Below are 57671 nucleotides of genomic sequence, written 5' to 3'. Positions count from 1 at the left end.
GCCGATGCGCGGCAGGCGCCGCACCTCTATGCGCTCGTAGTCCTCGACCTCGGCGACCGCGGCCCGCACGACGTCCATCAGCTGGACGGGCTTGCGCCACTGCCGTGAGGGCGCCGCGCCGGAGAGGATCACCAGGCCCTCGGCGTGGCGGCGCATACGGGTGGTCAGGTGGTCCAGCCGGAACAGGTCGGCGAGCTCCTCGGTGTCCTCGGTGCGCCGCTCCATGGTGTCGAGGAGGGTGAGCTGTCGGTGGAGCAGCACCTGATTGCGGCGGGCGAGGTTGACGAAGACCTCGGACACGCCCCGGCGCATGTCGGCCTGCTTGACGGCGGCCTCGACAGCGGCCCGCTGGAGGGTGTTGAGGGCCTGGCCGACCTGGCCGACCTCGTCCTTCTCGTACTCGAGGTGCGGTACTTCGGTCTCGACGTCGACCTGTTCGCCGGCGGCGAGGCGGCGCATCACGCTGGGCAGCCGTACGCCGGAGACCTCCTGGGCCTCCTTGCGCAGTCGCCTGAGGTCGCGCACGAGGCCGCGCCCGATGCGTACGGAGACGACGACCGACACGAGCAGGGCGAGGAAGCCGAGCACGCCGGCGACGCCCGCCTTGAACAGGACGCTGTGGGCGACGGGTTCGACGCGGTTCTGGTAGCGCTTGCCCGCCTCGGTGTTCTCGCGGACGAGCTCGTCGAGGACGGGGGTGGCCAGCTCCTGCCACCTGGCGGCGTCGATCGCGCGGGGCTCGTCGGTGGCGCCGGCGGCGAGCAGCGCGTCCTCGGCGTCCCGGAGGGGCTCGGTGCGGGGGCTGCGCCAGTAGGCCTGGAAGGTCTCGCGTTCGGAGCCGGGCATGAGCTCCAGGTTGACCTCGTAGAGCAGTTCGCGGTGGGCGACGAGGTCGGAGATCGCCCGTATGTCCTGGGCGGTGACCCTCTTGCTGATGAGCGAGGAGACCACCAGGGCGTCCTCGCGCGAAAGCATCTCCCGGGCGCGGACGACGCCCACCAGGGCGCGGCCCTGCTTGTCCATCTCCACGTTGTCCAGCGCGTGGAGGTTGGTGAGGAAGCTGTAGCAGGGGTCTACGAGGCGGTTGTAGAAATCCAGTGCCTGGATGCGGCCGACGGCGCGGTTCTCGACGGAGCGGCGCAGCGAAGTCAGGTCGTCGAGGGCTTCGAGGAGGGAGGTCAGCCTCGCGGCCGCCTGGGTGTTGAGGGCGTCGGCGAGACCGGGGTCCTTGGCGTTGTCCCGGATCCTGGCGATGGCCCGGTCGGTCGCGGCGCGGTCGCGCTGGAGTACGGGAAGGGCTTCGGCGGAACGGGGGTCGGCCAGATAGATCAGCGTCTGGCGGCGCTCCTGCTGAATGACGTGAATGGACTCTTCGAGCGGGCGGCCGACCTTTTCGACGATGTAACCGACGTCCAGGAGTTGACTGGCCTCACGGCCGGTGATGAGTGTCGCGAATCCCCACAGACCGGTGAGGGACAGAAGCGGCACAAGGAGCAACGCCACGATCTTCCTGCGGATCGACTTCCCGCGAAAGCGCATGGCCTCCCCCACTCGCACCCGCCTGTCGTCGGCGTGGGTGAACACATCAACACATCAACAAACGGCGCGAGCCTACTACTGCATCACGGACAACTCGAAGGAACGTCCGGGCGATTTTCAGCCGCACCGTGGCGAACAGATCATGAGTTGTCCTGGTATTCGGCGAGTTGACAATTGCCGCTGTAGCGGATGACACCTGGCGGGACGTCACTTCGGCCCGTCGGGCGGATGGCTGGAATTGCGCGTTCGGTGGGGAATCCTCGCCGTGCGGCGTTCGTCCTCCTGTACGGGGAGGCGAGAACCGTCGGCGTAGAACGGCTGAAGGCGGGCAGCCACCCTTGAGAGGGTCAGTCGTGGGGAGTGGCGGTTCGGATGGAGACGGCGGTACGGCGGGAACTGTGGGTGGAAGAGCCGGCGGGGAGGCGGAGGCTCCCCGACCCGGTGCGTACGGCGGCGGTGCGTGCCGTGCTCGTCGCGTCGCTGACGCTGATACAGGCGATGGTGGCGTTCTTCTGCACGCTCACCGCATCCTGGCTGGCCTTTCCGATGGTCCTGAGCAGCGTCGGCAGCACGGTGGTCGCGACCTGGGCCGTGCTGGACGTGTGGGTGACCCGGCAGGTGTGGAACCAGCGCCATGGTGTCGTGTCGACGCCGAGCAGTACGGCGCGTCAGCTGCGCCGGGAACGCCGCCGAGCCCAGCGGGCCGCCCGCGTGGAGGCGCGGACGGAGACCCGTGGGGCGGCGCGCATACCGGAGCGGCAGGGGCGCCAGGGCGCGGGCGACAGCCGGCTGTCGCGGGCCTGAGCAGCGGCCGGCCCGGTACGGCCCCGGCGGGCCGGACCGCAGGGGGGTTGCACGGGGCGCCCGGCGTCGCCGCGCCGCGCCGCGCAGGCGAGGTCAGTCGGCGGTGGCCGGCTCCGGATCCGGGGTGCGCTTGAACATACGGGTGGCGGTGATCTCGCCGTGCACCACCGTCTCGCCTTCGGCGGCCGGCTGCGGCAAGCCGGGGCGCAGGTGCTCCTCCACGCTGATGTACTTCAGTCCCGCCCGCAGGTCCGCGTCGTTACGCAGCCGGATGACCAGCGGGAACTCGGCGAGTGCGGTGGTGTCGAACAGGCCCGTGGTGTAGAGCAGCTGGACGCCGAGCGCGTCCGACACCGCGCGCTGGAGCTCCAGCAGGTACGTGGCGTTGGCGCGGCCGATCGGGTTGTCGAGGAACAGCGTGCCGGCGTGCCGGTGCTTGTCGCGGCCCCGGTCGTTGCTGCGCAGGGCGGCCATCGTGCAGTACAGGGCGATGGCGGCGGTGAGCAGCTGGCCGCCGGAGAAGACGTCGCCCATCTGCCCGACGGGTACGCGCTCGGCGCGGAGCACCGCGTCGGGCTTGAGGATCTCCACCGCCACCCCCTTGGGCTGGAGGGCGGCCTGGACGCCGCGCAGCAGCAGGGACATGCCGTCGCGGCGCAGGTCCGAGTTCTTCTTCACGGCCGCTCGGGTCGCTTCGTCGATGACCTCGCCGAGCCGCTCGACGAGGGTCGCCTGATCGGGTTCCTCGAACCGGATCCGCAGGAACTCCTGGCCGGACCATTCACCGAGGCCCTCGGGGAGCCGGGACAGGCGCTGCGCCGAACGGAGCGTGGCCAGCGCGGACTCCACCAGGCCACGCAGCCGGTCGACGATCGAGTCACGGTTGCGTTCCAGCTGCGCCAGCTCGTCGGTCAGGACGCGCAGCCGGGGCGCGAAGGCGTCGGCCCACTTGGCGGCGTGCTCGGGCAGGGCCGAAGCGGGCAGTTCGCGGATCTGCTGCCGCGCGGGGGTGCGGACCTGTTCGTAGCGGGTGGAGTTGGCGTGCCGTACGAGGACGTCGCAGGCTTCCCGTACGGCGGCGTCGGCGGCCGACAGGTCGGCCGCGCAGCCGCGCAGGGAACGCCGCGTCTCGGCCGCGGACCGGCGCGCCTCCTCCAGGCTGCCCGGGTACGGCTCGGGGGTCTCCTGCTCCTCGTCGGTGTGCTCCTTGAGCAGGTCGCGGAGGAGGGCTGCCGTCTCGTCGAAGCCGCCCGCCGCGTCCTCGGAGGCGCGGTGGGCCTGGAGGAGCCGGGCGTGGGTGGCGCGGGCGGTCTCCAGCGCGTCGGTGCGGACGGCCAGTTCGGTGGTCGCGGTGCGGAGGAGGGACTGGGCGTGGTCGGCGTCGGTGGGCACCAGCTCCTCGGGCAGCTCGGTGTGCGACTCGCCGTCCACGGGGGCCAGGCGCTCGGCCTCGCCCCGCAGCCGGCCGAGCTTCTCGCTGGCCTCGGAGGCGCGGGATTCCAGCATCTGGACCAGGGACTCGGCGCGGGCGGCGGCGGCCTGGCGGGACGGGCCGTCGGCGCCGTCCGGGCTCTCCAGCAGCTGGGCGGCGCGGGTGCGGACCTTGTTGGTGAGCCGGTCCAGCTCGGCGAGGGCGGCGCTCTCGTCGCTCTCGGCGCGGGCCTGCTCGGCGCGCAGGTCGGCGCCGACGCCGACCTTCTCGTACAGCTGGGAGGCGGCGCGGTAGGCCTCGCGGAGGGCGGCGAGCGGCACGCGGGGGGCGCCTGCGTCCTCCTCCGGCAGGTTCTCCGGGGCGCCCGCGATCTCGGCCCGCTCGGCGCGCAGGGCGCGGGCGGTGCGGTGGGCGTCGTCGGCGGCGCGCTGGGCGGCGCGGCGGTCCTCGTCGGCGGCGCGGGCACGCTCCAGGCAGGTCTGGGCGCGGGCCTCGCACTCGGCGGCCTCGTCGGCCAGTTCGCGGAGCCTGGACTGCCAGCCGGCCCGCTCACGCAGCCGGAACGCCAGGCCCGCGAGGGCGTCGGCGACGCGCCGGGCCCGCTGCGCGGCTTCCTGCCGCTCGTCGCGCACCCGGGCGGAGTCGGCCGCCGCCTCGTCGGCCTCGGCCCGTACGGTGCGGGCCTCGGCGAGCGCGGCCTCGGCCCTTTCGGCGGCCACGCGCGCGGTGGCGGCGGCTTCCGCGAGTTCGGTGAGCATGCCGGGCGGGCAGTCGGCACGCCAGGAGCCGATACGGGCGGCGAGCGACCGGTCGCCGGTGAGGCGGGCCGCGAGGGTGCGGATCTCCTCGTCACGGGCGGCGGCGCGGGCACGCAGCGCCTGGCGCTCCTCGTCGGCGGCGTGCTCGTCGTGCATGGCCGGGTTCGGCGGGACGAGGAAGACGTCCGAGTCCGTGCCGGTGTCCCCCGGGACGGGCGCGAGGAGCGCGGCGGCGGTGCCCACGGCGACGGCGGAGCGCGGCAGCAGGGCGGCGCCGGCGAGGACTTCGCGGGCCCTGGCGTACGAGACGGGGTCGGTGATGACGACACCGTCGACCAGCTCGGGCCGGGCGGCGAGGACGGCCGCGTGGTCGGCGGGGTCGACCGCCTGCGCCAGGTAACGCCAGCCGGGCAGGGCGGGAATGCCCTGCTCGCCGAGGAACTCGACGGTGGCGAGGACGTCGGGGCCCGGCGGCAGGAGCCCGCCGTCACCCAGGGCACCGAGGATGCGGGAGTCGTCGGCGGCCGCGGTACGCAGCTCGAAGAGCTTGCGTTCGGCGGAGGCGATGCCCTGGTCGAGGAGGTCGCGCAGCTCGTCCGCGTACCGGTCGAACTCCTCGACGGTGAGGGGCCCTTGGGCCGCCCGTACGGGTACGGGCACCTCGTCGGCACCGGAACCGGGTTCGGAGTCGGCGTCCGCGCCCTGGCGGGGGCCCGGTACGGCCGCCCGGACGGTCGACGGCAGGCTCAGCAGCTCGGCGAGGCGTTCCTCGGCGGCGATGGACTCGGCGGCGCGGCGCTCGGCCTGGTAGGCGTTCTCGGCGGCCTGGGCGGCGTCAAAGGCGCGGGCGGCGGCCAGTTCGGCGCGGGATTCGGCGGCGGCCGCCTCGCGGGCGCGGTCGGCTGCCGCGCGGGCGGCGTCACGGGCTTCGTCCCAGGCGGCGACCGTGGTCTTCTCGGCGTCGCTGGCGGCGAGCGCGGCGCGGGCCGGGTCGGCGTCCGGGGCGGTGTCGTCGAGCCAGCCGGCCCGTACCGCTTCGGCGGTCTCCTGCTCCACCTCGGCGAGGCGCTGACGCAGGTGACCCGCCTCGCTGCGGGCGCGCTGGGCCTCGGTGGCGGCGGCGGTGGCGTCGCGGTGGGCGGTTTCGCCCGCCTCCTGGAGGGCGGCGGAGCGCTCTTCCTCCTCGCCCGCGTGGCGCTCGCCCTCCTCGGCGGCCGCGTGCAGCGCCCGTACGAGGTCGGCGGCGGCCTTCGCGCGGGCGGCGAGCGCCGGGGCGGCGTCCCGCTCGGCCTCGCGGATGGCGGCGGCCACGCGCGAGGAGCGGTCGGCGGCGGCGCGGTGCCTGAGGACCGCCTCGGCGGCCTGCCACGCGGCGTGCAGGGTGCGGGCGTCGGACAGCTCGCGACGCTGGGCGGCTGCGCCCTTCTCGGCCGCGGTCAGGGCCAGGGAGGCGTGGCGGTAGGCCAGTTCGGCGGCGATCAGGGAGGCGCGGGCGCGGGCCTGATCGGCCTCGGTGACGGTGTGGGCGGCGGCGGTGACCTGCTGGGCGAGTTCGGCGGCGCGGCCCCGCTCCTCACCGGCGCGGGCGGAGAGGCGGCGGGCGAGCGTGCGGGTGCGGCGCTCGGCCCCGGTGTGGATGTCGCGGGCACGCGCGCGCGTGTCGGCCGCTTCGACGATCCGCCCGAGGAGGTCGACCGAGCCGGCGGTGAAGTCGCGCTCGGCCGTGAGCTCGGCGCGGCGGCCGAGCTTGTTGCCGAAGCCGCTGACGAGGTCGGCCAGGCCGTCCGTGTCGCGGGTGTCGGTGACGGCACGCAGCAGCAGATCGGTGAAGTCGGAGTCCTTCTTGACCGCGAAGAGGCCGGCGGCCTCGCCCTCGTCGGCGTTCATCTCCCGCTGGTAGCGGAACAGTTCGGGGTCGAGGCCGAGATCGCCGAGGTGCTCGTTCCAGCGGTCGTGGATCTCCTCCCAGTACACCTCCAGGTGCGGATACGCCTTGCCCGCCTCCGTGAGGGCGTCGCGGAAGCCCTTCATGGTGCGGCGGCGGCCCTGGGCGCCGGAGATGCCTTCGGCGGGCGGGCGTACGGAGGTGGCTTCGGCGACGGGGAGCGAGTCGAGGCTGAGGCCCGGGCCGGGGCGGAAGGAGTACCACGCCTCGGCGAACTTGCGCGGGTCGTTGGAGACCTGCCGCCCGCGCCATTCGCTGACCTTGCCGACGACGACGAGCTCGCCGGTGAGCGTGTGCTGCCATTCCAGGGCGACATGCCCGCAGTCGTCGGCGAGCAGGAACTTGCGCAGCACACCGGAGCTGGCGCCGCCGAGGGTGTTGCGGTGGCCCGGAAGCATCACCGAGAAGATCAGCTTGAGCAGCACGGACTTGCCGCCGCCGTTCTCCAGGAAGAGCACGCCCGCGGGCGCCGGGCGGCGCGGCGGGCCGACCGGCTCCTCCTCGAAGAACTCCGCCTGGGTGGGGGCGGGGTTGGGCACGGGCGCGCCCACTCCGCGCAGGTCCAGCACGGTGTCGGCGTAGCGCGCACCGGCGGGCCCGATGGAGTAGAGGCGGACCCGGGACAACTCGTACATGTCGGCGGACTCTCAGTCGTGTGCTGTCGTGTTACGCGTGGAAGGGGAGGCCGGCGTCGGCGGCCAGCTCCAGGTCGTCGCCCTCGGGCGGCGGCAGGAGGGTGGCGGAGCCGTCGGTGACGGGGACGACACCCAACTCCAGCAGTTCGGCCATGGCGGCGCTGCCCGCCATGTCACGGACCTGGAGCTGGTAGCGGGCGGTGGTGCGGTAGGAGCCGCCGCCCTCGTCGCCGGTGCGCTGGAGGAACCCGGAATCGGTGAGGAACGCAACGGCCTTGCCGATGATGCCGGTGGTGGACCCGGCGAGCCGACGGGCGTCCTTGGTGGCACCCGTCGCGCTGCGCCGTGCGTAGATGCGCCAGGCGGCCTCCAGCCCCGGGGCGTCGGTGGCCGGGTCGGTGTTCTCCCCCTGCTCCTCGGCGCGCTCTTCCAGCCGCCGGCAGGCCTGGCGTACGAAGGCGTCGACGCCGTTGACGGTGATGCGGCCGATGTACCCGTCGTCGGCGAGGTCCTCGGGGCGCGGGAACGCCATGGCGGCGACGGCGAGGTGGGCGAGGCCGTGCAGGAAGCGGTCACCGGAGTCGGTGGAGGCGCGGCGGGCGTAGTCGCCCATGCGGACGGCGAAGACCGAGTCCTCCGCGGCGGTGACGGCCATGCCCGCGCGGGGGGACACCTCCAGGACGATGAGGCCCAGCCCGGTGGCGACGGCGTCCGCGACGCGCGCGAAGGCGGGCTCCTCGCGGTAACGCCGGAGCAGGTCGGCGTACTCGGCGTCGCGGGCGGGGAGCAGCTTGGGCTGGAGCCCGAAGGACACCAGGCGGGCCGCGTCGGCCGCGTCGGCGGGCGTGACGGCGGTGGCGCCGCCGGGCGTCACGGTGCCTGGCTGGGCCGCCTCGGGGACGTCCGGCTCGCTCCACGCGTCGGCGTGCTCGGCGTGGTGGTCGCTCACGGCTGGGGCTCCTTGGTGCGGGTTGGATCGTGAGGGGATGGGAACGTACGCGCACCCGGCATCCGGCCGGGGTAGGGCCTCGCAGGGTCGTCCCCGCAGAGGTTGGCGGCGCCGAAAGGGCTCCCCACCGGAGAGCCCGAGGCCGCCGGCCTCGAGGAGACGAGCCCGGAGGGGCCACGTCCCGCGCCCCCAGCAGTGGCCGCCGCTCGGGCACCGTGCCGGGGGGCACCGAGCACAGGCACCGCCCCGGGGCGAACCGGGAAGGGGGCGCCGCCCCGATTCCGTTGTGCCCACCCGTTCCTCCCCCAAGGACTTCGTCCAGGGAGGTACCCCCATCCGGAACGACTGCCCACAACGGGGGGCGGGCCAGGCGGGACGACTGCCCACAACGGGAGACGGCGTGCAAGGGACCCGGCGGCGGGGGTCGTCATGCCGCGTCCGTGCGGTCGGCGGCCATGCCCGCCGCGTCCAGCAGGGCGGTGCCGACGATCAGGTCGGCGCCGCCGAACTCCGGGTCGTCCAGTTCGGTGCCGTCGTCGACGGCGAACAGCAGGCGCTCCTCGCCCTGCCGGTAGGCCGTACCGACCGGAGGGCTCGCCGCGTGTATCGCCAGCAGGGCGACCAGGTAGGGCAGTTCGGGATCGCGGCGGCGGGCCTCGGCGAGCAGCCCGGAGAGGCGGCGCGGCGCGTCGTGTTCGAGGTCGAGCAGTTCCATGGCGCTCGCCAGCTGCGCCTCGCTGAACCGGCTGTCGTCGGGCGTCGCGATCAGGTCCGGTTCCGGCATTTCGGCGCCCAGGTGTTCCCGCTCCACCGGCGGGGTCATCAGCAGCTCGACCAGGTCTCCCATCCGTACCGCGCCGGGGGCGCGGAGGCCGGTGCCGTGGGCGAAGTAGGCGTCGGTGACCTTGATGGCCTGCTCCACCGGCAGCGGCAGGACCGGAGCGACCAACTGGCCGTAGAGGTCGAGTCCGGAACGGGCCGTGGGCTGGGCGAAGGCCTGCCGGTCCTGCTCGGCACGGAACAGCGGCCCCGCCTCCAGGAGCCGGGACTGGAGCTGGGTGTGGCGGCGGATGCAGTCCTTGACGATGTCGACGAGCTCGGCCGCGCGTCGCTTGTGCTCCTGGTCCTCGGCCTCGTCACGGGCTTTGCGGATGTTGGTCAGGATGGCGTTCTCGTGGCGGTACCGGTCGGCTACGTGGTCGAGTGCCTCGTCGATCATGTCGGGTACGGCGCTGAGCCAGTCGACGGCCCGGACATTGCGCCGGGTGGCCTCCAGCGTCTTGCGGAGCGTCTCCGCGTACTGCACGGTGCGGTACCGCGCCTGTTCGGCGGCGAGCTGGGCGTCGGCGAGCCTGCCCCGGCTGATCAGCACCTCCAGCTTGACCTCGGCGGCGATCTGCGCGCTGGTGACATCGGTGTCGAGGGCGCCGACGAGGACGTTGACCGCCTCGTCCGTCGTACGGAGGTAAACGGCGCCGCCGTACCCGGGGACTTCCTCGATGAGCTTGAAGTCGTAGTCACGGCGTACATAGACGCCGTCCGTGCCGAACGTGCCGTAGACGGCGCGGAAGCCGCGGTCCACGCTGCCGACGTTGATCAGGTTCTCCAGGACCCAGCGGGCCACGCGCTCGTGCTCAGCGGCGGGACGCTGCGGGGCCTGGGCCGCGACCCGGGGCAGCAGCCGGGCGACGATCTGCTCGTGGTCGGCGCCGGTGTCGAAGTCCATGTTGAGCGTGACGAGGTCGATCGCGGCGAGGGCGACCTCCGCCATGGCGTACGTCGAGTACTCCCCCGCCAGGTTCGCCTTGCGCGCGTCCAGGTCGTGCAGGGGCGCGGTGCACGCGAGCGCGCGCAGCCGCCGCGCGAGCCCTTCGTCGGCGGCCGGGCCCTGTGCGGGCCGCGGCCCCGCGCTGAGCTGGGGCGGAACGAATTCCGTCGAGGCAGGCGAAGTCACGCTGCACAGATTAGGTCCTCGCACTGACAACGGTCGAAACGGCGCAGATGGCCCGGGTGAGCCCGCATGCCGACCGGCACGCGAGAGCACTGTCAGCCGGCACGCGAGAGCACCGTCGGTCGGCACGCGACTGCACCGTCAGCCGGCACACGGGAACACCGTCAGCCGGTCGCCTCTGCCGGATCGCTCTCCACTAAGTGGGAGTGAACCTGGACCAACTGGTCACGCGAGTCGTCCAGGTAGTCCACGAGCAGCCGCTCCGCCTTCGTCCGCTCCCCCGCCCGTAGGGCGTCCAGAATCTCCCGGTTTCGGATGAGATAGGGCTCGTGCAGCGCGCGCGGGTCGTCCACCGTGTGGAAGACGAGCCGGAGTTCGGCCAGGACACCGCGCATCAGCTCGTCCATGCGGTCACTGCCGGCGAGGGCGACCAGTTCCCGGTGGAAGTGGATGTTGGCGGTGGAGACGCCCTTCCAGTCACCCTCCCGCGCGGCACGCTCGCCGTCGGTGACCGCCCGGATCAGCCCGTCCAGCGCGAACGGCGGCTTCCCCAGGTCATGCACGACGGCACGTTCGACGAGCCGCCGGGTGCGGTAGATGTCGACGACGTCGTCGACGGCGAGGACCCGCACGAACACCCCGCGGTTCAGCTCGTGGACGAGCAGCCGCTCATGCGTGAGCAGCCGGAACGCCTCGCGCAACGTGTTGCGCGACACCCCCAGCGCGCCGCCGATGCTGTCCTCCGAGAGCCGGGTGCCGGGCAGGAAGAAGCCCTCGGCGATTCGGGTGCGCAGGATGTCCGCGACCCGCTCCGCAGTGCTCGTGCGCCCGAGCAGCGCCCGGTCGTCCGCCAGACCGCCTCCTCCGCCGCTCCCGGAGCCCGTCGTCCCCACAGCACCCTCTCCTCGCCCGTCGCGTCCGTCCACGCTTCCGCCCGCTCATCGTAGAAGGAAACCAGGAAGCAAGAACGAGAGAACGAACCCCTTGTCGGATCGTTCAACAATCCCTACCTTGGGGACACCGCACAGCCCCGCTCCACCCCGATCGCTCACGCCTGCCTCCCCCTCTGCGAGGTGCAGATGAGTACGACCCGAAGCTCAAGGACTTCTCCGGCCTCCCCGGACGAACTGGCCGACGACAGGGGCGCGTTCGCCTGGCTGCGCGCCCTCGGACCGCGTGGCCGGCGTGCCTTCGGCGGCGCGTTCGGCGGCTACGCCCTGGACTCCTACGACTTCTTCACGCTGCCCCTGAGCATGGTGGCGATCTCGGCGTACTTCAGCCTGAGCAGCGGCCAGACCGGCCTGCTCACCACCGTCACCCTCGTCGTGTCGGCCATCGGCGGCATCCTCGCCGGGATCCTGGCCGACCGCATCGGCCGGGTGAAGGCACTGATGATCACGGTCATCACGTACGCGCTCTTCACCGTCCTGTGCGGCTTCGCGCCCAACTACGAGACGCTGCTGGTCTTCCGTGCCCTTCAGGGCCTCGGTTTCGGCGGCGAGTGGGCGGTCGGCGCGATCCTCGTCGCCGAGTACGCCTCCGCCAAGCACCGCGGCCGCACCCTCGGCGGGGTCCAGAGCGCCTGGGCGGCCGGCTGGGCCCTCGCGGTCATCGTCTACACGCTGGTCTTCCACTTCCTCGACCCGGACACCGCGTGGCGCGTGATGTTCTGGACGGGTGCCCTGCCGGCCCTGCTCGTGGTGTGGGTCCGCAGGAACGTCGAGGACGCGCCGCACATCGCCGAGGTGCGGGAGTCGAGCAGCGAGCGCGGCTCCTTCACGGCCATCTTCCGGCCGGGTCTGCTGCGGACGACGATGTTCGCGACGCTGCTGTCCACGGGCGTCCAGGGCGGCTACTACACGCTGGCCACCTGGGTACCGACGTACCTGAAGAGCGACCGGGGGCTGACCGTCGTCGGTACGGGCGGTTACCTCACCTTCCTGATATCCGGTGCCTTCATCGGGTACCTGACGGGTGGTTACCTCACCGACCGGCTGGGCCGGAAGCGCAACATCGTCATCTTCGCGGTCCTTTCGGCGGTGTGCATCCTCGCGTACACGAACATCCCCTCCGGGGCGAACGGCCTCGTTCTCGTCCTGGGCTTCCCCCTCGGCTTCTGCATGTCGGCCATCTTCAGCGGGTTCGGCTCGTTCCTCGCCGAGCTCTACCCGACGGCGGTGCGCGGCACGGGCCAGGGGTTCACGTACAACACCGGCCGGGCGGTCGGTGCGTTCTTCCCGACCCTCGTCGGCTTCCTCGCGGACAGCTGGGGCGTGGGCGGGGCGCTGGTCTTCGGCGCGGTCGGCTACGGCATCGCCGTACTGGCCCTGCTCGGCCTGCCCGAGACGCGCGGCCGCGAGCTCGCGTGACGCACGCGTAAGGAGACACCACCATGACCTGGGCCTCGATCGACCTCAACGCCGACCTGGGAGAGGGCTTCGGGCGCTGGCAACTGACGGACGACGAACAGCTCCTGTCGGTCGTCACCAGCGCCAATGTGGCCTGCGGCTTCCACGCTGGGGACGCGGTCACCATGCGGCGCGTCTGCGCCCTGGCCGCCGAGCGCAGGGTACGGATCGGCGCCCAGGTCTCCTACCGCGACCTCGCCGGTTTCGGACGGCGCTCCATGGACGTGCCCTACGACGAGCTGGCCGCGGAAGTGGCGTACCAGATCGGTGCCCTGGAGGTGTTCGCCAGGGCGGCCGGTGTACGGGTGTCGTACGTGAAGCCGCACGGTGCCCTCTACAACCGGGTCGTGCACGACGAGGGGCAGGCGCAGGCGGTGGTCGACGGCGTTCTGCTGACCGGTGAGCGGCTCCCGCTGCTGGGTCTGCCCGGTTCCCGGCTGCACGAGGTGGCCGAGAAGGCCGGGCTGCCGGTCGTCACCGAGGCGTTCGCCGACCGCGCGTACACCGCCGACGGCACGCTCGTGCCCCGCCGTGAGGAGGGGGCGGTCATCACCGATCCGGCGGCCGTCGTGGAACGGTCCGTGTCCATGGCCCGGTTCGGTGTCACCACCTCCCGGTGCGGGCGCTCGGTGGCCGTCCGCGCCCGGTCGCTGTGCCTGCACGGTGACACGCCCGGCGCGGTCGACCTGGCGCGCCGCGTACGGAGCCGGCTGGAGGACTCCGGTGTCCGCGTGGAGGCCTTCGTATGAGGACCCTCGCGGTGGGCGAGCGTGCCCTGCTCGTCGAGCTCGACAGCGGCGAGGAGACCGAGGCCTTCCATGCCGAGCTGCTGCGCCGCCGGGCGGCGGGCTCGCTCCCCGCCCTGACGGAGATCGTTCCGGCGGCACGGACGGTGCTGCTGGACGGCGTGGAGGAGCCCGGGCGGCTCGCCGCCCTCGTCGCCGGATGGAAGGTCGAGCCGCTCCACGCGCGCGTGGATCCCGCCGTCGACATACGCGTCCGGTACGACGGGCCCGACCTGCCGGACGTCGCCGCCCTGTGGGGTGTGACGCCGGACGAGGTCGCGCGGATCCACGCGGCGACCGAGTTCCGGGTGGCGTTCTGCGGCTTCGCGCCCGGGTTCGGCTACCTGACCGGGCTGCCGACGGCCTACGAGGTGCCCCGGCGGGCCACGCCGCGCACGGCCGTCCCGGCGGGCTCGGTGGCGATGGCCGGCCCGTACACGGGCGTGTACCCGCGTTCGTCGCCCGGCGGCTGGCAGCTGATCGGGACGACGGACGCGGTGCTGTGGGACCCCGCCCGGGAGCCCGCGGCACTGCTGGCGCCGGGCACGCGGGTGCGGTTCGTCCCGGTGGGCGTGGGGGGCCGATGACCGACCGGGCCTTCGCCGTCGTGCGGGCAGGGGCACTGACCACCGTGCAGGACCGGGGACGCCTCGGCCACGCGCACCTGGGCGTGCCGCGGTCCGGCGCCCTCGACCCGTACGCGAGCGGCCTGGTCAACCGGCTGGTCGGCAACCCGGTGGACGCGGCCGTGCTGGAGACGACGGTCAGCGGGTGCGCGGTACGGCCGCGCTGCGCGGTGACCGTCGCGGTGGGCGGCGCGCCGTGTGCCGTCACGGTGGACGGGCGGCCGGTGGCCTGGGGCACCGCGGTACGTGTCCCCGCGGGCGCCGTGCTGGAGGTGGGCGCGGCGGTGCGGGGCCTGCGCTCGTACGTGGCGTTCGCCGGGGGCGTCGCCGCCGAGCCGGTGCTGGGCAGCCGCTCCACGGACCTGCTCTCGGGGCTCGGGCCGGCGCCCCTGAGTGATGGCGCCGTGCTGCCGCTGGGCCCGGAGCCGTCGGGGCCGCCCGGACCGGACGTCGTGCCCTGGCCGGGGCCGCCCGAGGAGCTGGTGCTGCGCGTCCGGCTCGGCCCACGCCACGGCTGGTTCACCAGGGCGGCGCTCCGGACCTTCGCCACGCGCGCGTACCGGGTGTCGCCGGCGAGCAACCGCATAGGGCTGCGCACCGAAGGCCCGCCCCTGGAGCGTGCCGTGCGGGGTGAGCTGCCCAGCGAGGGCATGGTCCTGGGCGCGGTCCAGGTGCCGCCGGACGGGCGCCCGGTGGTGTTCCTCGCGGACCATCCCACGACCGGCGGATATCCGGTGGTGGCCGTGGTCCGGGAGCGGGATCTGGCGGCGGCCGCCCAGGCGGTACCGGGGACGCCCGTCCGGTTCATTCCCGTCCGGTAGGCGCGCCGTAGCCGCCGCCCCCGGGGGTCGAGACGACCAGGACGTCCCCCGGATCGACGTCCACCACGTCCACGCCCTCCAGCCTTCGGGCGGTGCCGTCGGCGCGCTCCACCGCGTTCTCACCGAGCGCTCCGGGAGCGCCGCCCGCCATGCCGTACGGGGGGATCCTCCGGTGTCCGGTGAGGAGGGCCACCGTCATGGGCTCCAGGAAGCGGATGCGCCGTACGACGCCGTCGCCGCCCCGCCAGCGGCCGCGCCCTCCGCTGCCGCCGCGTACCGCGAAGGCGTCCACGCGGACCGGGTAGCGCCACTCCAGGATCTCGGGGTCGGTGAGCCGGGAGTTGGTCATATGGGTCTGTACGGCGTCGGCGCCGTCGAAGCCGTCCCCGGCGCCCGAGCCGCTCGCCACGGTCTCGTAGTACTGGACCCGGTCGTTGCCGAAGGTGACGTTGTTCATGGTGCCCGAGCCCTCCGCCTGGACGCCCAGCGCGGCGTAGAGGGCCCCGGTCACGGCCTGCGAGGTCTCGACGTTGCCCGCGACCGTCGCCGCCGGGTAGGCGGGGGCGAGCATGGAGCCTTCCGGTACGCGTACGTCCAGCGGCTCCAGGCAACCGCTGTTGAGCGGGATGTCGTCGTCGACGAGGGTCCGGAACACGTAGAGGACGGCCGCCATGACCACCGACGTGGGCGCGTTGACGTTCCCGGGCTGCTGCGGTGAGGTGCCGGTGAAGTCGAGGACGGCACCGCGGCGTTCCCGGTCGACACGCACGGCCACCTGGATGACCGCGCCGCCGTCCGTCTCGTACCGGTAGGAGCCGTCGTGGAGGGTGGCGACGATCCGGCGCACGGACTCCTCGGCGTTGTTCCGTACGTGCCGCATATAGGCGTGGACGACGTCGAGGCCGAACTGGTCCACCATGTGGCGCAGTTCCTCGATGCCCTTCTCGTTGGCGGCGATCTGGGCGCGCAGGTCGGCGAGGTTGGTGCCGGGGTCCCGGGACGGGTACGGGGCCTCCGTGAGCAGCCTCCTGGTCTCGGCCTCCCGCAGCCGCCCGTCGCGTACGAGCAGCCAGTTGTCGAAGAGGACGCCCTCCTCGTGGATGCTGCGGCTGAAGGCGGGCATGGAGCCGGGGGTGATGCCGCCGATCTCGGCGTGGTGCCCGCGTGAGGCGACGAGGAAGCGGAGGTCGCCGGAAGGGCCGAAGACGGGTGTCACGACCGTGACATCGGGAAGATGGGTCCCGCCGTGGTACGGGTCGTTGATCGCGTACACGTCCCCCGGGCGCATGGTCCCCTCGTTGCGCCGCAACACCTCCTTGATGGACTCCCCCATGGAGCCGAGGTGGACGGGGATGTGGGGTGCGTTGGCGATCAGGTTGCCTTCCGCGTCGAAGAGGGCGCAGGAGAAGTCGAGCCGTTCCTTGATGTTGACCGAGTGGGCGGTGTTCTCCAGCCGTACGCCCATCTGCTCGGCGATCGCCATGAAGAGGTTGTTGAAGACCTCCAGGAGGACCGGGTCGACGTCCGTGCCGACGGCACTGCGGCTCGGCCTGGGCCGTACCCGGGTCAGCAGCAGGTGTCCGGTACCGGCCGCGGCGGCCTGCCATCCGTCGTCGACGACGGTCGTGGCGTCGGCCTCGGCGATGACCGCCGGCCCCGGCACCGTGTCGGAGGGACGACGGAGGTCCTCCCTCCGGTACAGCGGGGTGTCCCTCCGCTCGCCGTCCACGAACATGGTCACGGTCGCGCGGGGCCGCAACGGGTCCTCTCTTGGCGGCTGTTCGGCGTCGGCGGGGCCGTGGGGTCCGGCCCGGCCCACCGCCTCGACCGATACGGCTTCCACGACCAGGGGCTTGTCCATGGTGAAGGCGTACCGCGCGCGGTGTGCCTCCGTGAACGCCTCCGTCATCGCCTCGGTGGAGCCGAGCGGTACGGGCAGGCTCGCGTCCGTGCCCGCGTAGCGGATCAGCACGCGTGCGTGGGTGCTGATCGCCTCGTCGGGCAGCCCGTCGGCGCGCAGTTCGCCGCGGGTGCGTTCGGCGAGCCGGTCGCAGAGGTCCTCCACGCGCGCGTGGAGGGGTTCGTCGAGTTCCGCCTCGACGGACTGTTCCCGCATGGCGGTGGCGTCGGCGAGCCCGATGCCGTACGCGGAGAGCACCCCGGCCAGCGGCGGCACCAGGACCGTGTCGACCCCGAGGGCGTCGGCCACCGCGCACGCGTGCTGGCCGCCGGCGCCGCCGAAGCTGGTCAGGACGTAGCGGGTGATGTCGTGGCCGCGCTGTACGGAGATCTTCTTGACGGCGTTCGCCATGTTCAGGACGGCGATCTCCAGGAAACCGGCGGCGACTTCCTCCGGAGTACGGGCCGTACCGGTGTGCCGCCGCACCTCCGCCGCGAGGGCGGTGAAGCGGATGCGCACCACCTCCGCGTCGAGCGGCTGGTCCCCTTCCGGTCCGAAGACGGCGGGGAAGTGCTCCGGCTGTACGCGGCCGAGCATCACATTGGCGTCGGTCACCGTCAGCGGACCGCCGCGACGGTAACAGGCGGGCCCCGGGTCCGCGCCGGCCGAGTCGGGCCCGACCCGGTAGCGCTGTCCGTCGAAGTGGAGGACCGACCCGCCGCCCGCCGCGACGGTGTGGATGTTCATCATCGGCGCGCGCATCCGCACGCCCGCCACCTGGGTGCCCAGCTCCCGTTCGAACTCGCCCGCGTAGTGCGACACGTCGGTGGACGTGCCGCCCATGTCGAAGCCGATCACCCGCCCGCAGCCGGCCTGCTCCGACGTACGCGCCATGCCGACGACCCCGCCCGCCGGGCCGGACAGTACGGCGTCCTTGCCGCGGAAGTGGGCCGCCTCGCGCAGTCCGCCGTTGGACTGCATGAACATCAGGCGCACCCCGGCGAGTTCGCGGGCGACCTCGTCGACGTACCGCCGCAGGATCGGGGAGAGATACGCGTCGACGACGGTGGTGTCGCCGCGCGGCACCAGCTTGATCAGCGGACTGACCTCGTGCGAGCAGCTGACTTGTGTGAACCCGGCCACGCGGGCGGCCTCGGCGACGCGCAGTTCGTGGTCGGGGTTGCGGTAGCCGTGCATGAGGACGACCGCGGCACTGCGGAAACCGTCGCCATGGGCGGCCTTCAGACGCTCCCCCACGGCGACCGGGTCGAGCGGCCGGACGACGGTGCCATGGGCGTCGACGCGCTCGGGCACCTCGACGACCCGGTCGTACACCGCTTCCGGGAGCAGGATGCGGCGGTCGAAGATCCGCGGCCGGTTCTGGTAGGCGATGCGGAGCGCGTCGCGGAAGCCTTCGGTGATGACCAGGACGGTCGGCTCCCCGCGCCGCTCCAGCAGCGCGTTGGTGGCGACGGTGGTCCCCATCTTCACGGAGGCGATCCGGTCCGCCGGTACGGGTTCGTCCGGCGCGAGCCCGAGGAGGAGCCGGATGCCGGCGACGGCCGCGTCCCGGTACCGGGCGGGGTCGTGGGAGAGCAGCTTGCGGGTGACCAGGCGCCCGTCGGGCCGACGGGCCACCACGTCGGTGAAGGTCCCGCCACGGTCGATCCAGAACTCCCAGCGCCCTGTCATTCCCCCATTCTGGCAAGCGGAGCCTCGACGGCCACTGCTGCGGACACGGCGGCGAGGGCGGCCGACAGGGCGTGTTCGGCGCGCAGGTCGAGCCGTGCGCAGGTGCCTCCCGCCCAGTGCCGTACCTCCGCTGCCGCCAGCCGGAGCAACTGGGGCAGCAGGTCGTGGCACCGCCGCACCACCCAGCCGGTCCCGGCCGTGGCCAGCCACAGCAGCGTGCCGGCGCGGGTGTGCGGGGGCTGCTGGGGCTCACGGGCGGGCGCGGCACCGCTCGCCAGGCCGTGTTCGGCGAGCAGGGCGTGGAACCGGGCGGCGATCGTCCGGTGCCCGCGCTCTCCGGGGTGGAGCCGGTCGGCGCTCCACAGGCTGCGGTCGGTGACCCAGGCGGTGTCCGCCATGTGCAGGTGGACGGCGTCGTAAGGGGCGGACAGGGCGTGCACGACGGCGTTGACCTGCCGCTGGCGGCGTGCGAGGGGCCGCGCGAGCGGCGGGGGCAGGCCCAGCATGGCGCCCGGATCGGGCAGGCAGGCCGTCAGGAGTACGGCGCCCCGGGCGGAGAGCCGCGCGCAGACCCGGTCCAGGGTCAGGGCCAGCTCGGCGATGTCGAAAGTGCGGCGCAGGGTGTCGTTGACGCCGACGACGACGGAGACGAGGTCGGGGCGGTACGCGAGTGCCCGGGGCAGCTGGTGTTCGGCGACGTCCCGGGCCAGGGCGCCGCTGACGGCGAAGTTCCGGAACTCCACGGCGCCGTTCCCCTCGGCCGCCTCGTCCACGAGCCCGCCCGCGAGCAGCGCGGCCCACCCGCGCAGCCCACCGCCGACGGGGTCGCCGACCCCCGCGGTCAGCGAGTCCCCGAGCGCCGCGAACCGCCGCACGGGCGGCGCGTCCGCCATGTGCCCGGGCGTACCGGGCGGGCCGGGTCTGCGGACCTGGCCGGAAACCGGCGCCACGCGCGCGTGGCGCGTTCGCCGCGGCGGGGCACCGGAGGCGGGGTCCCCGGGCCCGACGGGCGTGAGGCCCGCCGGCGCGACCACCACCCGGCCGTCCGGTGCGACCACCTCCCTGCCCCCGTGCGCGACCACCACCCGGCCCTCGGGCGCGTCGAGCGCCGGGACCGGTGGGGCGGTCATGCCGGGACCTCCGGGCCGGGGTTCGGGTCGCGGGTGCGGGCCGGGTGTACGGGGGCGTCATGGGCCGCGAGGAACGCCGCCACCGCCCGGTCCCATCCGAAGAGTTCCGCCCGGGCACGGGCCGCGTCGCGGCGGCGGGCCTCCGGGCGGGCCAGGAGGCGGGTGACGGCGTCGGCGAACGCGGCCGGGGTGTCCTGGGCGGCCGCGCCCGCGTCGCCGATGACCTCGGGGAGCGCGGAAGTCGCGCTGGCGACGACCGGGGTGCCGCAGGCGAGCGCCTCCAGGGCGGACAGCCCGAACGTCTCCGCCGGGCCGGGCGCCAGGCAGAGGTCCGCCGAGGCCTGGAGGACGGCCACCTCCTCACGGTCCGGTACGTGTCCGAGGAACCGGACGCCGAGCCCCCGCGACCGTCGCTCCAGGCCGTCGCGCGACGGCCCGTCCCCGACGACCACCAGGGCCGCCCGGACGCCGCGTGCGCGCAGTTCCGCGAGGGTGTCCAGGGCCGTGCCGGGCCGCTTCTCGACCGACAGCCGTGAGCAGAGCAGGAGCAGTACGTCGGCGTCGGGCGCGTACCGGGCGCGAAGGGAGGTGCTGCGCCGCTCCGGCCGGAACCGGCGCAGGTCGACACCGAGGGGCGCCCGCACCACATTGCGCGCCCCGATCCGCACGAACTCGCGCTCCGCCCACTCGGTGGTGCACACGATCCGGGTGTACGCCCACGCGCTGCGGCGGTTGAGCCGGTCGGCGGTCCGCGAGGCGAGGGCGGCCGGCGTTCCCCACGTACGCAGGACACCGTCCGCCGTCTCGTGGGAGACCATCACGGCGGGCACTCTGGCGCGCCGGGCCCACTCGCCGGTCCACCGCAGTGTGGTCCGGTCGGCGACCTCCAGGCGGTCGGGGGCGAGCTCCTCCAGCAGCTGCCGCAGCCGGTGCCGGCCGGCCAGGACGCGATAGCCGCCGGTGCCGGGCAAGAGAGGTCCGGGCAGGGTGATGACGCGGCCCTGGGGCGTGACGCGGTCGCTCCCGTCCTCCCCCGGCGCCACCAGAACGGGTTCGTGACCGGCGGCACGATAACCGCGGCCGAGCTCGTCGAGTGCGGTGCGCAGTCCGCCCGAGAAGGGGGTGACGAAGTTCGCCAGCCGTACGATGCGCAGGCTCATGCCGCCACCGCCGTCCGCTCGCGCAGCACCTCGGCATAGTGGTCGATGAGCTGGTCCCCGACGGCCGCCCAGGTCCTGTCCTCGACCGCGGCCCGCCCGGCCCGTCCGTACGCCGCGCGCAGAGCGGGATCTGCGGCCAGGGTCGTGACGGCGGTACGGAGGGCGTCCGAGTCGTGCGGGGTGACCAGGAGGCCGGTACGGCCGTGGCCGACCAGGTCCAGGGGGCCGCCCGCGGCCGGGGCGATCACCGGGACGCCGCTGGCCATGGCCTCCTGGACGGTCTGGCAGAACGTCTCATGAGGACCCGTGTGCGCGAACACGTCCAGGGAGGCGAAAATCCGGGCCAGTTCGCCGCCCGTACGGCGGCCCAGGAAGACGGCGCCGGGGAGGGCGGCCCGCAGCGCGCCCTCGCTCGGCCCGTCGCCGACGACGACCACGCGTACGCCCGGCAGGCCGCACGCCCCGGCCAGGAGCTCCACCCGCTTCTCGGGCGCGAGGCGCCCCACGTACCCGACGAGCAGTTCACCGCCGGGCGCCAGCTCACGCCGGAGCGCCGCGTCCCGCAGCTCGGGCCGGAACCGCAGGGTGTCGACGCCGCGCGGCCAGAGCCGTACTCGCGCCACGCCGTGCCGTTCCAGGTCCCTGACGGCGGCCGTGGACGGGGCGAGGGTCCGGTCGGCGGCGCCGTGCACGGCGCGCAGCCGCCGCCAGGCGGCGCCCTCGCCCGCGCCCACGTAGGTGCGGGCGTAGCCGGCGAGGTCGGTCTGGTAGACCGCGACGGCGGGCAGGCCGAGCCGCGCGGCGGCCGCCATGCCGCGTACGCCGAGGACGAAGGGGCTCGCGAGGTGGACGAGGTCCGCCCGGTGTGCCGCGATCGCGGCGGCCACCCGCCTGCTGGGCAGCGCCACCCGGACCTGCGGATAGCCGGGCAGCGGCAGGGACGGGACGCGTACGACCCGGCAGGGGGCGTCCGCGTCCGGGGAGGCCGCAGGCGCTCGGGAGCCGGCGGAGGCTCCGGAGACGGCGGAGGCTCCCGGGGCAGCCCCAGCGGCTGCGGGAACGGCGGGGGCTATGACGAGCGGGTCATGGCCGCGCACGGCGAGATGCCGGGCGGTCTGCAGGGCGCAGTGCGCCACACCGTTGATGTCGGGAGGGAAGGACTCGGTGACGATGACGACACGCATACGGGTGTTGTCGTCGTGCCCGGCGTGGCTCCGCCGACTTGGATCTTTCCGTGCGGGGAACGTCCCATGAGCTTTTGCCCGCGCCCCCGCGCGGGGTCAGAGCTTGGGCAGGTCCGGTCCGATCCTGCTCCGTACGGCGGTCTGCACCTCGTCCTCCTCGGCGGGGTCGGCCGCGAGGCGGCGCAGCCGCTCGGCCACCCGTACGTCACCGGTCTCGGCGTGCAGTGCGGCGATCTCCCGGGTGGTCTCCTCGCAGTCCCACAGGCACTCGACGGCGAAGCCGGTGGGGAAGGAGGGGTCCGTGGCGGCCAGGGCGCGGGCCGTGCGCCCGCGCAGCTGGGATGAGGCGGTTTCGCGGTAGATGTGGCGCAGTACGGGTGCGGCACAGGCGACGCCCAGCCTGCCCGTGCCGTCGACGAGGGAGTAGAGCGACGGCGCGTCGGGGCCCTCGGCCCGTACCGCCTCGCGCAACGCCCCGAGGACGAGCGTGGCGTCGCGGGCATCGCCCCGGCAGGCCAGTACGCCCGCCGCGGAGGCGCCCAGGGGGTCGGGCCGGTGCACCCAGCCGCGTGCGCGGTCGACGGCCTCGTCGCCGCACATGCGCTCGAAGGCGGCGACGGCGGCCTCGGCGACGATACGGGAGTCGCTCGCCGCCGCGGCCTCGATGAGGTCGAGGACGGCGGGGTCCCGGGCCTCGGCGAGATGGTGCAGCGCGGCGCAGCGGGCACCGTCGGGGCCGCTGCGGGCTGCCTCGACGATCAGGGGTCGGTCGTCCGGGCCGGCGACGGCGGTCAGGCAGCGGGCGGCCGGCACATGGAGTACCGATCCGCGCTCCAGGCCTTCCTGGGCCCATTCGAAGACGGCCTGGACGCTCCAGCCGGGCCGGGGCCCGGTGGGGCGCATCTGGCGCTGCCAGCGGTCGAAGGAGCCCTGTTCCCGGGCCGCTCGCACACGGGCGCCGATCGCGTCGTGCCGGTCCTCGGCCCACAGCCGCCACGGGCGGGGCTCGAAGGCGTCGCGCACGGCGGCGGCCAGCTCGGCCTCGCCGTCCGGGGTGGCGGGAAACCGGGCGAGGACGGGGGTGGCGAGGCTGCGCAGCCCGGCGTCGTCGTCGCGGAGGGCGAGCTCGTCGAGCGCCCAGGACCAATTGGTCCCGGTGGCGGCGTACCGGCGCAGCAGTACGAGGGCGTCCTCGCGGCCGTACGCGGCGAGATGGCCGAGGACGGCGAGCGCCAGCCCGGTCCGTGACTCCTCGGTGTCGAGGAGGTCCTCGGCGCCGAACAGGTGGGCCTCGATCTCTTCGAGCCCGCCGTGCAGATCCAGGTAGAGGCGTGCGTAGTAGAGGGAGCGGTTCTCGACCTGCCAGTCCTGGCGGGGGTCGCTGAGAACGCAGTGGTTGAGGGCCGCGAGGGCTTCGGCCCGTGGCGCGGCGAGCGCGTGCAGCGTGCCGTCGCCGCGACCCCTCTGCAGCAGGCCGAGCAGGGTACCGCTCGGCGCTATGACTGGATCGAACATGGAAAATGCCTCACATCAAGCTGTCGACGCACCCGGAGGAGACCGGGGATCCCGGGGTGACCGGGGAACGGTGATTACCTAGGCCGCGCAGCAACATGTGGAGCCGCCCGTCGTCTTCCGCTTGGTGTCGACCATCTTCCTCTGCCTCTCGTCGGTGGCCCCGTACGGGCCCGACGTCATGATGACCCAGCCATTTCGCCACCGCGACCACATTTACGGCGCCGCTCTCACCTGGCGTTCGTCACCCGTTCACCGGGACTCGAACAGCTCCAGGAGGTGCGTCTTCCCAAACATCCTCGCGGTATCCACCGCGGACGGAGTTCCTGCTTCCGGATCGGCACCGGCGGCCAGGAGAGCACGGATGATGCCGTCCTCGCCCTTGAACACGGCGCCCGCGATCGGCGTCTGGCCCCGGTCGTTGACACGGTTGGGGTCGGCGCCGCGCTCCAGGAGGGCGGCCACCGCCTCCTCGTGCCCGTGGTAGGCGGCGAGCATCACCAGGGAGTCGCCCTTGTCGTTGGTGAGGTTCGCGGGCACGCCCGCGTCGACGTACGCGGCGAGCGCCTCGGCGTCACCCTGCCGTGCCAGATCGAAGACCTTGGACGCCAGCGCGATCACCTCGGGGTCCGGGGTTTCACTCATCGGACGTACTGCCTTTCACCTCGTTGACGCGCCATGGACACCATGGCCGCGCGCGACCACGACAGCCGCTTTGACCTGCATGGACCCGGTTGGGCCGGTACGCACGGCGGGAGCGCCGTACGAGTGAACCGACAGGGTACTGCCCGGCCGCGCACATGACCCGGCCCGGCGACGGCAAGGGATGTGCCGCGGGCGGAGCCGCCTCGCGACGCGGGCCATCCATCCGCCATTCAAGTGAAAAGCGGATAAGTTCACCCATTTGCACCTTTTATCACATAGATACTTGCTGTGAGGCTGGAAGTACTGAAGGTGACTGTCCCCTCACCCAGGAGATCCCCTCATGATCCTGTCCATCTCAGGCGTGGTACTGCTCGGCATCATCGTCTTCCTCTTCTTCAAGAAGGACGGGCTCAAGGCCTCCCACGCCCTCGTCTGCGCACTCTTCGGCTTCTACCTCGCGGGTACCGCGATCGCACCCAGCATCACGGCGGGCGGTGCCAGCCTCGCCAGCCTGCTGGGCGGGATCAAGTTCTGACGCCCCGCGGCCCCTTCCACGACTTCAGGATCAGGAGTACGACGTGGCCCGGCGCCTTCTTCCGCGCATCTCGAACCTCCCGAGCATTCCGAGCCTGCCGAGCACTGCCAGTGCCCGGATCGCACGCGGTCGGGAGATCGCACGAACGGCCGCCGACGGCGCCACCGACGTCCTCCATCCGCTGATCACGATCTCCCGTGGCCTGCGGAAGCTGGCCGGGGCCGGCCGCGCCAAATGGGCCGCGACCCCCAAGGAACGGCGCGGTCCCGCGCTGTTCGTGGTCGCGGCCTGCGTGCTGGCCGTCGCGCTCATCCCGTACGGGCCGATGCTGGCCCTGGTCTCGGTGATGGGCGCGGCGGCGTGGCAGGGGCGCGAGCGCCCGGTCGTGAGGACGGGGCCGGACGAGGCGGAGACCGAGCGGCTCCGGGCGCTGTACGAGGCCCTGGTGCCGTACTTCTCCGTCCCGGAGGACCCGAGCCCGCTGTTCGCCCACGGCGGCGACTGGGCCAAGGCCTTCAGCGACTTCGAGTTCGACGGCGACGGACGGCCCACCCGGCTGCGGATCGCCTACCCGGCGTACTTCACGGACGGCGAGGCCACCGCCCGCGCGAGGATCGAGCAGCTGCTGCACGCCAAGTCCGGACGGGGCCGGGAGTATCTCTTCGACTGGGACGAAGAGGGAAACCAGCTCCTTGTACGGGTGCTTCCGGCGCTGTCCACGTCGGTGGCCGCCCAGCGCTTCGTCACCGTGCCGGGCGAGACGGTACTGGGGTTCACCGACCCCGAGGCCGTGCAGCGGACCGTGCCGGTGCGGGACGGCGACGAGTCCCGGGACGCGCCGGCCGTGGTGTGGCGTACGGGGCCGCGCTCGACCGAGCCGCATCTGCTGGCCGTCGGGCAGCCCGGCAGCGGCACCACGACGCTGCTGCGGTCCATCGCGCTCCAGGCGCTCCAGCACGGCGACGTACTCGTCGTCGAGGGCAGCGGGACCGGCGAGTACGCCTGTCTCACCGGGCGCGACGGGGTCCTGGCGGTCGAATGCGGGCTGAGCGGCGCCCTGTCCAGCCTCGAATGGGCGGCGCACGAGACGGAACGGCGGCTGATCGCGGCGAACCGGGCGCGGCAGGCGGGGCATCCGGCGCCCGAGGACACCAGGCGGCCGTTGTGGATCCTGCTGGACCGGCCGAGCGTGTTCGGCCATCTGGCGGCGGCTGACGGGCGGACGGACCCGCAGTCACTGCTCCAGGTCCCCCTCCGGCACGGGCGGGCGGCCCATGTGACGGTGGTGGTGGCCGAGCAGTTCGACTGCCTGGACACGCTCTGCGAGGCGGTATGGGCGTACACCCGCGCCCGGGTCGTCCTCGGGCCCGCCACGCCGGAACAGGTGCGGTGCGTCCTGGACGCCGCCCCGCACACCACCCCGACACCGCACGTCCCGCCCGGGCGCGGCTACGCCCGGCTCGGTACGGGACCGGTGCTGCGGCTCCAGGTGCCGGCGACGCCCGACCCGTACGACGACGCGACCACGGAGGCGCACCGGCAGGCCGTCCTGGACCTCCTCCCCGACCGCCGGCCCGCACCGGTGCCGGTGGCCGCCCCCGTGGGCGCCGCCTCGGGGCCCGCCCCCACGTACGCGCCGGAAACGCGCCCCGCACCCGGCGCCCCGGTCGTCCCGGAGGAACCGGCCGCACCGGCCGTGCCTGAACCGCTGCCGCCCACGCCGGCCGTCCCCGAGCCGCTGCCCGCCGCCCAGCGACCGGCGGCGGACACGGGCCGGCTGCCGGCGAGCTGACCGCGCACAGACCCCACCACCGCGAACCAGCACCGCCCGCGGACCGCACCGCCCACAGACCCCACCGCCGCACCGGGCAGCCACGCCCTACGCCACGAACGTCCTCGGTGACTCGCCCGAACCGGCGCTCGCGCCCGCCTTCACCAGCCGGGCCGCCGCCGCCAGGCGTACCGCGGCTTCGTCGGCGACCGGTCCGGCGACCGTGAACGGCAGCCGGACGTACCCCTCGAAGGCACCGTCCACACCGAAGCGGGGCCCCGACGGCACCCGTACGCCGACCCGTTCGCCCACCTCGGCCAGCCGGGAGCCGGACAGGCCTCCGGTGCGCACCCACAGGGTCAGGCCGCCGCTCGGCACCTCGAACTCCCAGTCGGGCAGCTCCCGGCGTACCGCCGCGACCAGCGCGTCACGGTTCTCGCGCGCCTGGGCACGGCGCAGGGCGACCGCCTCCTCCCAGCCGCCGGTGCGCATCAGCCAGTCGACACCGAGCTGTTCCAGTACGGGAGTGCCGAGGTCGGCGTACGCGCGGGCGGCGACCAGCGACCGGATCACGTCCGGCGCCGCCCGCACCCACCCGATGCGCATGCCCGCCCAGAACGCCTTGCTCGCCGAACCGACGGTGAGCACCGTGCTCCCGGCCGGGTCGAAGGCACACACGGGCCGGGGCATGTCGAGCCCCTCCTCCAGGTACAGCTCGGTCATGGTCTCGTCGACGACGAGCACCGTCCCGGCCGAGCGGGACGCGTCGACCAGCGCGCGCCGCCGGTCCTCGTCCGCGAGGGCCCCGGTCGGGTTGTGGAAGTCCGCCACGACGTAGGCGAGCCGGGGCGCGGCGTCCCTCAGCACCTGGCGCCAGCGCGCCACGTCCCAGCCCTCCAGGCCCTCGGCCATCGCGACGGGCACCAGGCGGGCGCCGGCCTCCCGCATCAGCTGGAGGATGTTGGCGTACGACGGCGACTCCACGGCGATACGTTCACCACGACCGGCGAAAAGATGGCAGATGGCGTCGATCGCGCCCATCGCGCCCGTCGTCACCATGATCTGCTCGGGCATCGTCGGGATGCCCCGCCGGGTGTACCGGTCGGCGAGCATCTGGCGCAGCGCGGGCAGACCGGCCGGATAGTCCCCGTGCGTGTGGGCGTAGGGCGGCAGCTCTTCGAGGGCGCCCTGGAAACCGCGGGTGAGCCATGGCTCGGGCGCGGGCAGGGAGGCGCAGCCGAGGTCGATCATCGAGCCGAGGGACTCCGGGGGCAGCGGTTCCAGGCCGCGCGCCGGGAGGGGGTTCCCGGCGGGGACGGCCGTCCAGCTTCCCGCGCCGCGGCGGGACTCGAGAAAGCCTTCGGCGCGCAGCGCCTCGTAGGCGGCGGCGACCGTCGTACGGCTCACGGACAGGGCGAGGGCCAGCTCGCGCTCGGCGGGGAGGCGGGCGGCGACCGGGACACGACCCTCCAGCACCAGCAGGCGGATGCCGTCGGCGAGCGCACGGTAGGCGGGCGGCTTGCGGGTGCCGGGGCCGGCCGGCCGGGGCTGCTGTGCGTTCAGCTGCCGGGCAAGTTGGGCCGGGCCCACCGCCGAAGTCCACTCAGCCATGGATTTCAGTCCACCTTCCTCGAATTGGACCTGGTTGGCATCCAAAGTCCTGCCACAGGGTGGCATGAACCAGTCCACCACCACCACATCGGGGGCACAACACATGTCGACGACATCCGGCACACCGGATCGGGACTCGGACGCCACACCACGGCACCTCACCCGTCGGCTGCTCCAGCTCTACTCGGGCCTGACTCTGTACGGGGTGAGTTCGGCCCTGCTCGTCCGCAGCGGTCTCGGCCTGGAGCCGTGGAACGTCCTGCACCAGGGACTGGCCGAGCTGACCGGTCTGACGATGGGAGTGGTCCTGACCATCGTCGGCGCCGCCGTACTCCTCCTGTGGATCCCGCTACGCCAGAAGCCCGGCCTGGGCACGGTCTCCAACGTCCTCGTCATCGGTGTCGCGATGGACGGTGCCCTGTGGCTCCTCCCGGACGCGCACGGCCTGCCCGTCCAGATCCCGCTGATGATCGCCGGAATCGTGCTCAACGGTGTGGCCACCGGCCTCTACATAGCCGCCCGCTTCGGCCCCGGCCCGCGCGACGGGCTGATGACGGGCCTGCACCGGCTCACCGGCCGCTCCATCCGTCTGATCCGTACGACGATCGAGGTCGCCGTGGTCCTCACCGGCTTCCTGCTGGACGGCTCCCTCGGCGCGGGGACGGTGCTCTACGCCCTGGCGATCGGTCCGCTCGCCCAGTTCTTCCTGCGCGTCTTCGCCATCCCCGGTCAGGGCGGCGGAAGCACCGTGGTCGCTTCCGGGAAACCACGGCAGGCCATACTGCGGCGGTGACTCGCGTACGCCATCCCTATCTGGACCATCCCTCCTCCCCCATACCCTTCGCCCATCGCGGCGGGGCCGCGGACGGGCTGGAGAACACGGTGGCCGCCTTCCGGCGCGCCGCCGCGGCCGGTTACCGCTACTTCGAGACGGACGTGCACACGACCGCCGACGGCCGGCTGGTCGCCTTCCACGACGCGACGCTGGACCGGGTGACGGACACCCGTGGCCGGATACGGGACCTGCCGTGGAGTGCCGTCCGCCACGCGCGCGTGGCGGGCAAGGAGCCGCTGCCGCTCTTCGAGGAGCTGCTGGAGGAGTTTCCGGACGCCCGCTGGAACGTGGACATCAAGGCGGAGCCCGCCCTGGAGCCGCTGGTCGAGGTCGTGCGGAAGGCGGCTGCCTGGGACCGGGTGTGTGTCGGCTCGTTCAACGAGGGCCGGGTGGCGAGGGCGCTCCGGCTCGCGGGCCCACGCCTGGCCACCTCCTACGGAGTGCGCGGCGTGCTGGGGCTGCGGCTGCGGTCGTACGGGATTCCGGCGGCGCTGCGGGCGGGTGCGGTGGCGGCGCAGGTGCCGGAGACCCAGAACGGGATCCGGGTGGTGGACCGGCGCTTCGTGAAGGCCGCGCACGAACGGGGTCTTCAGGTGCACGTGTGGACCGTGAACGATCCGGATCGGATGGCCGCTCTGCTCGACCTCGGGGTCGATGGCATCATGACCGATCATCTGGAGACGTTGCGCACGGTGCTGACCGACCGGGGGGTCTGGGTCTGAGCGTGCCCTGTCGTCTCCGCCACGGGGACGAACGAGGGGGCGGGCGTGAGCGACGCCGAAACCGCCGACCGGGCCGCCGGTGAATCCGGGCCGTCCGACCGTCGACGCGAGCAACGCGGCTGGTACTTCTACGACTTCGCGTGTTCGGTCTACTCGACGAGCGTGCTGACGGTCTTCATCGGCCCCTATCTGACGTCGGTCGCCAAGGCCGCCGCGGACGCGGACGGCTTCGTCCACCCGCTGGGAATCCCGGTCCGCGCGGGGTCGCTGTTCGCGTACGCGGTGTCCCTTTCCGTCGTCGTGGCCGTGCTGGTGATGCCCCTGGCGGGTGCGGCGGCCGACCGCACGGGACGCAAGAAGCCGCTGCTGGCGGTGTCCGCGTACCTGGGGGCGGCCGCCACGGCGGGCATGTTCTTCCTGGAGGGCGACCGCTATCTCCTGGGCGCGTTCCTCCTGATTGTGGCGAACGCCTCACTCGCGGTCTCGATGGTGCTGTACAACGCCTATCTGCCGCAGATCGCCGAGCCCGACGAACGCGACGCCGTGTCCTCCCGCGGCTGGGCGTTCGGCTATACGTCGGGTGCTCTCGTCCTCCTCCTGGACCTGGTCCTGTACACGGGCCATGCGTCGTTCGGGCTCTCGGAGTCGGAGGCCGTGCGGATCTGCCTGGCCTCGGCCGGCCTGTGGTGGGGCGCCTTCACCCTCGTACCGCTTCGGCGGTTGCGTGACCGTGGGGTGGCGCCTGGTGAGGGCGCGGTCGGTTCGGGGTGGCGGCAGTTGCTGGCGACGCTGCGCGACATGCGCCGGCATCCGCTGACGCTCTCCTTCCTCCTCGCCTACCTCGTCTACAACGACGGTGTCCAGACGGTGATTTCACAGGCGTCCATCTACGGCTCCGAGGAACTGGGGCTGGACCAGACCACGCTCATCACGGCCGTGCTGCTGGTGCAGGTGCTGGCGGTCGCGGGGGCGCTGGGCATGGGACGGCTGGCGCGTACGTACGGCGCGAAGCGGACGATCCTCGGTTCGCTCGCGGTGTGGACGCTGATCCTCGCGGCCGGATACTTCCTGCCCGCCGGGGCGCCGGTGTGGTTCTACGCGCTGGCGGCGGCGATCGGTCTGGTCCTGGGCGGCAGCCAGGCGCTGTCGCGGTCCCTGTTCTCGCACCTGGTACCCCGCGGCAAGGAGGCCGAGTACTTCTCGGCGTACGAGATGAGCGACCGCGGGCTGAGCTGGCTGGGGCCATTGGTGTTCGGACTCGCCTACCAGCTGACCGGCAGCTACCGGGATGCCATCATCTCGTTGGTGATCTTCTTCGTGCTCGGATTCGTTCTCCTCGCGCGGGTACCCGTCCGAAAGGCGGTGGCCGCCGCGGGGAACCCGGTGCCCGACCGGATTTAGACGCGGAAGTGAAAGGCCGGTAGTGTACGCCTTTGGCCTGCCAGGCGGACCGTTACTGCGTGCTCTGCAAGTAAAGACGCTGGGTGACATCTGCTGCCAGATGTGACAAACCGGGCACTGGTGGGTACAACAAGGGGCGGCACGACGGGCGACGCATGACCCGCAACGGGAATCTTTACCGCCGACCGGACGTTGACCGGATGACGACGACAGCGACACCTGTCCTGTGGGCGACAAGCCCGGGAGGCACGATTCATGAGTGAGCGAGCTCTTCGCGGCACGCGCCTCGTGGTGACCAGCTACGAGACCGACCGCGGCATCGATCTGGCCCCGCGCCAGGCGGTGGAGTACGCATGCGAGAAGGGGCATCGTTTCGAGATGCCGTTCTCGGTCGAGGCGGAGATTCCGCCGGAGTGGGAGTGCAAGGTCTGCGGAAGCCAGGCACTCCTCGTTGACGGGGACGGCCCCGAGGAGAAGAAGGGCAAGCCGGCGCGTACGCACTGGGACATGCTCATGGAGCGGCGCACCCGCGAGGAGCTCGAGGAAGTGCTGGCCGAGAGGCTGGCGGTCCTGCGTTCCGGCGCCATGAACATCGCCGTGCATCCGCGCGACAGCCGGAAGTCCGCGTAAGCGCACAACACAGCAGCAAAGCCGCGGGGCGGCGGTACACCTGGTGTACCGCCGCCCCGCGGCTTTCGGCCGTGCCCTCGCGCGCCGCGTCAGCGGGCCAGCGGCGGCCGGGGGCCCTCGTCGCCGTACGCGCCCGGCTGCCGGGGCGCGTCGTCACGGATGACCTCACCCTGCACGACCTTGCCGTCGGGCCGGTGCATACGAGCTTGCTGAAACGCGTCGCCCAGGGAACCGTAGCCGGGCACGGCCGCCCGCACACGGCGCTCCAGAGTCCTCTCCGCGTACCGCCCGGCCATCGCGCGCACGCCCGGGAGCAGGAGCAGCAGACCCGCCACGTCGGAGATCGGACCCGGCAGCATCAGCAGCAGCCCGCCGAGCATCAAAAAGCCGTTTCCCGTGCTCGCCCGGTCCGTGCCGACGGGGGACCCGGGGGCGGCGCCCTGCTGCTGTTGCAGCGTCTCGGTCAGCGTACGGAAGGCCCGGCGTCCCGCCCGCTTGATCACCGCGGCACCGAGCACACCACCCGCGAGGAGCAGGACGAGCACGGTGAGTCCGCCTGCCGCCCCCGCCACCAGGGTCAGCAGCCAGATCTCCAGCACCAGCCAGGCGGCCAGGCCGAGAGGAGCGAGCTTGCGGGCGCGCGAGCGCGGTGCGCGGGCGCGAGGAAGCGGTGGACCGGTCATCATGCTCCCAGTGTGCCTGGGAGCCTGCCAGGACGGCGTAAAGGGCGGCTCAGGAACGATCGGCAGAGCCGGATCCCCCGGAGGGTCCGGCGGAGCCGGAGTCGCCGGACGCGCCCGAGGACGGGCCGGACGGCGCCGAGGGGCCGAGCGGCCGGCGGCCGAGGAGGCGGCCGGCCCGGGAGCCGACGCCCCAGGCGGTGACCCGCCACAGCGCCTCGACGACGATGTCCCGGCTCATCTTGGAGTCGCCGAGCTCCCGCTCGACGAAGGTGATCGGCACCTCGACGACGTGGTAGCCGGCGGCGACGGCGCGGCGGGCCAGGTCGACCTGGAAGCAGTAGCCCTGGGAGGCGACCTCGTCGAGGCCGAGGCCCTCCAGCGTCTCCTTGCGGAAGGCGCGGAAGCCTCCGGTGACGTCCCGGATGGGGACGTCGAGCAGCAGGCGCGAGTAGGTGCTGCCGCCGCGGGAGAGGAACTCGCGGGACTTGGGCCAGTTCACGACCCGGCCGCCCGGGACCCAGCGGGAGCCGAGGACCAGGTCGGCGCCCTTGAGGGCGGTCAGCAGCCGGGGCAGTTCCTCGGGCTGGTGCGAGCCGTCCGCGTCCATCTCGACGAGGACGCCGTAGTCGCGCTCGATGCCCCAGCGGAAGCCCGCCAGGTAGGCGGCTCCGAGCCCTTCCTTGCCCTTGCGGTGCAGGACGTGGACGTGGTCGTCCTCGGCGGCCAGTTCGTCGGCCAGCTTGCCGGTGCCGTCCGGGCTGTTGTCGTCGGCGACGAGGACGTGGACGTCGGGCGCGGCGGCGCGCACCCGGGACACGATCGGCTTGATGTTCTCGGCCTCGTTGTAGGTCGGGATGATCACCAAGGCTCTGCCGAGCGGGCCGTACCGCCTCTGGCCACCGTCGTTCACTGCTGCCCCTCACGTCCGTACACGGATCACCACCATAGCGAGCCTCGGGCGAAGACCGTCGCGGCGGCGGTACGGAAAGGGCCTGACAGGCGGGGACGGCCCAGGCGCGAGTGGGGGCCCGACGTCCTTCGGGCCGACCTGGGGCCCGCTGGCTGCGGGTCGACCGAGAGCCGTTGTCTACTGAACGTCCGGGCCCCACCCGGGTCGCACCTCCCCCGAGCTCCTAGGGAGCAGGAGGGACCTCCGGCCGGCAAAAACCTTCCCTCGCCCCCGAGGCGCGGGCGCTGAACCTGGCTCCCAGTGGTGGTGCGCCGGTGCGGCACACCACCCCATGACCCAGCGGCGTTCGACGACTGCGTGAAGGTCGACCGGTCGGACGTCCTGTGGTGGACCCGCCGAACCTACCCGCCGCCGACCGCTCGCTGTCAACAGTCGTTCGACCTGCGGCGATTGACAGAAAGAGCAGGTCAGAGGGGAAGATCCCCAGGTCGCGGGCGACCCCTCCGGAACGGCGGCCGGGGCGCGGAATGTCCTTACGTCACTCGTTCGGTCGTACGAAGACCGTGCGTCCGGAGACCACGGTCCGCAGGCAGACGGGAAGGTCGACGCCGGGGGTCAGGTCGGGCAGGCCCGGTGTGCCGGAACGCGGGTCGGTGGACCACCGGGCGACCCGGTCGTCGGGCGCCTGGACGACCAGTTCGTCGGCGCGCCAGACGGCGTAGTCGGCGGGCGCCCCCGGTACGAGGATCCCGGCGTCGTCCCGGCCGGTGGCCCGCCAGCCGCCCCGGGTGTGGGCCGTGAAGCCCGCCCGTACCGAAATCCGGTGCTCCGGCGTGCGGTGGAACGCGGCGGCCCGCACGGTGCCCCACGGGTCCAGCGGGGTGACGGGGCTGTCGGAGCCGAACGCCAGGGGTACGCCGGCGCGCAGCATCGCCGCGTACGGGTTGAGCGTGCGCGCCCGCTCGGCGCCCAGGCGCTGCGCGTACATGCCGTCCTCTCCGCCCCAGGCGGCGTCGAAGGCGGGCTGTACGGAGGCGGTGACGCCGAGCTCGGCGAAGGCGGCGATGGTTTCGGGGGTGAGCATCTCGGCGTGCTCGACGCGGTGGCGGGCGGCACGCACGCGTGCCAGGCCGACCGTCTCGGCCGCCGCCCGTACGCCCTCGACGACCGCACTGACCGCGGCGTCTCCGATGGCGTGGAAGCCCGCCTGGAGCCCGGCCTCGGTGCAGGCGGTGACGTGGGCGGCGACGGCGGCCGCGTCGAGGTGGGCGGTGCCGGTGTGGCCGGCGTCCGCGTACGGCTCGTGCAGGCACGCGGTGTGCGAGCCGAGGGAACCGTCGACGAAGAGGTCTCCGGCCGCGCCGATCGCGCCGAGTTCGCGGACGCGCCGGGCGTCCTTCTCGCCGGACACGGCCTCGGCCCAGTAACCGACGACCCGGGGGCCGGGCTCTTCGGCGGCCAGCGCCAGCAGGGCGGTGAAGTCGTCCTCGTCGGAGATCTCGGGGCCCGCGCACTCGTGGACGGTGCCGATGCCGAGGGAGGCGGCGTGCCGCAGTGCGGCACGCTGGGCCTCGGCGCGCTGGTGGGGCGTGACGGCGGCGTGGGCGGCGGCCCGGACCGCGTGGTGCGCGGCGGCGGTGAGCGGCTGGTCCGGGTGGTATCCGGGCAGGTCGGTGACGCCGGGGACGAGGTCCAGGAGGGCGGTGGTGACGACCGCGGAATGGACGTCGACGCGCGGGAGGTAGAGCGGACGTCCGCCGGTGGCCTCGTCGAGTTCGGTACGGGACGGAGGGCGCTGTTCGGGCCAGCGGGCGGCGTCCCAGCCGTGGCCGAGGAGGACCTGGTCGGCCGGGCGGGAGGCGCTGTGTGCCCGTACGCGCTCCAGGGCTTCGGCGAGCGTGCGGGCCCCCGACAGGTCGAGGCCGGTGAGGGCGAGGCCGGTGGCCGTGGTGTGGACGTGCGCGTCGGTGAAGGCCGGGGTCACCAGGGCGCCTTCGAGGTCGACCACCTCGTCCACTCCGGAGGCGAAGGCGTCGGCCGCGCCCTCGGAGCCCACCCAGGCGACATGGCCGCGCTCGACGACCATCGCGGTGGCGAAGGGGTCGGCGGGGCTGTGGACGTCTCCACCGCGCAGGAGCACGGTGCGGTGTTCGCTCTCGGTCATGGTGACCAGCCTAGATACGCGCTCACACGCGCGGCGGCCGGGCCTCGTAGGGAGTGGACAGGACGACCGTCGTCCGGGTGGAGACACCGGACTGCGAACGGATCCGGGTGAGGAGGTGCTCCAGTTCCAGGGGGGTCGACACCCGTACCTTGAGGATGTAGTTCTCGTCGCCGGCGACACTGTGGCAGGCCTCGATCTCGGGGATGTCGGCGAGCCGGTCCGCGATGTCGTCGGGGGCGCTGGGGTCGAACGGTTTCACCGAGATGAACGCGGTCAGCGGCAGGCCCACCGCCTCGGGGTCGACGACGGCGGCATAGCCGCGGATGACTCCGCGCTGCTCGAGGCGTCGGACGCGCTGATGCACCGCCGAGGTGGACAGGCCCGTGGCCTTGCCCAGGTCGGTGTAGCTCATGCGCCCGTCCTTGACGAGCAACTCGACGATCTGACGATCCAGCTCCTCCATGCGGTCAACCTATTGCCCCCGGTGCCTCCCGGCACAGTCCGAGGCACCTCGGAGGGGCACCTGCGGGCGGCATGTGACGAAGACCACAGGTCTGTGACGGGGTCCTTCGTGACCGGATGGTTATTCGCGCGGGCGGAAGGGAATTGCTTGCTGTGGTCGAGGCCGCAAGAGCCTGGTCGGCCCACCCGAGGGGGAGATTCTCCATGCAGGAGCCTGTTGATTCGGTCGTATCCCACGAGGACGACGAATTCGACGCATACGACACTTTCGAGATGGTCCGGGTGATCTGCCCGGACTGCTCTCAACCCATCGCGCTACTGGCGGACGAGGACGTGCTGCCGGAGCACGCGCTGTGCCCCACGCCGTGGAACCCGTTCGTGCTGACGGTGTGCACCGGCACCGGGCGGGCGGCGTCCGACGCCCGCCCCGCCGACGAGTCGCTGGAGCTTCAGGAGCAGGACACCGCCCTGCTGCTGACCCTCCCGCAGGGGCTCGACTGGCGCACGCAGCCCTTCTCCCACGTGGGCGGCCCCGGCTCGCGACCGATCAAGGTGCCGGGCCGGGCCCACCGCCAGATGCCGCAGATGCGGCGCGCGGCCTGACACGTTCTGACTCCACGTCAGAGCTCCTGGCTGCCGCGACGTTCAGCCAGTAGTGGTCCTGCACCATCGCCGTGAGCGCCGTGAGCGTGGCGTGGTGCAGGAAGTCCGGCAGCCCCGGCCGGCCGAAGGCCACGCTCAGGTCCCGGAAGCACCGGCACAGGTGGACGGTCCAGCCCGGGTCGACCTCGCGATGCGGGGCGCAGCCGGCCCTTTCCCGGTCGCGCACGGCGGCGGGTTCGAACCCGTCGTGGACGATGTTCCCGAGGCGTGCATCCCGGTTGAGCACGGACGGCCCCTCGTCGGCGGGCCGGGTCGCCTCCAGCCGGTCGAAGGCGTCCTCGATCAGCGGTGAGCGGGGCGGTCCGTCCGTGCCCCATCCGCACCAGGCACGCCGGCTTCGGCATGCCGGCGCGGCGGGCTGCGCTACCGGTCCGCGAGCGGCAGGAGCCGTCTACGGCCTTCGGGCGCGCGCCATGACGAAGAAGCGCACCCACCGGCGCCGGGGCCGCTCCAGCCACCGGACACGGGGCGTCCTCAGGGTTCCTCGACCGCCGAACGCACCGACGTGGCACCGGCGCCCGACCGCAACGCATACGGCCGCTGGTGGTGCTCCCACGACAGGGGCGCCTGCTGGACGGGTACTCGTCGAGCGCGATCGGCCGGCCGTCGGACACGGCCCTCCTCCGGTGAACGGCGATGAATTGACGATACGTCAGCTTTCGGCGGGGTGGCCGGCCGCGTGCCCGCCCCGGGGCCGGGCCGGGCATGGCGGGTAGCCCGGCGAACTGGCGCTCGATTACGGAGGGGGGTGACCAGGCAGGAGCGCCCGCCGTTGGCCGGGCATGACCTCGCCGCACCCGACGTACCCGACGTATCCGACGAGCGGCTACGGCGTGAGCCGCATGGTCCCGGGCCCAGGAGAATCGGTTCCGCAGTCCGTGGACCCGCCCATTTACCGGGCTCTGGTCCGCCACTGGGCCGGCAGCGGCAGAACCGTGCCGGGCCGCCGCGACCAGGAGTGGACCAGGCTCACGGCGGCGCCGGAATGGACGCTCCCCGGGGAGGTCAGCGGCTCTCCGGGCCCACGACCCGACGGGCGATGACCATCCGCTGGATCTGGTTGGTGCCCTCGACGATCTGCAGCACCTTCGCCTCGCGCATATAGCGCTCGACCGGGAAGTCGGCGGTGTAGCCGTAGCCGCCGAGCACCTGGACCGCGTCGGTGGTGACCTTCATCGCCGCGTCCGTGCAGAACAGCTTGGCCATGGCCGCCTCCCGGGAGAAGGGCAGGCCGGCGTCGCGCAGCCGGGCCGCGGCCAGGTACAGGGCGCGCCCCGCCTCGATCTGGGTGGCCATGTCGGCCAGCATGAAGCGCAGCCCCTGGAAGTCGGCGATGGGGCGGCCGAACTGCTGCCGCCCGGTGGCGTACGTGACGGCCTCGTCCAGGGCGGCCTGGGCGAGACCGATGGCGCAGGCGGCGATACCGAGGCGGCCGGAGTCCAGCGCCGAGAGGGCGATGGCGAAGCCCTGGCCCTCCTCGCCGATGCGGCGCGCGTCGGGGACGCGTACGCCGTCGAAGTGCAGCTGCGCGGTGGGCGAGCCCTTCATGCCCATCTTCTTCTCGGGCGCGGCGGCGGAGAGCCCCTCGGCGTCGCCGGGCACCAGGAAGGCGGTGATGCCGCGCGGACCTTCGACGCCCGTGCGGGCCAGCACCGTGTAGAAGTCGGCGACGCCGCCGTGGGTGATCCACGCCTTGGTACCGGTGATGATCCAGTCGTCACCGTCACGGACCGCCTTGGTGCGCAGGGCGGCGGCGTCGGAGCCGGAGGAGGGTTCCGACAGGCAGTACGCGCCCAGGAGCCCGCCGCCCAGCATGGCCGGCAGGTGCTCGGTCTGCTGCTCCTTGGTGCCGTAGCCGGCCAGGGCGTGGCAGGAGAGGGAGTGGACGCTCACACCCAGGCCCACGGTGAGGCGGGCGGCGGCGAGCTCTTCGAGCACCTGGAGGTAGACCTCGTACGGCTGGTCGCCGCCGCCGAAACCGGAGTCGTACGGCAGGCCGAGCAGACCGGATTCGGAGAGCAGGGAGAACACCTCTCGCGGGAAGTGGCCGGAATCCTCCTCCTCCGCCGCGCGCGGAGCGATCTCCCGCTGGACGATGTCACGCACCAGGGCGATCAGATCCCTGGCTTCCTCGGTGGGCAGCTGTCGTTCCACCGGCTGCGGGGCGCGGTCGGGCATGGGGGCGCTCTCCTCCCTGTCGGGCGCTGCGGCGGGCGCGCGCGAAGGGTTGGGCGGCGCCGCCGGGTCTCACTGCTTCGCCGATGCTGCCTTCCCGGATCACGGAACCGGCTGACCAGCGGCTGTGGCGGGTTGAGTATGCCCGATCGAGGGACTTCCGTCACCGGGGGACCGCTGATCATTCCGTCACCCCGAATGCACCGGGGACCTTGGTACGCACCATTGACCGCACTGGTCTAGTCCTTCTACGGTTCAAACCAGCCTCATGCCGCGTTCATGTCACAGATGCGCCCGCCCGCTCTCCCCTCCCCCACGAGGAGACACGCATGCCCGGACACGTCCCCCGCCGCACCCGATTCCGGACGCTGATCGCCGCAGTGTGCAGCGCGGTCCTCGGAGGCGGCCTCCTGGCGACCGCCGGCACCTCCACCGCCGGCCCGGCCGCCGCCCCTCCCCCCGTCACTCCCGCCGCCGACAGCCACCGCCCCGCCCCGGCCGCCCACACGCGCGCCGCTCCCAAGGTCGTCGGGTACTTCACCAACTGGGGTGTATACGGCCGCGGTTACCACGTCAGGAACATCCGCACCTCCGGCTCCGCCGCCAGGCTGACGCACATCAACTACGCCTTCGGCAACGTCCAGAACGGCAGGTGCACCATCGGTGACGCGTTCGCCGATCACGAGAAGGCCTACACGGCCGACCAGTCCGTCGACGGCAGGGCCGACGCCCCCGACCAGGCGCTGCGCGGCAACTTCAACCAGCTGCGGAAGCTGAAGAAACTCCACCCGAACATCAAGGTGTTGTGGTCGTTCGGCGGCTGGAGCTGGTCGGGCGGCTTCACCGAGGCGGCGAGGAACCCGGTCGCCTTCGCCGACTCCTGCTACCAGCTCGTCGAGGACCCACGGTGGGCCGATGTGTTCGACGGCATCGACATCGACTGGGAGTACCCGAACGCCTGTGGCCTGACCTGCGACACCAGCGGCCGCGACGCCTTCACCACGCTGATGTCGGCGGTCCGCGCGAAGTTCGGCACCCGCAACCTGGTCACCGCCGCGATCACCGCCGACGCCTCACCCGGTGGCAAGATCGACGCCGCCGACTACGCCGGAGCGGCCCGGTACGTCGACTGGTACAACCCGATGACGTACGACTTCTTCGGCGCCTGGGCCGCCCAGGGTCCCACCGCGCCGCACTCGCCGCTCACCGGCTACCCCGGGATCCCGCAGCAGGGCCACCACACGGACGCGACGATTCTGAAGCTGAAGGGCCTCGGCATCCCGTCGCACAAACTGCTGCTCGGGATCGGGTTCTACGGACGCGGCTGGACCGGTGTCACCCGGAAGGCGCCGGGCGGCACCGCGACCGGGCCGGCCCCGGGGACGTACGAGCAGGGCATCGAGGACTACAAGGTGCTCAAGACCCGGTGCCCCGCCAACGGCAGGGCCGGCGGGACCGCGTACGCGCACTGCGGCGACCAGTGGTGGAGCTACGACACCCCCGCCACCATCGCCGGGAAGATGGCCTACAGGAACCGGCAGGGCCTCGGCGGGACGTTCTTCTGGGAACTCAGCGGCGACACCCCGAACGGGGAGCTGATCAAGTCGATCAGGTGAGAGGGCGCAGCGCGCGCGTCACAGCAGGCCGACCCGCGTGACCAGCATCGCGAAGACGACGACGAGCACCCAGCCCAGGACGTGCTCCAGCAGCTGGGGGCCGTCGTCCTTCGGCCCTCCGGTACGGGCACGGGGGACGGCGACGGCGGCGGCGTTCGTGGTCATGGTGGCTTCTCGCTCTTTCGGCCGAACGGGGACGGTCCCACAGTGCCAGCGCGGACGGCCTCCGGGGTAGAGACGTTCATCACGGCCCGGCGGCCGTCCGCACACGCTCGGCCGGTGCTCAGCGGATGCCGACCGCCTCCAGGGCCCGGCGCTGCGCGGTCGTGGGGTGGGCGGGCCAGTACAGGTAGCAAACGCCACCTGTGCCCGAGACCACTTTCCCGGTGGCGTTGTAGCGCTTCGTGCGCAGCCAGATGTTCTCCCACTCACGGCGCCGGTAGACCCGGCGTACGGCCTCGTTGCTCGGGGAGGCTGGGTCGTTGGCGATCACATCGCCGTCGGTGGTGAACCCGATCACGGTCATCAGGTGGCCCGCCGTGCCGTAGCCGGCCCCCGTCAGCTCCTCCTCGCGGAACGACTGCGACGTTATGGCCGGGATCCCCGCCCGGATCAGGGTCTCCAGCTCCGTCAGCGACCGCAGCCGGGTGACGACCGCGCTCATGTCCTCGTACGTGGCGGCGTAGGCCGCGTTGAAGGGCCAGTTGCCGCAGCCGTCGTACTGGTAGTCGAAGGTGAAGCGGGCGGCGTGGCAGACCTGGGGGTCGGCGTAGGCCGGGTTCACCCAGGCCAGGTCCTCCGCGGTCGGTTTGCGGCCCCAGTACTCGATGATCATCTGGGAGGAGGTGGGGCTGCACCAGGCCTCGCCGCCGTTGTCGTACTCGGGATACTGCCCGATGTGGGTGTTCTGCGAATAGCGCGGGACCAGCAGCTCGCGGGCGAGGCCCGGCTCCGAGGCGGGCACGGTGAAGCGGTCCGGGACGTCCGACGCCATGGCGCCCACCCGCCACACGGTCGGCGTGAGCCGGGTGCCGGGCTTGCGGTGGAGGGTGAGGCGCAGCCGGTAGGACTTCAGCCGCAGCCCGCTCGTGGGGTCGTCGATCGCGAGGGTGTCGGTCCAGACGGTGCTCCTGCCGTCCTTCTGGTCGTCGACCGAGGTGCGCCGGATGTCGCCGTCGCCGGCCGCCCAGCGGCCCATGACGTACCAGGGCGTCTCGGAGCCGTCCGTGTAACGGCCCTTCAGCTCGACCGCGATCCAGGTGCCGGCCGGGGTGTCGGCGTTCCACGAGGTGATGACCTCGGTCGCCGGGACGGGGGAGGTGTGCTCGGGCGAGGTCCAGGTCGCGTACTCCCAGGTCGCCTTCGTGCCGGTGTGCGGATCGGTGTAGTCGGTACGCCCGGCGGGGGTGTCGATCACCAGCGCGGGGCGGCGGGAGAGGACGGGGCGGGCGCCGGCGCAGGTGCCGGAGCGCCAGTCGGTGTACGAGGTCCAGAAGCGGTTGTCGACGAGGCCGGACGACACCCGCGGGCGGGATGCGGTGCGGGCGTCCAGGGCCGAGGCGGGTGCCGAGGAGGCCGCGGCGGTGCCGACGGCGGCGAGCGCGGCCGCCAGTACGGTTCTGCGAGCGGCGGACGGTTCCGCGGGCGGCGGGGAACTGGTCATGGCGAGACCCCCGGTCGGTCGGGATGTACGACGGGTACGTACAGAAGGGCAGAAGGACTGAAGCACTGAAGGACGCGTACGACAGGTGCGTACGCGCGGGTGGGCTCACTATCCCGGTTCCGGCGGCGGGTGGGCCAGCGATTCGGCACGCGTCGCCCCACCAATATTGGTCTCCACCTGTGGCTTTGTAGGGTGGTCGGCATGGACGACCTCGACCGCCCCGCCGCCGCGCTGCGTGCGCTGCCGCCCTCGTGCGGCCCCGTCCGGCTGGTCGCGGTCGACGGTCACGCCGGTTCGGGCAAGTCCACGCTCGCCGGCCGGCTGGCAGCGGCACTCGGCGGTGCCCCGGTGCTCCACCTGGACGACATCGCCACGCACGAGGAACTGTTCGACTGGACGGACCGGCTCCGGGCCGAGGTACTCGAACCGCTGACCCGTGGCGAGGTCGCGCACTTTCACCCGTACGACTGGAATCTGCGCCGCTTCGGCCCGCCCCGGCCGCTCCCCCCGGCCCCGGTCGTCCTGATCGAGGGCGTGGGCGCCGGCCGCCGTGCGCTGCGCCCGTACCTCGCCCGGCTGCTGTGGATGGAACGGGGCGCCGAGGAGTCGTGGAAGCGCGGCCGTCACCGGGACGGACCGGCGCAGTACGCGTTCTGGGACGGGTGGACGGCGGCGGAGACCCGCCACTTCGCGACGGACCCCTCCCGGCCCTTCGCCGACGCACTGGTACGTGAGTGCCCGGTGGGATACGAGTGGCTCCCCGGGCCTGCTGCGACAGCAGCTGAGAACCAGATCGTCACGGACCGTTACCGGCTTTCGCCGCCGTACTGAGCAGTCGGAAATCGGCCTGGAGAGTGCCACAACTTCGCTTGACCGACGGGCTTACAGGTCTTACGTTCTCAATGTGCGGCTTTCCGGAGCCGCCGCAGACGCGAAGCCCCCGGTTGTTCCCCCGTGATCGGGGGCTTCGTTCTGCCCTCACCTCCCCCTTTCAGCGCCGCTCGAGCACCCGACGCTCACCGTCGGTCACCGTCCCCGGAACGCTCGCGGCGCTCCCCGCGCCTTCGATCGCGCCCTTAAGCGCACACTCCCCGTGCAGGTACGATGCCTCTCGGTGCGGTCAAATCCCGTTCATGAGAGGGCGATTGGGAACGCTTCCGGCGGGCGGCCGCCCGGCGGACCGGTACGGGGACACGGTTTGTGGGGGACCCGATGGACATCGGCACGCAGGGCACGCACGCCCCGGCCGACCTGGCCTGGCTGCGTGGCGTGGACGCCTACACCATGGGTGCGTATCCGCAGGCGGAGGAGGAGTTCCGGGCGGCGGTGCGGATCGATCCCGGCATGGCGGACGGATGGCTCGGACTGCACGCGCTGCGCGTCGACACCACCACCGCGCTGCTGCGGATGTACCGCAACCGGGACCGCTTCGGTGAACAGCGCGCCCGCTACCGCCGGACACTGAACTCCTGGTACTGGCTCGGCTGGTGGGTCCAGCCCGTGCTGGAGTCCCCTCGGGACCTGCTGCTGGCGCACGCCTCCCATTGGCTGGACGGCCGCCATGTTCCGGAGCTGGACCGGGCCCTGGCCGGACTGCCACCCGTCGACGCCGACCCCCAGGTGCGCTTCCTGCACGCCTGCCGGGCCTACCTGGTCAAGGACTGGGACCAGCTCGTACGCCACACAGAACCGCTGGTGAACGATCCGCTGCTCGGCATCGAGGCCGGGCTGTTCGGCGGCATGGCCCGGGTCCGCCTGGAGATGTACGGGCAGGCCGAGCCGCTGCTGGCGGCCGCCTTGATGCGCTGCCGCAGCGAGCAGCCGCAGCGCAAGGAGCTGCGCTACTGGCTGGCCCGCGCTCGCGAGGGCACCGGCCGCAGCGCCGCCGCCCTCCCCCTGTACCGGGCGGTGCACCGGATCGACCCGGCGTTCATGGACACCGCGGCGCGGCTCGCCGCGATCGCCGAGTACGACGGGTTCGACGGTTCCGACGACCCCGCGGCCGACCTGGCCACCGTGTCGCTGGCCGGGCTGGGCCAGGACGCCGTGGACCTCCCGGACGTGCCGGACGCCCCGCCCGGCGACGTCCTCCGCCTCGGCGGCGACGCGCCTCAGCCCCAGCCCCCCGGGCCACCGCCGGGCCAGCCCCCGGGCCAGCCGGCTCAGCCACCGGCTCCCGCCCATGGTGTAAGGGAGCAGGCGCCCGGCCCCGGCCGGCCGCGCCCTCCGGCGTTCCCCGCGAGCCCCACCGATCCGGCGCTGCTGGCCGAGGCGCTCGCCGAGCTGGAGCGGATGGTGGGCCTGGATCCGGTGAAACGGCAGGTCAAGGCGCTCTCGGCACAGCTGGAGATGGCCCGTTTGCGGGCCGAGCAGGGCCTTCCGGTGCAGCCGCCGAAACGTCACTTTGTCTTCTCCGGCCCCTCCGGGACCGGGAAGACCACGGTCGCCAGGATTCTCGGCCGGGTCTTCTACGCCCTCGGCCTGCTCGGCGGCGACCACCTCGTGGAAGCCCAACGATCCGACCTGGTCGGCGAGTTCCTCGGTCAGACCGCCGTCAAGGCCAATGAGCTGATCGACTCGGCGCTGGGCGGGGTGCTCTTCGTCGACGAGGCGTACTCCCTGTCCAACTCCGGGTACAGCAAGGGCGACGCGTACGGCGACGAGGCGCTTCAGGTGCTGCTCAAGCGTGCCGAGGACAACCGCGACCACCTGGTGGTCATCCTCGCCGGATACCCCGAGGGCATGGACCGGCTGCTCGCCGCCAACCCCGGCCTGTCGTCCCGCTTCACCACACGGGTCGACTTCCCCTCGTACCGGCCGCTCGAACTCACCGCGATCGGCGAGGTGCTGGCGGCGGCGAACGACGACGTCTGGGACGAGGAGGCCCTCGACGAGCTGCGCTCCATCAGCGCCCATGTCGTCGAGCAGGGCTGGATCGACGAGCTGGGCAACGGCCGGTTCCTGCGCACCCTGTACGAGAAGTCCTGCGCCTACCGCGATCTGCGGCTGTCCGGCTACACGGTGACACCCGGCCGCGACGACCTGGCCACGCTGCGCCTGCCGGACCTGATGCAGGCGTACGGCGAGGTCCTCTCCGGCCGCGGCCCGGCACCCCGGGGCCCGCAGGACCCGCCGGGTCCCCCGGGCGCATCCGGCCCCACCGGCTACTGACCGGTCGGGGGGGTCCTCCGGAAGAGCGGCCCGGCCGGGTTCCGCGCCCCCGGCACGCCGGGGCAGACGCGCCGACCGGTACCGGCCGGTGCTGTGCGGCGGTCCCGCGCGGGAGCCGGCAAGCCCCGCGCGGGAGCCGCGCCAGAGCCGGCCGGCGCCGCGCCGACGGTCAGGCCGTGAGGACGCCCTGGGCCGGGCCCGGGTCGGCGGTGGAGGCCGGTGCCGGGGGCGTGCCACCGAGCGGAGCGGGCCGAGGAGCCGGGTCCCGAGACCCGCCCGAAACCGGAGCCGGGGACCCGCCCGCGGCCGGGTCCCGGTCCGCGTCCGGGCCGGAGGGCGCGGCCGGGGATGCCGTCGCGACCGCCGGGACCAGGGGGGTCGCCGAGCGGTGGGCGGGGTCGCGGACCTCGCCGACCAGCATTTCCAGGACGTCCTCGAGCGCGACCAGGCCGAGGATGCGGCCCGACGCGTCGGCGACCTGCGCCAGGTGCGTGGCGGCGCGGCGCATCACGGTGAGGGCGTCGTCGAGCGGCAGCTCGGCCCGCAGCGTGGCCATCGGGCGCCATACCTGCTGCGGGACGGCCCGGCCTGCGTCCTCCAGGTCCAGCACGTCCTTGACGTGCACGAACCCCATGAAGACGCCACCGCCCTCGGCGCACACCGGGAACCTGGAGTAGCCGGTGCGGACGGTCAGCTCCTCGACCTCGGCCGGGGTGACCGACGGCGAGACCGTCACCAGGGACGTACGCGGGATGAGGACGTCGGAGACCGGGCGGCTGCCCAGCTCCAGGGCGTCCTCCAGCCGTTCCTGTTCGGCGGGTGCGAGGAGCCCGGCCTGTCGGGAGTCCTCGACGAGCCGGCCGAGCTCGGTGCTGGTGAAGACCGCATCGACCTCGTCCTTGGGCTCGACCCCGAACGCCCTGAGGACGAGCCGCGAGCACGCGCCGAGCGCCGCCGTCACCGGACGGCACAGCCGGGCGAAGCCGACCAGCCCGGGGCTGAGCCACAGCGCCGTCCTCTCGGGCGCCGCCATCGCCAGGTTCTTCGGGAGCATCTCGCCGATGACGAGGTGCAGGAACACCACCACGGCCAGCGCGATGACGTAGCCCAGGGGATGGATCATGCCCTCGGGCAGGTTCACGGCGTGGAAGACCGGCTCCAGCAGGTGTGCCACGGTGGGCTCGGCGACCGCGCCGAGGGTGAGCGAGCACACGGTGATGCCGAACTGCGCGGCGGCCATCATCTGCGGCAGGTTCTCCAGGCCGTACAGGACCTGGCGGGCCCGCTTGGAGCCGGGGCCGAGCGGCTCGATCTGGCTGCGGCGTACGGAGACGAGGGCGAACTCGGCGCCCACGAAGAATCCGTTCGCGAGCACGAGCAGGCCCGCGAAGAGGAGTTGGAGCACGCTCATCGGGCGGCCTCCGCCATGACGCCGGCATCGGCGGTGCGGACCAGCCGGACGCGCTCGGCGCGGTAGCGGTCCACCTGCCGCACGCAGAGGCGCCAGCCGGGCAGGTCGGCCCGGTCGCCGGGGGCCGGGATGCGGCCGAGCAGGTCGGCGACGAGCCCGGCGACGGTCTCGTACGGCCCGTCGGGGACGTCGAGGCCTATCCGCTTCAGGGTGTGGACGCGGCAGCTGCCGTCGGCCTCCCACGCGGCGTGGCCGTCCTCGGCGGGGACGGCGGCCAGTTCGGGCAGGTCGTCGCCCTCGGCGTCGTGCTCGTCGCGGACCTCGCCGACGAGTTCCTCGACGATGTCCTCCAGGGTGACCACCCCGGCCGTGCCGCCGTACTCGTCGACGACGACGGCGATCGGCTGCTCGCTGCGCAGCCGCTCCAGGAGGGCCTGGGCGGGAAGTGTCTCCGGGACGAGCAGCGGCGGGACGGCGACCCGGCCCACCGGCGTGCGCAGCCGCTCGGCCGCGGGAACGGCGAGCGCGTCCTTCAGGTGGACCATGCCGACGATCTCGTCGATGCGGTCCCGGTAGACCGGGAAGCGTGAAAGGCCGGTGGCGCGGGTGAGGTTGACGACGTCCGCCGCGGTGGCGTCGGTCCGCAGCGCGTTGACCTTCACCCGCGGGGTCATCACGTGCTGAGCGGTGAGCCCGCCCAGCGACAGGGTCCGTACGAAGAGGTCGGCCGTGTCCTGTTCGAGGGCCCCGGCCCGCGCCGAGTGCCGGGCGAGCGAGACCAGCTCGCCGGGCGTACGGGCGGAGGCGAGCTCCTCGGTGGGCTCGACGCCCAGCAGCCGCACGAGCCGGTTGGCAGCGGCGTTGAGCAGGGTGATGACGGGCCGGAAGGCGGACGAGAACAGGTGCTGCGGGCCGGCGACGAACCGTGCGACCTGGAGGGGCCGGGAGACGGCCCAGTTCTTGGGGACCAGCTCGCCGATCACCATCTGGACGGCGGACGCGCCCAGCATGCCGATGGCCACCGCGACGCCTGAGACGGCCCCTTCGCGCAGCCCCGTCGCGGTGAGGGGCCCGTCGAGGAGCTGTGCGAGCGCCGGTTCGGCGAGCATGCCGACGACGAGCGAGGTGATGGTGATGCCGAGCTGGGTGCCGGAAAGCTGGAACGACAGCTCCCGCAGGGCCTTGACGACGGTACGGGCCCGCCGGTCGCCCTCGGCGGCGGCGCGCTCGGCGTCCGCCCGCTCCACGGTGACGAGTCCGAACTCGGCCGCCACGAAGAAGCCGTTGGCGAGGATCAGGAGGAATGCCGCGGCGAGCAGCAGGAGGGGGGTGGTCATGCCGCCGCCTCCTCGGAGGGGGCGGCGCAGGTACTACCGGACGATCCGTCCATTGCTGGAGGGAATCACTCCTCGGGTCGCAGGGGCCCCGCCGGCCGGGTGGTGCGTGTGCTGCCGTATGCGCGGGGCGGTGGCGCGCTCGGCGCCACCGCCATAAGAGTAATCACGCCTGCCTCCGGTGGGGCAGAGGGTCGGCGCCCATACGGGCGACATGCCCGGTCCGGGGCCCGTCGCTCAGGCGAGGTCGGGGCCGGTGCCGCGGGCCTCCGCGAGCGCGCGGAGCGCCTGCGCGTCACGGATGGCCTGCTGCTTGCCGATGCCGGGCTGGATGCCGAGGGCGGGCATGCTGGTGCCGTCGCTGAGGTCGAGGAAGACCCAGGGGTCACCCTCGCGCAGGTTCACCCGCAGGATCTCGGCCCAGGCCAGCCGGCGTGTCCGGGTGAGGTTGACGACCGTGACGCCCTCGTCGTCTGCGACGACCTTGGGGCGGCTGAGGAGCGCCAGGACACCGAAGAAGAGCGCCGCGACGAAGACGAAGCTCGCGCGCTCCCCCGGGCCGAGCTTCTCCAGCATCATCGCGACGGCCGTGATGGTCACGAACATCACCGTGCCCACGCTCAGCAGGACGGCCCGGGTGCGGGTCGGCCGGAAGGTGACCGGCAGGGAGGGGGTGTGGGCGTCGGACATGTGGCGTACCGGTTCTTGCTCGGGCCTCGGGCCGGGAGACGGGCGGGGGGACGGTGCGCCTCAGAGGCGGCAGGCGTGGATCTCGGTGGTCAGGATCGCGCGCGCGCCCAGGGCGTACAGGTCGTCCATGATCCGCTGTGCCTCCCTGGCGGGGACCATGGCGCGGACGGCGACCCAGCCCTCGTTGTGGAGCGGGGAGACCGTCGGGGACTCCAGTCCGGGGGTGAGGGCGACGGCCTGCTCCAGGTGCTCGGCACGGCAGTCGTAGTCCATCATCACGTACGAGCGGGCCACCAGGACGCCCTGGAGGCGGCGGAGGAACTGCTGCACCTTCGGGTCGTCGGTCGAGGCGCCGGTGCGGCGGATGACGACGGCCTCGGACTTCAGGATCGGCTCGCCGATGACCTCCAGGCCCGCGTTGCGCAGCGAGGTGCCGGTCTCCACGACGTCGGCGATGATCTGGGCGACGCCGAGCTCGATCGCGGTCTCGACCGCACCGTCGAGGTGGACGACGGAGGCGTCCAGCCCCAAGTCGGCGAGGTGCTTGGCGACGATGCCCTCGTAGGAGGTGGCGATCGTCATGCCGCCGAAGTCGGCGGGGCCGCTCGCGGTGCCGGGCTTGGTGGCGTACCGGAAGGTGGAGCGGGCGAAGCCGAGCTGGAGGATCTCCTCGGCGTTGGCGCCGGAGTCCAGGAGCAGGTCGCGGCCGGTGATGCCGATGTCGAGCTTGCCGGAGCTGACGTAGATGGCGATGTCGCGGGGGCGGAGGTAGAAGAACTCGACCTCGTTCTCCGGGTCGACCATCACCAGCTCTTTGGACTCCTTGCGCTGCTGGTAGCCGGCCTCATGGAGCATCGCCGACGCAGGTCCGGACAGTGAACCCTTGTTGGGGACGGCGATGCGCAGCATGGGGTGGGCTTCCTAACTGTGAAAAAGGAGTTTCTCGGTGCGGGGTGGGCTCAGAGGTGGGCGTAGACGTCGTCGAGCGAGATCCCGCGGGCGACCATCATCACCTGGACGTGGTACAGCAGCTGCGAGATCTCCTCGGCGGCGGCTTCCTTGCCCTCGTACTCGGCGGCCATCCAGACCTCGGCGGCCTCTTCGACGACCTTCTTGCCGATGGCATGGACGCCCTTGTCCACCAGCTCGGCGGTGCGGGAGGTGGCGGGGTCGCCGGTCTTGGCCTTGAGCTCGAGCTCGGCGAAGAGCTCTTCGAAGGTTTTGTTCGCCATGATGGTCCTAAGAGTACGGGGTGCCCGGCGCGCACTCAGCGCCAGGGTTCGCTGACGGTGCGCAGTGTGGTGGCGGTGGCGACGGCGGCGGTGACCGCCTCGTGCCCCTTGTCCTCGTTCGAACCCTCCAGGCCGGCCCGGTCCAGGCCCTGCTCCTCGGTGTCGCAGGTCAGGACACCGAAGCCGACGGGGACTCCGGTGTCGACGGAGACCTGGACGAGGCCCTGGGTGACTCCCTGGCACACGTACTCGAAGTGGGGTGTTCCGCCCCGGATGACGACACCGAGCGCGACGATCGCGTCGTAGCCGCGGCCGGCGAGGACCTTGGCGACGACCGGGAGCTCGAAGCTGCCGGGGACCCGGAGCAGGGTCGGCTCGTCGATGCCGAGCTCGTGCAGGGCGCGCAGCGCGCCGTTGACCAGGCCGTCCATGATCTTCTCGTGCCACTGCGCCGCGATCACGGCGACCCGGAGGTCGCCGCAGTTCTTCACGCTCAGTTCGGGTGCGCCCTTGCCGCTCACGTACGTACTCTCCTCGGTGCTCGCTCTTGCTTGCTCGGTCTTACTGGTTGTTGCAGGGCGACGCGCCGGCGGCGGCGTCGAGCCAGGGCAGGTCGTGGCCCATCCGGTCGCGCTTGGTGCGCAGGTAGCGGAGGTTGTGCTCGCCCGCCTGGACGGGCATGGGCTCGCGGCCGTTCACGTCGAGGCCGTACCGGACGAGGGCGTCGACCTTTTCGGGGTTGTTGGTCATCAGCTTCAGGCTGCGTACGCCGAGGTCGGCGAGCATCTGGGCACCGGCGGCGTAGTCGCGGGCGTCGGCGGGCAGGCCGAGCTCCAGGTTGGCGTCGAGGGTGTCGTGGCCGCGCTCCTGGAGTTCGTAGGCGCGCAGCTTGGAAAGCAGGCCGATGCCGCGTCCCTCGTGGCCGCGGAGGTAGACGACGACACCGCGGCCGGTCTCGGTGATGCGTTCCATGGAGGCCTGGAGCTGGGGGCCGCAGTCGCAGCGCAGCGAGTGGAAGATGTCGCCGGTCAGGCACTCGGAGTGGACCCGGACGAGGACGTCCTCGCCGTCGCCGATGTCGCCGTGGACGAGCGCGATGTGCTCGACGCCGTCGACGGTGGAGCGGTAGCCGTACGCGGTGTATTCGCCGTGCGCGGTCGGCAGCCGCACCTCGGCCTCGCGGCGGACGGTCGGCTCGCTGCTGCGGCGGTAGGCGATGAGGTCCTCGATCGAGATGATCGTCAGGCCGTGCTTGCGGGCGAAGGGGACCAGCTCGGGCAGGCGGAGCATGACGCCGTCCTCGCCGGCGATCTCCACGATCGCGCCGGCCGGGCGGAGTCCGGCGAGCCGGGCCAGGTCGACGGCGGCCTCGGTGTGGCCGTTGCGCACGAGGACGCCGCCGGGCTGGGCGCGCAGCGGGAACACGTGGCCGGGGCGGACGAAGTCGCCCGGCTCGGCAGTGCCGCCCGCCAGCAGCTGGAGGGTGGTGGCGCGGTCGGCGGCGGAGATGCCCGTGGTGACGCCGTGGACCGGGGCGGCGTCGACGGAGACGGTGAAGGCCGTCTTCATCGACTCGGTGTTGTCGCCGACCATCTGCGGGAGCTGGAGGCGGTCCAGCTCGTCGCCCTCCATGGGGGCGCAGATCAGGCCGCGGCACTCGCTCATCATGAAGGCGACGATCTCGGGGGTGGCCTTCTCGGCGGCGATGACGAGGTCACCCTCGTTCTCGCGGTCCTCGTCGTCGACGACCACGACGGGGCGGCCTGCGGCGATGTCGCGGATGGCCTGCTCGACGGGGTCGAGGGCGAGGTCGGCGGCGTCCCACACGGTCAGCGCTGTCATGCCGGTGTTCCTTCCAGAGCCGGAGTGCGCGTCCGGAGCCACCAGTCGCGCATGCCCCACAGAACGAGGGCGAAGTAGATCACGTACACGAGGCCGGAGAAGGCCAGCCCGCTGTTGAAGGCGAGCGGGACGCCGACGAGGTCCACGAGGAGCCAGGCGAACCAGAACTCGACCAGGCCGCGGGCCTGGGCGACCATCGCGACGAGCGTCCCGACGAAGATGTAGGCGTCGGCCCACGGGCTCCAGGACAGCGACGGGTAGAGGGTGAAGAGGCCGCCGACCGCGAGGGTGCCGAGGACGGCGCCGGCGAGGAGCAGTCCGCGCTCCTTCCAGGTGGCGAACCGGACGGCGATGGAGCCGTCCTGGGCCTGCTGCCTGCCCCGGGACCACTGGTGCCAGCCCCAGGCGGCGACGCCGATCACCAGGAGTTGCTTGCCGACGCCGCCGCTGAGCTGCGCGGAGGCGTAGGCGGCGATCAGGACGACGCCGGACAGCAGCTGGGCGGGCCAGGTGAGGATGGAGCGCCGCCAGCCGAGGGCGAGGGCGATCAGACCGATCGTGTTGCCGATCATGTCGGACCACAGGATGTGCTGGCCGAAGGCGGTGAAGGCCTCGGAGTTGAGCCAGTTCACTGGGCGTTCCCCCCGGTCCGGGTCCCGACGAGCCGCTCGACGTACTTGGCGATGACGTCGACCTCGAGGTTGACCGGGTCGCCGGGCTCCTTGATGCCGAGCGTGGTCAGCGCGAGGGTGGTCGGGATGAGGCTGATGGTGAAGTGGTCGGGGCCCGCGTCGACGACGGTGAGGCTGACGCCGTCCACCGTGATGGAGCCCTTCTCGACGACGTACCTGCGCAAGGAGGCGGGGAGGGAGATCTTGACGATCTCCCAGTTCTCGGAGGGCGTGCGCGCCAGGATGGTGCCGGTGCCGTCGACGTGTCCCTGGACGATGTGGCCGCCGAGCCGGTCGCCGACCGCCATGGGCCGCTCCAGGTTGACCCGGGAGCCGGTGGTGAGGGCGCCGAGGCTGGAGCGGTTCAGCGTCTCGGCCATCACGTCGGCGGTGAACTCGCCGTCGGCGGTCTCCACGACGGTGAGGCAGACGCCGTTGACGGCGATCGAGTCGCCGTGCTTGGCGTCCTCGGTGACGAGGGGGCCGCGCAGGCGGAAGCGGGAGGAGTCGCCGAGGTTCTCGACGGCGGTGACCTCACCAAGCTCTTCGACGATTCCGGTGAACACGCTCAGCGCTCCTTGGGAGTTGCGGGGGTGGCGGGGACGGCGGGGACGGCGGTGATACGGAGGTCGGGGCCGATGCGTGTGGTCTCGGTGACGTCGAGGCGCAGCGCTTCGGTGAGGGTGGTGATCCCGGCGCCGGCGAGGGCGGCGGGGCCCGCGCCGAGGAGGACCGGCGCGAGGTAGCCGACGATCTTGTCGACGGCTCCCGCGGTGACGAAGGACCCGGCGAGCGACGGGCCGCCTTCGAGGAGTACGGAGCGGACGCCCCGTTCGTGCAGGGCGGCCAGCAGGGCGGGGACGGACAGGCCCTTGTCCGCCCTCGGCAGTCGTACGACGTCGGGCAGGTCCGTCTCGGCGTCCTCCGCGACCGCGATCAGGGTCGGCGCGGCGTCGTCGAGGACGCGGGCGCCGGGCCTGACGGCGGTGGCCTCGGTGTCGACGACGACGCGCAGTGGCTGGACGGCGCCTTCGACGCCGCGTACGGCGAGGTGGGGGTCGTCGGCGCGGGCGGTGCCGGAGCCGACGATCACCGCGTCGGCCTCGGCGCGCAGCCGGTGGACGTCGGCGCGGGACTCGGGCGAGCTGATCCAGCGGCTGGTGCCGTCCTGGGCGGCGATGCGGCCGTCGAGGGTGGCGGCGTACTTCCACAGGACGTAGGGGCGGCCGAGGCGTACGGCGGTGAGCCAGGCGGCGTTGCCGGCTTCGGCCTCGGCCTCCAGGAGCCCGGCGACGACCTCGACGCCGGCCGCGCGCAGGGTGGCGGCGCCTCCGGTGGCCTGCGGGTTCGGGTCGCCGACCGCGTACACGACCCGGGCGATCCCGGCCTCGATCAGGGCCTGGGCGCAGGGGCCGGTGCGGCCGGTGTGGTTGCAGGGCTCCAGGGTGACGTACGCGGTGCCGCCGCGGGCGAGGACGCCGGCCTGGCGCAGGGCGTGGACCTCGGCGTGCGGGCCGCCGGCGCGCTCGTGCCAGCCGGCGCCGACCTCGTGCCCGGAGGCGTCGCGGATGACGCAGCCGACGACCGGGTTGGGGCTGGTGGAGCCGAGTCCGCGGGCGGCGAGCGCGATGGCTCGGCGCATGGCGGCGACGTCGGCCGCGTCCGCCGTGCCGGTCGGGTCCACTGCGGTGGCCACCGGGTCCTCCTGCCTCTTCGGGCGCGGACTCCGGGGCCTGTCGATGACGACAGAGAGCGGGAACGACACCACCGCACGAGGGACGCGAGGCCGGGCCACACGGGTCACCGGACGTCGGCGACCAGCGGGCATACGGCCGGTCGCCCCAGGGAGGGGTCACCCGCCGCGCACTGCCTCCCATCCGGACTTTCACCGTCGGTCCAGGAATTTCACCTGGTCAACCGGCCACTGGATGCGGCCGGGTCGCGGACTGTAACCGCCGGTTCGGAATTACACCGACCCCGGAGTGCGCTGCTGCTGATACAGGGCCAGTGTGCCACGCCCCGTCGTCACCCATGCGGGCGAAGGCTGTGTCCTGCCTCACAGGACGACCGGACCATCCAAACTGGTCCAGACCTATTGACCGCCTGGTCTAGTCCTTTTAATGTCTGCGTCACCTCCACGGAGACGGCCCGCCGGGCGTGCGCACGCCAGGGCCCAACACGAGCCTTTCCCCTGCCCGTTGTGTGCCCCTCAGCCTCCCCGGGAGGAACCGACCGTGCTGTCCCCCACACACGGACGAGCCACGCTGCTCGCGACCGGCGCCGTCGCCGCCGGTCTGCTGCTCGGCTCGCTCTCCGGTGGCGTCTCCCACGCCGCCACCGACCACGAATCCTGCCGCCCCGACGGCCTGTACAAGACCTCCGGCGTCACCGTCCCGTACTGCTCGGTGTACGACACCGAGGGCCGCGAGAAGATGGGCGCCGACCACCAGCGCCGCGTCATCGGCTACTTCACCGGCTGGCGCACCGGCAAGGACGGGACACCCGCCTACCTCGCCTCGAACATCCCGTGGGACAAGGTCACCCACATCAACTACGCCTTCGGGCACATCGACTCCGGCAACAAGCTGTCGGTCGGCACCGACGGCCCGAACAACGCCGCGACCGGCATGACGTGGCCGGGTGTGGCGGGCGCCGAGATGGACCCCTCGTACACGTACAAGGGGCATTTCAACCTGCTGAACAAATTCAAGAAGCAGCACCCGGACGTCAAGACGCTGATCTCGGTGGGCGGCTGGGCCGAGACGGGCGGGTACTTCGACGACAGCGGCAAGCGCGTCGACTCCGGCGGCTTCTACTCGATGGCCACCAACGCCGACGGCTCGGTGAACCAGGCGGGGATCGACACGTTCTCCGACTCGGCGGTCGCCTTCATCAAGAAGTACGGGTTCAACGGCGTCGACATCGACTACGAGTACCCGACCTCCATGAAGGACGCGGGCAACCCCCTCGACTACCCGGTTTCCAACGCCCGCCGCGCGGGGCTCGTCAAGGGCTACGCGGCGCTGATGAAGACCCTGCGCGAGAAGCTGGACCGGGCGGGCGCGGCCGACGGCAAGCACTACATGCTGACCGTCGCGGCCCCCTCCTCCGGCTACCTGCTGCGCGGCATGGAGACCTTCCAGGTCCAGAAGTACCTCGACTACGTCAACATCATGTCCTACGACCTGCACGGCGCCTGGAACGAGTACGCCGGCCCCAACGCCTCGCTCTTCGACGACGGCAAGGACGCGGAGCTGGCGGCGGCGAACGTCTACGGCAGCCAGCAGTACGGCGGCATCGGTTACCTCAACACCGACTGGGCCTACCACTACTTCCGCGGCTCCATGCCCGCCGGCCGCATCAACATCGGCCTGCCGTACTACACCCGCGGTCACAAGAACGTGCAGGGCGGCACGGACGGCCTGTGGGGCAAGGCGGCCGCGACCACCTGTCCGGCCGGGTCCGGCCTGACCAAGTGCGGTGACGGCGCGGTCGGCATCGACAACCTGTGGCACGACAAGGACGACAACGGAAAGGAGTCCCCGGCCGGCTCCAACCCGATGTGGCACGCCAAGAACCTGGAGAAGGGCGTCCTCGGCGACTACCTGCCGAAGTACGGCTTCGGCGCGGACACCAGGCTGACCGGCACCTACGCCCGCAAGTACGACTCCACGCTGGTCGCGCCGTGGCTGTGGAACGCGGAGAAGAAGGTCTTCCTGTCGACGGAGGACGAGCAGTCGGTGGCCCGCAAGGCCGACTACGTGGTCGACAAGGGCATCGGCGGCACGATGGTCTGGGAGCTGGCCGGTGACTACGGCTGGAACGCGGCCAAGGGTCAGTACGAGCCCGGCACCACGCTCACCTCGCTGATGTACGACAAGTTCAAGGCGGCCACGCCGTACGGCGCGAAGGTCTCGAACAAGGCGCTGCCCACCAGGGCCGTGAACATCGGGGTCGAGTTCGGCGAGTTCAAGCTCGGCGACTCCAACTACCCGATCACCCCCAAGGTGAAGATCACCAACAACACGAGGACCACGCTGCCGGGCGGCACGGAGTTCCAGTTCGACTACTCCACGGCGGCCCCTGGCAACGCCTCGGACCAGTCCGGCTTCGGGACCAAGGTGATCAGCAGCGACCACACCGGCACGAACGTGGGCGGCCTGAAGGGCGACTTCCACCGCGTCTCGCTGAAGCTGCCCGCGTGGCAGACCCTGGCGCCGGGCGCGTCGGTGGAGCTGTCCTTCAACTACTACCTGCCGGTGTCCACCCCGTGGAACTGGACGGTGAACATCGGCGGTACGACGTACGCGCTCGCCGGTGACCTGGCACGGGGCACGACGGTGGTGGAGCCCGGCACGGGTACGGGCCCGTCACCGACGCCGACGCCCACTCCGACACCCGGTGCGTGCACCGTGCCCGCGTGGAGCGCGGCCACCGAGTACGGCTCCGGGTCCACGGTGTCCCATGCGTCCCGCACCTGGAAGGCGAAGTGGTGGACCAAGGGCGAGGAGCCCGGCACCACCGGCGAATGGGGTGTCTGGCAGGACCTCGGCGCCTGCTGACCCGGTGACGGGACGGGCCCCGGCGGCGCAGATACGGCCCTTGCCGCCGCCGGGGCCCTTCGGCATGGCCGGCGGAACGGCCGCCGGCGGCAGGCGGAATGTCACATTCCGTGGGTCGTCGTCCGTCGGTTCCTCGGCGAGAGTGGACGACATCGACGAGGAGCTGACGATGAGCACGATTCTGGTGACGGGCGGGACCGGCACGCTCGGCAGGCATGTGGTCGCCCTGCTGCGGGCGGACGGGCACGAGGTGCGGGTGCTGAGCCGGCACGCGGAGCCGTACGCGGTCGATCTGCGCGAGGGCGGTACGGCGCTGGACGCCGCGCTCGCGGGCGTGGACACCGTCGTGCACTGCGCCTCCTCCCCGCGCGGCGGGGACGAGCGGGCGGCGCGGAACCTGATCGGGGCGGCGCGGCGGGCCGGTGCCGGCCACCTGGTCTACATCTCGATCGTGGGCGTGGACCGGGTGCCGCTCGGTTACTACCGCACGAAGCTGGCCGTGGAGCGGCTGGTCGAGCAGTCGGGGCTCGGCTGGACGGTGCTGCGGACGACGCAGTTCCACGACCTGGTGCTGACGCTGCTGGAGGCGGTGGCCAAGCTGCCGGTGATGCCGCTCCCGGCGGGTGTGAGCGATCAGCCCGTCGAGGTCACGGAGGTCGCCGCCCGCCTCGCCGAGCTGGCGGCGGGCGCGCCGTCGGGGAGGGTGGCGGACATGGGAGGCCCCGAGGTGCGGTCCTTCCCGGAGCTGGCCCGCGCCTACCTGCGGGCGTCGGGGCGGCGCCGCCCTGTGGTGAGCGTGCCGCTGGTGGGCGCGGCCTACCGGGGCATGCGGGCGGGCGGCCACCTGACGCCGGAGCACGCGGTGGGCAGGGGCACGTTCGAGGCGTTCCTGGAGCGGCGCTTCAGCGCATCGGCGTCGTAGGCAGCGCAGGCGTCGCAGGCGTCGCGGGAGACGTGGTGGTCGGGCGGGCCGCGGGCGCCGTGGAGGACGTGGTGGTCGCGCGGGCCGCGGGCGCCGTGGAGGACGTGGTGGTCGCGTAT

Annotated in this window: 46 protein-coding genes and 1 riboswitch (1 of these 47 running past the window's edge); of the genes, 17 read left to right on the top strand and 29 right to left on the bottom strand. The window is 72.7% G+C overall.

Translation table 11 applies throughout. The features are described 5' to 3' along the window. Positions 1–1539 carry the 5' portion of a sensor histidine kinase gene (locus ABT360_RS16185; protein ID WP_351815779.1) on the bottom strand. 1191 nt of this gene lie to the left of the window's left edge, so 1539 of the gene's 2730 nt are visible here — the first part of the coding sequence; the start codon lies at positions 1537–1539; its stop codon lies beyond the left edge, outside the window. 372 nt (positions 1540–1911) lie between these two features. On the opposite strand from ABT360_RS16185, the gene ABT360_RS16180 reads away from it, so the two are divergent. Then, positions 1912–2343, top strand: coding sequence for a hypothetical protein (locus ABT360_RS16180; RefSeq protein WP_351815776.1), 432 nt, complete (start codon positions 1912–1914; stop codon positions 2341–2343). 93 nt (positions 2344–2436) lie between these two features. Here ABT360_RS16180 and ABT360_RS16175 read toward each other — a convergent pair whose 3' ends face one another. The 4 genes from ABT360_RS16175 to ABT360_RS16160 form a co-directional block, all read right to left on the bottom strand. Further along, positions 2437–7113 carry a hypothetical protein gene (locus ABT360_RS16175; protein ID WP_351815773.1) on the bottom strand — a complete coding sequence of 1559 codons (4677 nt, stop codon included), beginning with the start codon at positions 7111–7113 and terminating at the stop codon, positions 2437–2439. A gap of 31 nt (positions 7114–7144) precedes the next feature. Then, complete coding sequence (locus ABT360_RS16170; protein WP_351815770.1) at positions 7145–8062, bottom strand: hypothetical protein; 918 nt, start codon at positions 8060–8062, stop codon at positions 7145–7147. A gap of 427 nt (positions 8063–8489) precedes the next feature. Continuing rightward, positions 8490–10016 carry a hypothetical protein gene (locus ABT360_RS16165; RefSeq protein WP_351815767.1) on the bottom strand — a complete coding sequence of 509 codons (1527 nt, stop codon included), beginning with the start codon at positions 10014–10016 and terminating at the stop codon, positions 8490–8492. Positions 10017–10177: 161 nt separating this feature from the next. Next, a complete protein-coding gene (locus ABT360_RS16160) occupies positions 10178–10906 on the bottom strand; it encodes a GntR family transcriptional regulator (RefSeq protein ID WP_351815764.1) in 729 nt (242 codons plus the stop codon). 186 nt (positions 10907–11092) lie between these two features. On the opposite strand from ABT360_RS16160, the gene ABT360_RS16155 reads away from it, so the two are divergent. Genes ABT360_RS16155 through ABT360_RS16140 form a run of 4 tightly spaced genes read left to right on the top strand, consistent with a single transcriptional unit; the run spans position 11093 to position 14653 of the window. Next, positions 11093–12382: an MFS transporter gene (locus ABT360_RS16155; protein ID WP_351815761.1), complete on the top strand. Its 1290-nt coding sequence runs from the start codon at positions 11093–11095 to the stop codon at positions 12380–12382. A gap of 23 nt (positions 12383–12405) precedes the next feature. Further along, a complete protein-coding gene (locus ABT360_RS16150) occupies positions 12406–13170 on the top strand; it encodes a LamB/YcsF family protein (RefSeq protein WP_351815759.1) in 765 nt (254 codons plus the stop codon). Further along, positions 13167–13793 carry a 5-oxoprolinase subunit B family protein gene (locus ABT360_RS16145; protein ID WP_351815756.1) on the top strand — a complete coding sequence of 209 codons (627 nt, stop codon included), beginning with the start codon at positions 13167–13169 and terminating at the stop codon, positions 13791–13793. The genes ABT360_RS16150 and ABT360_RS16145 overlap by 4 nt, the downstream gene beginning before the upstream one ends. Then, positions 13790–14653, top strand: a complete 864-nt coding sequence (locus ABT360_RS16140) for a biotin-dependent carboxyltransferase family protein (RefSeq protein WP_351815753.1) — start codon at positions 13790–13792, stop codon at positions 14651–14653. Before ABT360_RS16145 ends, ABT360_RS16140 begins: the two co-directional genes overlap by 4 nt. On the opposite strand, the gene ABT360_RS16135 is transcribed toward ABT360_RS16140, so the two are convergent. The 6 genes from ABT360_RS16135 to ABT360_RS16110 form a co-directional block, all read right to left on the bottom strand. Next, a complete protein-coding gene (locus ABT360_RS16135) occupies positions 14637–18245 on the bottom strand; it encodes a hydantoinase B/oxoprolinase family protein (RefSeq protein ID WP_351815750.1) in 3609 nt (1202 codons plus the stop codon). The two genes, ABT360_RS16140 and ABT360_RS16135, sit on opposite strands and share 17 nt — an antisense overlap. After that, positions 18242–19375 carry an SGNH/GDSL hydrolase family protein gene (locus ABT360_RS16130; RefSeq protein ID WP_351815747.1) on the bottom strand — a complete coding sequence of 378 codons (1134 nt, stop codon included), beginning with the start codon at positions 19373–19375 and terminating at the stop codon, positions 18242–18244. Before ABT360_RS16130 ends, ABT360_RS16135 begins: the two co-directional genes overlap by 4 nt. Further along, on the bottom strand, positions 19372–20535 hold the full coding sequence (locus ABT360_RS16125; protein ID WP_351815745.1) for a glycosyltransferase: 1164 nt from the start codon (positions 20533–20535) through the stop codon (positions 19372–19374). Before ABT360_RS16125 ends, ABT360_RS16130 begins: the two co-directional genes overlap by 4 nt. Continuing rightward, positions 20532–21719 carry a glycosyltransferase family 4 protein gene (locus tag ABT360_RS16120; protein ID WP_351815742.1) on the bottom strand — a complete coding sequence of 396 codons (1188 nt, stop codon included), beginning with the start codon at positions 21717–21719 and terminating at the stop codon, positions 20532–20534. Before ABT360_RS16120 ends, ABT360_RS16125 begins: the two co-directional genes overlap by 4 nt. Positions 21720–21815: 96 nt before the next feature. Beyond that, on the bottom strand, positions 21816–23234 hold the full coding sequence (locus tag ABT360_RS16115; RefSeq protein ID WP_351815740.1) for a HEAT repeat domain-containing protein: 1419 nt from the start codon (positions 23232–23234) through the stop codon (positions 21816–21818). Positions 23235–23483: 249 nt separating this feature from the next. Then, the gene (locus ABT360_RS16110; RefSeq protein ID WP_351815737.1) at positions 23484–23876 is read right to left on the bottom strand and encodes an ankyrin repeat domain-containing protein; all 393 of its coding nucleotides are present in this window, start codon (positions 23874–23876) and stop codon (positions 23484–23486) included. A gap of 340 nt (positions 23877–24216) precedes the next feature. Between ABT360_RS16110 and ABT360_RS16105 the strand changes: the two genes are divergently transcribed. Next, complete coding sequence (locus ABT360_RS16105; RefSeq protein WP_017949565.1) at positions 24217–24411, top strand: hypothetical protein; 195 nt, start codon at positions 24217–24219, stop codon at positions 24409–24411. A gap of 43 nt (positions 24412–24454) precedes the next feature. After that, entirely contained in the window at positions 24455–26203 is a 1749-nt protein-coding gene (locus ABT360_RS16100) for a hypothetical protein (RefSeq protein ID WP_444852251.1), read from the top strand. Between the two features lie 87 nt (positions 26204–26290). On the opposite strand, the gene ABT360_RS16095 is transcribed toward ABT360_RS16100, so the two are convergent. After that, entirely contained in the window at positions 26291–27793 is a 1503-nt protein-coding gene (locus tag ABT360_RS16095; protein WP_351815732.1) for an SCO1417 family MocR-like transcription factor, read from the bottom strand. A gap of 103 nt (positions 27794–27896) precedes the next feature. On the opposite strand from ABT360_RS16095, the gene yczE reads away from it, so the two are divergent. From yczE to ABT360_RS16075, 4 genes are all read left to right on the top strand, one after another. Then, on the top strand, positions 27897–28586 hold the full coding sequence (yczE, locus tag ABT360_RS16090) for a membrane protein YczE (protein ID WP_351815730.1): 690 nt from the start codon (positions 27897–27899) through the stop codon (positions 28584–28586). Continuing rightward, on the top strand, positions 28583–29350 hold the full coding sequence (locus ABT360_RS16085; RefSeq protein ID WP_351815727.1) for a glycerophosphodiester phosphodiesterase family protein: 768 nt from the start codon (positions 28583–28585) through the stop codon (positions 29348–29350). Before yczE ends, ABT360_RS16085 begins: the two co-directional genes overlap by 4 nt. A gap of 45 nt (positions 29351–29395) precedes the next feature. Then, positions 29396–30751 carry an MFS transporter gene (locus tag ABT360_RS16080; RefSeq protein WP_351815724.1) on the top strand — a complete coding sequence of 452 codons (1356 nt, stop codon included), beginning with the start codon at positions 29396–29398 and terminating at the stop codon, positions 30749–30751. A gap of 255 nt (positions 30752–31006) precedes the next feature. Further along, positions 31007–31381, top strand: coding sequence for an RNA polymerase-binding protein RbpA (locus ABT360_RS16075; RefSeq protein WP_026278069.1), 375 nt, complete (start codon positions 31007–31009; stop codon positions 31379–31381). An 89-nt stretch (positions 31382–31470) separates the two neighbouring features. Here ABT360_RS16075 and fxsA read toward each other — a convergent pair whose 3' ends face one another. The 4 genes from fxsA to ABT360_RS16055 all read right to left on the bottom strand — a co-directional run bounded on the left by fxsA (position 31471) and on the right by ABT360_RS16055 (position 35601). Continuing rightward, the gene (gene fxsA, locus ABT360_RS16070; RefSeq protein ID WP_351815720.1) at positions 31471–32067 is read right to left on the bottom strand and encodes an FxsA family membrane protein; all 597 of its coding nucleotides are present in this window, start codon (positions 32065–32067) and stop codon (positions 31471–31473) included. A gap of 46 nt (positions 32068–32113) precedes the next feature. Further along, positions 32114–32974 (bottom strand): polyprenol monophosphomannose synthase, encoded by an 861-nt coding sequence (locus ABT360_RS16065; protein ID WP_351815717.1) that lies wholly within the window; start codon positions 32972–32974, stop codon positions 32114–32116. A gap of 538 nt (positions 32975–33512) precedes the next feature. Beyond that, positions 33513–35138, bottom strand: a complete 1626-nt coding sequence (locus ABT360_RS16060; RefSeq protein ID WP_351815714.1) for an amidohydrolase — start codon at positions 35136–35138, stop codon at positions 33513–33515. 22 nt (positions 35139–35160) lie between these two features. Next, a complete protein-coding gene (locus ABT360_RS16055) occupies positions 35161–35601 on the bottom strand; it encodes an Lrp/AsnC family transcriptional regulator (protein WP_351815711.1) in 441 nt (146 codons plus the stop codon). Between the two features lie 203 nt (positions 35602–35804). On the opposite strand from ABT360_RS16055, the gene ABT360_RS16050 reads away from it, so the two are divergent. After that, on the top strand, positions 35805–36203 hold the full coding sequence (locus ABT360_RS16050; protein WP_351815708.1) for a hypothetical protein: 399 nt from the start codon (positions 35805–35807) through the stop codon (positions 36201–36203). Between the two features lie 1065 nt (positions 36204–37268). Here the strand turns inward: ABT360_RS16050 and ABT360_RS16040 are convergent. Beyond that, the gene (locus ABT360_RS16040; RefSeq protein ID WP_351815705.1) at positions 37269–38441 is read right to left on the bottom strand and encodes an acyl-CoA dehydrogenase family protein; all 1173 of its coding nucleotides are present in this window, start codon (positions 38439–38441) and stop codon (positions 37269–37271) included. Between the two features lie 326 nt (positions 38442–38767). Here ABT360_RS16040 and ABT360_RS16035 point away from each other — a divergent pair, with 326 nt between their 5' ends. Continuing rightward, positions 38768–40054: a glycoside hydrolase family 18 protein gene (locus tag ABT360_RS16035; protein WP_351815703.1), complete on the top strand. Its 1287-nt coding sequence runs from the start codon at positions 38768–38770 to the stop codon at positions 40052–40054. 18 nt (positions 40055–40072) lie between these two features. On the opposite strand, the gene ABT360_RS16030 is transcribed toward ABT360_RS16035, so the two are convergent. Next, entirely contained in the window at positions 40073–40219 is a 147-nt protein-coding gene (locus ABT360_RS16030; RefSeq protein WP_351815700.1) for an SCO1431 family membrane protein, read from the bottom strand. A gap of 118 nt (positions 40220–40337) precedes the next feature. Then, on the bottom strand, positions 40338–41717 hold the full coding sequence (locus ABT360_RS16025; RefSeq protein WP_351815697.1) for a peptidase C39 family protein: 1380 nt from the start codon (positions 41715–41717) through the stop codon (positions 40338–40340). A gap of 201 nt (positions 41718–41918) precedes the next feature. Here ABT360_RS16025 and ABT360_RS16020 point away from each other — a divergent pair, with 201 nt between their 5' ends. Both ABT360_RS16020 and ABT360_RS16015 read left to right on the top strand, forming a co-directional pair. Continuing rightward, positions 41919–42548 (top strand): uridine kinase family protein, encoded by a 630-nt coding sequence (locus tag ABT360_RS16020; RefSeq protein WP_351815695.1) that lies wholly within the window; start codon positions 41919–41921, stop codon positions 42546–42548. A gap of 381 nt (positions 42549–42929) precedes the next feature. Continuing rightward, complete coding sequence (locus ABT360_RS16015; RefSeq protein ID WP_351815692.1) at positions 42930–44888, top strand: AAA family ATPase; 1959 nt, start codon at positions 42930–42932, stop codon at positions 44886–44888. 169 nt (positions 44889–45057) lie between these two features. On the opposite strand, the gene ABT360_RS16010 is transcribed toward ABT360_RS16015, so the two are convergent. The 10 genes from ABT360_RS16010 to ribD all read right to left on the bottom strand — a co-directional run bounded on the left by ABT360_RS16010 (position 45058) and on the right by ribD (position 53710). Then, the gene (locus ABT360_RS16010) at positions 45058–46299 is read right to left on the bottom strand and encodes a hemolysin family protein (protein WP_351815689.1); all 1242 of its coding nucleotides are present in this window, start codon (positions 46297–46299) and stop codon (positions 45058–45060) included. Beyond that, a complete protein-coding gene (locus tag ABT360_RS16005) occupies positions 46296–47636 on the bottom strand; it encodes a hemolysin family protein (protein WP_351815686.1) in 1341 nt (446 codons plus the stop codon). Before ABT360_RS16005 ends, ABT360_RS16010 begins: the two co-directional genes overlap by 4 nt. Before the next feature lie 234 nt (positions 47637–47870). Then, positions 47871–48323 carry a PH domain-containing protein gene (locus ABT360_RS16000; protein ID WP_351815683.1) on the bottom strand — a complete coding sequence of 151 codons (453 nt, stop codon included), beginning with the start codon at positions 48321–48323 and terminating at the stop codon, positions 47871–47873. Between the two features lie 60 nt (positions 48324–48383). Further along, a complete protein-coding gene (gene hisG, locus ABT360_RS15995; RefSeq protein ID WP_351815680.1) occupies positions 48384–49232 on the bottom strand; it encodes an ATP phosphoribosyltransferase in 849 nt (282 codons plus the stop codon). Positions 49233–49282: 50 nt separating this feature from the next. Further along, positions 49283–49555 carry a phosphoribosyl-ATP diphosphatase gene (locus ABT360_RS15990; RefSeq protein ID WP_031078175.1) on the bottom strand — a complete coding sequence of 91 codons (273 nt, stop codon included), beginning with the start codon at positions 49553–49555 and terminating at the stop codon, positions 49283–49285. 35 nt (positions 49556–49590) lie between these two features. Beyond that, the gene (ribH, locus tag ABT360_RS15985; protein ID WP_351815676.1) at positions 49591–50076 is read right to left on the bottom strand and encodes a 6,7-dimethyl-8-ribityllumazine synthase; all 486 of its coding nucleotides are present in this window, start codon (positions 50074–50076) and stop codon (positions 49591–49593) included. 40 nt (positions 50077–50116) lie between these two features. After that, complete coding sequence (locus ABT360_RS15980; protein WP_351815673.1) at positions 50117–51397, bottom strand: bifunctional 3,4-dihydroxy-2-butanone-4-phosphate synthase/GTP cyclohydrolase II; 1281 nt, start codon at positions 51395–51397, stop codon at positions 50117–50119. Beyond that, positions 51394–51969, bottom strand: a complete 576-nt coding sequence (locus tag ABT360_RS15975; RefSeq protein ID WP_351815824.1) for a nicotinamide mononucleotide transporter family protein — start codon at positions 51967–51969, stop codon at positions 51394–51396. The genes ABT360_RS15980 and ABT360_RS15975 overlap by 4 nt, the downstream gene beginning before the upstream one ends. 56 nt (positions 51970–52025) lie before the next feature. Then, positions 52026–52634 (bottom strand): riboflavin synthase, encoded by a 609-nt coding sequence (locus tag ABT360_RS15970; protein WP_351815670.1) that lies wholly within the window; start codon positions 52632–52634, stop codon positions 52026–52028. Between the two features lie 2 nt (positions 52635–52636). Beyond that, the gene (ribD, locus tag ABT360_RS15965; protein WP_351815821.1) at positions 52637–53710 is read right to left on the bottom strand and encodes a bifunctional diaminohydroxyphosphoribosylaminopyrimidine deaminase/5-amino-6-(5-phosphoribosylamino)uracil reductase RibD; all 1074 of its coding nucleotides are present in this window, start codon (positions 53708–53710) and stop codon (positions 52637–52639) included. A 217-nt stretch (positions 53711–53927) separates the two neighbouring features. Beyond that, positions 53928–54058, bottom strand: a riboswitch (FMN riboswitch). Between the two features lie 244 nt (positions 54059–54302). On the opposite strand from ribD, the gene ABT360_RS15960 reads away from it, so the two are divergent. Further along, a complete protein-coding gene (locus ABT360_RS15960; protein WP_351815667.1) occupies positions 54303–56630 on the top strand; it encodes a chitinase C-terminal domain-containing protein in 2328 nt (775 codons plus the stop codon). Between the two features lie 169 nt (positions 56631–56799). Beyond that, a complete protein-coding gene (locus ABT360_RS15955; RefSeq protein WP_351815665.1) occupies positions 56800–57552 on the top strand; it encodes an SDR family oxidoreductase in 753 nt (250 codons plus the stop codon). The last annotated feature ends 119 nt before the right edge of the window (positions 57553–57671 follow it).

It is taken from the genome of Streptomyces sp. NPDC000229, assembly GCF_040300825.1.
In the GTDB taxonomy this organism is placed as follows: Bacteria; Actinomycetota; Actinomycetes; order Streptomycetales; family Streptomycetaceae; genus Streptomyces.
The sequence above is the reverse complement of the archived record's forward strand: the minus strand, read 5'-3'. Positions and strand labels throughout refer to the sequence as shown.

Bases quoted from the DNA above. Each gene is read 5' to 3' on its own strand.
- ABT360_RS16180 (WP_351815776.1), top strand. From the start codon at position 1,912: ATGGAGACGGCGGTACGGCGGGAACTGTGGGTGGAAGAGCCGGCGGGG.
- ABT360_RS16175 (WP_351815773.1), bottom strand. From the start codon at position 7,113: ATGTACGAGTTGTCCCGGGTCCGCCTCTACTCCATCGGGCCCGCCGGT.
- ABT360_RS16155 (WP_351815761.1), top strand. From the start codon at position 11,093: ATGAGTACGACCCGAAGCTCAAGGACTTCTCCGGCCTCCCCGGACGAA.
- ABT360_RS16150 (WP_351815759.1), top strand. From the start codon at position 12,406: ATGACCTGGGCCTCGATCGACCTCAACGCCGACCTGGGAGAGGGCTTC.
- ABT360_RS16145 (WP_351815756.1), top strand. From the start codon at position 13,167: ATGAGGACCCTCGCGGTGGGCGAGCGTGCCCTGCTCGTCGAGCTCGAC.
- ABT360_RS16140 (WP_351815753.1), top strand. From the start codon at position 13,790: ATGACCGACCGGGCCTTCGCCGTCGTGCGGGCAGGGGCACTGACCACC.
- ABT360_RS16135 (WP_351815750.1), bottom strand. From the start codon at position 18,245: ATGACAGGGCGCTGGGAGTTCTGGATCGACCGTGGCGGGACCTTCACC.
- ABT360_RS16130 (WP_351815747.1), bottom strand. From the start codon at position 19,375: ATGACCGCCCCACCGGTCCCGGCGCTCGACGCGCCCGAGGGCCGGGTG.
- ABT360_RS16125 (WP_351815745.1), bottom strand. From the start codon at position 20,535: ATGAGCCTGCGCATCGTACGGCTGGCGAACTTCGTCACCCCCTTCTCG.
- ABT360_RS16120 (WP_351815742.1), bottom strand. From the start codon at position 21,719: ATGCGTGTCGTCATCGTCACCGAGTCCTTCCCTCCCGACATCAACGGT.
- ABT360_RS16115 (WP_351815740.1), bottom strand. From the start codon at position 23,234: ATGTTCGATCCAGTCATAGCGCCGAGCGGTACCCTGCTCGGCCTGCTG.
- ABT360_RS16110 (WP_351815737.1), bottom strand. From the start codon at position 23,876: ATGAGTGAAACCCCGGACCCCGAGGTGATCGCGCTGGCGTCCAAGGTC.
- ABT360_RS16105 (WP_017949565.1), top strand. From the start codon at position 24,217: ATGATCCTGTCCATCTCAGGCGTGGTACTGCTCGGCATCATCGTCTTC.
- ABT360_RS16095 (WP_351815732.1), bottom strand. From the start codon at position 27,793: ATGGCTGAGTGGACTTCGGCGGTGGGCCCGGCCCAACTTGCCCGGCAG.
- yczE (WP_351815730.1), top strand. From the start codon at position 27,897: ATGTCGACGACATCCGGCACACCGGATCGGGACTCGGACGCCACACCA.
- ABT360_RS16075 (WP_026278069.1), top strand. From the start codon at position 31,007: ATGAGTGAGCGAGCTCTTCGCGGCACGCGCCTCGTGGTGACCAGCTAC.
- fxsA (WP_351815720.1), bottom strand. From the start codon at position 32,067: ATGATGACCGGTCCACCGCTTCCTCGCGCCCGCGCACCGCGCTCGCGC.
- ABT360_RS16060 (WP_351815714.1), bottom strand. From the start codon at position 35,138: ATGACCGAGAGCGAACACCGCACCGTGCTCCTGCGCGGTGGAGACGTC.
- ABT360_RS16055 (WP_351815711.1), bottom strand. From the start codon at position 35,601: ATGGAGGAGCTGGATCGTCAGATCGTCGAGTTGCTCGTCAAGGACGGG.
- ABT360_RS16050 (WP_351815708.1), top strand. From the start codon at position 35,805: ATGCAGGAGCCTGTTGATTCGGTCGTATCCCACGAGGACGACGAATTC.
- ABT360_RS16040 (WP_351815705.1), bottom strand. From the start codon at position 38,441: ATGCCCGACCGCGCCCCGCAGCCGGTGGAACGACAGCTGCCCACCGAG.
- ABT360_RS16035 (WP_351815703.1), top strand. From the start codon at position 38,768: ATGCCCGGACACGTCCCCCGCCGCACCCGATTCCGGACGCTGATCGCC.
- ABT360_RS16030 (WP_351815700.1), bottom strand. From the start codon at position 40,219: ATGACCACGAACGCCGCCGCCGTCGCCGTCCCCCGTGCCCGTACCGGA.
- ABT360_RS16025 (WP_351815697.1), bottom strand. From the start codon at position 41,717: ATGACCAGTTCCCCGCCGCCCGCGGAACCGTCCGCCGCTCGCAGAACC.
- ABT360_RS16020 (WP_351815695.1), top strand. From the start codon at position 41,919: ATGGACGACCTCGACCGCCCCGCCGCCGCGCTGCGTGCGCTGCCGCCC.
- ABT360_RS16015 (WP_351815692.1), top strand. From the start codon at position 42,930: ATGGACATCGGCACGCAGGGCACGCACGCCCCGGCCGACCTGGCCTGG.
- ABT360_RS16010 (WP_351815689.1), bottom strand. From the start codon at position 46,299: ATGAGCGTGCTCCAACTCCTCTTCGCGGGCCTGCTCGTGCTCGCGAAC.
- ABT360_RS16005 (WP_351815686.1), bottom strand. From the start codon at position 47,636: ATGACCACCCCCCTCCTGCTGCTCGCCGCGGCATTCCTCCTGATCCTC.
- ABT360_RS16000 (WP_351815683.1), bottom strand. From the start codon at position 48,323: ATGTCCGACGCCCACACCCCCTCCCTGCCGGTCACCTTCCGGCCGACC.
- hisG (WP_351815680.1), bottom strand. From the start codon at position 49,232: ATGCTGCGCATCGCCGTCCCCAACAAGGGTTCACTGTCCGGACCTGCG.
- ABT360_RS15990 (WP_031078175.1), bottom strand. From the start codon at position 49,555: ATGGCGAACAAAACCTTCGAAGAGCTCTTCGCCGAGCTCGAGCTCAAG.
- ABT360_RS15980 (WP_351815673.1), bottom strand. From the start codon at position 51,397: ATGACAGCGCTGACCGTGTGGGACGCCGCCGACCTCGCCCTCGACCCC.
- ABT360_RS15975 (WP_351815824.1), bottom strand. From the start codon at position 51,969: ATGATCGGCAACACGATCGGTCTGATCGCCCTCGCCCTCGGCTGGCGG.
- ribD (WP_351815821.1), bottom strand. From the start codon at position 53,710: ATGCGCCGAGCCATCGCGCTCGCCGCCCGCGGACTCGGCTCCACCAGC.
- ABT360_RS15955 (WP_351815665.1), top strand. From the start codon at position 56,800: ATGAGCACGATTCTGGTGACGGGCGGGACCGGCACGCTCGGCAGGCAT.